General features: G+C 68.7%; 52 protein-coding genes (2 of these 52 cut by a window edge). 35 read left to right on the forward strand and 17 right to left on the reverse strand.

The annotated features are described in order from the left end of the window. Window positions 1-391, reverse strand: partial view of an SsrA-binding protein SmpB gene (smpB, locus tag AC06FD_RS10405; protein ID WP_478077725.1) — the 5' portion only. The gene continues 113 nt to the left of window position 1, outside the view; 391 of the gene's 504 nt are visible here — the first part of the coding sequence; it begins with the start codon at window positions 389-391; the stop codon falls past the left edge of the window. A 57-nt stretch (window positions 392-448) separates the two neighbouring features. Between smpB and AC06FD_RS10410 the strand changes: the two genes are divergently transcribed. Then, the gene (locus AC06FD_RS10410) at window positions 449-877 is read left to right on the forward strand and encodes a type II toxin-antitoxin system RatA family toxin (protein ID WP_478047787.1); all 429 of its coding nucleotides are present in this window, start codon (window positions 449-451) and stop codon (window positions 875-877) included. 3 nt (window positions 878-880) lie between these two features. Next, complete coding sequence (locus AC06FD_RS10415) at window positions 881-1,141, forward strand: RnfH family protein (protein WP_478077726.1); 261 nt, start codon at window positions 881-883, stop codon at window positions 1,139-1,141. Window positions 1,142-1,155: 14 nt separating this feature from the next. On the opposite strand, the gene AC06FD_RS10420 is transcribed toward AC06FD_RS10415, so the two are convergent. Then, window positions 1,156-1,551: an outer membrane protein assembly factor BamE gene (locus AC06FD_RS10420; RefSeq protein WP_259208290.1), complete on the reverse strand. Its 396-nt coding sequence runs from the start codon at window positions 1,549-1,551 to the stop codon at window positions 1,156-1,158. A gap of 103 nt (window positions 1,552-1,654) precedes the next feature. Between AC06FD_RS10420 and fur the strand changes: the two genes are divergently transcribed. Continuing rightward, window positions 1,655-2,071 (forward strand): ferric iron uptake transcriptional regulator, encoded by a 417-nt coding sequence (gene fur / locus AC06FD_RS10425; RefSeq protein ID WP_259208293.1) that lies wholly within the window; start codon window positions 1,655-1,657, stop codon window positions 2,069-2,071. Window positions 2,072-2,155: 84 nt separating this feature from the next. On the opposite strand, the gene AC06FD_RS10430 is transcribed toward fur, so the two are convergent. After that, the gene (locus tag AC06FD_RS10430; RefSeq protein WP_478077727.1) at window positions 2,156-3,403 is read right to left on the reverse strand and encodes an SGNH/GDSL hydrolase family protein; all 1,248 of its coding nucleotides are present in this window, start codon (window positions 3,401-3,403) and stop codon (window positions 2,156-2,158) included. Window positions 3,404-3,501: 98 nt separating this feature from the next. On the opposite strand from AC06FD_RS10430, the gene AC06FD_RS10435 reads away from it, so the two are divergent. Then, complete coding sequence (locus tag AC06FD_RS10435; RefSeq protein ID WP_478077728.1) at window positions 3,502-4,419, forward strand: LysR family transcriptional regulator; 918 nt, start codon at window positions 3,502-3,504, stop codon at window positions 4,417-4,419. Between the two features lie 55 nt (window positions 4,420-4,474). Here the strand turns inward: AC06FD_RS10435 and recN are convergent, their stop codons facing one another. After that, window positions 4,475-6,136, reverse strand: a complete 1,662-nt coding sequence (recN, locus tag AC06FD_RS10440) for a DNA repair protein RecN (RefSeq protein WP_478077729.1) — start codon at window positions 6,134-6,136, stop codon at window positions 4,475-4,477. Between the two features lie 111 nt (window positions 6,137-6,247). Here recN and hrcA point away from each other — a divergent pair, with 111 nt between their 5' ends. The 7 genes from hrcA to AC06FD_RS10475 all read left to right on the forward strand — a co-directional run bounded on the left by hrcA (window position 6,248) and on the right by AC06FD_RS10475 (window position 14,662). Next, window positions 6,248-7,315, forward strand: a complete 1,068-nt coding sequence (gene hrcA, locus AC06FD_RS10445) for a heat-inducible transcriptional repressor HrcA (RefSeq protein WP_259208302.1) — start codon at window positions 6,248-6,250, stop codon at window positions 7,313-7,315. 84 nt (window positions 7,316-7,399) lie between these two features. Beyond that, the gene (gene grpE / locus AC06FD_RS10450; RefSeq protein ID WP_394164475.1) at window positions 7,400-7,915 is read left to right on the forward strand and encodes a nucleotide exchange factor GrpE; all 516 of its coding nucleotides are present in this window, start codon (window positions 7,400-7,402) and stop codon (window positions 7,913-7,915) included. Window positions 7,916-8,055: 140 nt separating this feature from the next. Further along, window positions 8,056-9,984 carry a molecular chaperone DnaK gene (gene dnaK, locus AC06FD_RS10455; protein ID WP_259208307.1) on the forward strand — a complete coding sequence of 643 codons (1,929 nt, stop codon included), beginning with the start codon at window positions 8,056-8,058 and terminating at the stop codon, window positions 9,982-9,984. Window positions 9,985-10,147: 163 nt separating this feature from the next. Next, window positions 10,148-11,275 carry a molecular chaperone DnaJ gene (dnaJ, locus tag AC06FD_RS10460; protein ID WP_259208309.1) on the forward strand — a complete coding sequence of 376 codons (1,128 nt, stop codon included), beginning with the start codon at window positions 10,148-10,150 and terminating at the stop codon, window positions 11,273-11,275. A gap of 384 nt (window positions 11,276-11,659) precedes the next feature. After that, window positions 11,660-12,580, forward strand: a complete 921-nt coding sequence (locus AC06FD_RS10465; RefSeq protein WP_478077730.1) for a hypothetical protein — start codon at window positions 11,660-11,662, stop codon at window positions 12,578-12,580. Between the two features lie 64 nt (window positions 12,581-12,644). Then, window positions 12,645-13,553 (forward strand): pyridoxal kinase, encoded by a 909-nt coding sequence (gene pdxY / locus AC06FD_RS10470; RefSeq protein ID WP_259208313.1) that lies wholly within the window; start codon window positions 12,645-12,647, stop codon window positions 13,551-13,553. Next, window positions 13,550-14,662, forward strand: a complete 1,113-nt coding sequence (locus AC06FD_RS10475) for a prephenate dehydrogenase (protein WP_478077731.1) — start codon at window positions 13,550-13,552, stop codon at window positions 14,660-14,662. Before pdxY ends, AC06FD_RS10475 begins: the two co-directional genes overlap by 4 nt. Window positions 14,663-14,831: 169 nt before the next feature. Here the strand turns inward: AC06FD_RS10475 and AC06FD_RS10480 are convergent, their stop codons facing one another. The 5 genes from AC06FD_RS10480 to AC06FD_RS10500 all read right to left on the reverse strand — a co-directional run bounded on the left by AC06FD_RS10480 (window position 14,832) and on the right by AC06FD_RS10500 (window position 18,953). Beyond that, entirely contained in the window at window positions 14,832-15,026 is a 195-nt protein-coding gene (locus tag AC06FD_RS10480) for a hypothetical protein (RefSeq protein ID WP_259208318.1), read from the reverse strand. Window positions 15,027-15,094: 68 nt separating this feature from the next. Then, window positions 15,095-16,861 (reverse strand): ABC transporter transmembrane domain-containing protein, encoded by a 1,767-nt coding sequence (locus AC06FD_RS10485; RefSeq protein WP_478077732.1) that lies wholly within the window; start codon window positions 16,859-16,861, stop codon window positions 15,095-15,097. Continuing rightward, window positions 16,854-17,462 (reverse strand): IMPACT family protein, encoded by a 609-nt coding sequence (locus AC06FD_RS10490; RefSeq protein WP_394164470.1) that lies wholly within the window; start codon window positions 17,460-17,462, stop codon window positions 16,854-16,856. The genes AC06FD_RS10485 and AC06FD_RS10490 overlap by 8 nt, the downstream gene beginning before the upstream one ends. Before the next feature lie 37 nt (window positions 17,463-17,499). Next, complete coding sequence (locus AC06FD_RS10495) at window positions 17,500-18,438, reverse strand: hypothetical protein (RefSeq protein ID WP_478077733.1); 939 nt, start codon at window positions 18,436-18,438, stop codon at window positions 17,500-17,502. After that, the gene (locus AC06FD_RS10500; RefSeq protein WP_478077781.1) at window positions 18,435-18,953 is read right to left on the reverse strand and encodes an RNA polymerase sigma factor; all 519 of its coding nucleotides are present in this window, start codon (window positions 18,951-18,953) and stop codon (window positions 18,435-18,437) included. The genes AC06FD_RS10495 and AC06FD_RS10500 overlap by 4 nt, the downstream gene beginning before the upstream one ends. Before the next feature lie 238 nt (window positions 18,954-19,191). Between AC06FD_RS10500 and AC06FD_RS10505 the strand changes: the two genes are divergently transcribed. Next, on the forward strand, window positions 19,192-22,071 hold the full coding sequence (locus AC06FD_RS10505; protein ID WP_259208325.1) for a bifunctional diguanylate cyclase/phosphodiesterase: 2,880 nt from the start codon (window positions 19,192-19,194) through the stop codon (window positions 22,069-22,071). Window positions 22,072-22,114: 43 nt separating this feature from the next. Here AC06FD_RS10505 and AC06FD_RS10510 read toward each other — a convergent pair whose 3' ends face one another. Next, window positions 22,115-22,708 carry an LOG family protein gene (locus tag AC06FD_RS10510; RefSeq protein WP_394164468.1) on the reverse strand — a complete coding sequence of 198 codons (594 nt, stop codon included), beginning with the start codon at window positions 22,706-22,708 and terminating at the stop codon, window positions 22,115-22,117. Between the two features lie 372 nt (window positions 22,709-23,080). Beyond that, window positions 23,081-24,577 carry an aminotransferase class III-fold pyridoxal phosphate-dependent enzyme gene (locus AC06FD_RS10515; protein ID WP_478077734.1) on the reverse strand — a complete coding sequence of 499 codons (1,497 nt, stop codon included), beginning with the start codon at window positions 24,575-24,577 and terminating at the stop codon, window positions 23,081-23,083. A gap of 212 nt (window positions 24,578-24,789) precedes the next feature. On the opposite strand from AC06FD_RS10515, the gene queA reads away from it, so the two are divergent. From queA to fabV, 6 genes are all read left to right on the forward strand, one after another. Further along, entirely contained in the window at window positions 24,790-25,854 is a 1,065-nt protein-coding gene (gene queA / locus AC06FD_RS10520) for a tRNA preQ1(34) S-adenosylmethionine ribosyltransferase-isomerase QueA (protein WP_259208332.1), read from the forward strand. Window positions 25,855-25,924: 70 nt separating this feature from the next. After that, window positions 25,925-27,055, forward strand: coding sequence for a tRNA guanosine(34) transglycosylase Tgt (gene tgt / locus AC06FD_RS10525; RefSeq protein WP_478077735.1), 1,131 nt, complete (start codon window positions 25,925-25,927; stop codon window positions 27,053-27,055). A gap of 152 nt (window positions 27,056-27,207) precedes the next feature. Continuing rightward, window positions 27,208-27,552 carry a preprotein translocase subunit YajC gene (yajC, locus tag AC06FD_RS10530; RefSeq protein WP_259208337.1) on the forward strand — a complete coding sequence of 115 codons (345 nt, stop codon included), beginning with the start codon at window positions 27,208-27,210 and terminating at the stop codon, window positions 27,550-27,552. A gap of 61 nt (window positions 27,553-27,613) precedes the next feature. Beyond that, a complete protein-coding gene (secD, locus tag AC06FD_RS10535) occupies window positions 27,614-29,467 on the forward strand; it encodes a protein translocase subunit SecD (RefSeq protein ID WP_259208340.1) in 1,854 nt (617 codons plus the stop codon). Window positions 29,468-29,483: 16 nt separating this feature from the next. Continuing rightward, window positions 29,484-30,461 (forward strand): protein translocase subunit SecF, encoded by a 978-nt coding sequence (secF, locus tag AC06FD_RS10540; RefSeq protein WP_259208341.1) that lies wholly within the window; start codon window positions 29,484-29,486, stop codon window positions 30,459-30,461. Between the two features lie 576 nt (window positions 30,462-31,037). Beyond that, window positions 31,038-32,294, forward strand: a complete 1,257-nt coding sequence (gene fabV, locus AC06FD_RS10545) for an enoyl-ACP reductase FabV (RefSeq protein WP_478077736.1) — start codon at window positions 31,038-31,040, stop codon at window positions 32,292-32,294. 72 nt (window positions 32,295-32,366) lie between these two features. Here fabV and AC06FD_RS10550 read toward each other — a convergent pair whose 3' ends face one another. The 3 genes from AC06FD_RS10550 to AC06FD_RS10560 form a co-directional block, all read right to left on the reverse strand. Next, window positions 32,367-34,439, reverse strand: a complete 2,073-nt coding sequence (locus AC06FD_RS10550) for an EAL domain-containing response regulator (RefSeq protein WP_394164864.1) — start codon at window positions 34,437-34,439, stop codon at window positions 32,367-32,369. 90 nt (window positions 34,440-34,529) lie between these two features. Then, entirely contained in the window at window positions 34,530-35,714 is a 1,185-nt protein-coding gene (locus AC06FD_RS10555) for a BaiN/RdsA family NAD(P)/FAD-dependent oxidoreductase (protein WP_478048665.1), read from the reverse strand. 10 nt (window positions 35,715-35,724) lie between these two features. Then, window positions 35,725-36,276: a YaeQ family protein gene (locus AC06FD_RS10560; protein ID WP_478077737.1), complete on the reverse strand. Its 552-nt coding sequence runs from the start codon at window positions 36,274-36,276 to the stop codon at window positions 35,725-35,727. Between the two features lie 123 nt (window positions 36,277-36,399). Here AC06FD_RS10560 and AC06FD_RS10565 point away from each other — a divergent pair, with 123 nt between their 5' ends. Both AC06FD_RS10565 and AC06FD_RS10570 read left to right on the forward strand, forming a co-directional pair. Beyond that, a complete protein-coding gene (locus tag AC06FD_RS10565) occupies window positions 36,400-36,582 on the forward strand; it encodes a hypothetical protein (protein WP_478077738.1) in 183 nt (60 codons plus the stop codon). After that, on the forward strand, window positions 36,579-37,439 hold the full coding sequence (locus AC06FD_RS10570) for a pseudouridine synthase (protein WP_478077739.1): 861 nt from the start codon (window positions 36,579-36,581) through the stop codon (window positions 37,437-37,439). The genes AC06FD_RS10565 and AC06FD_RS10570 overlap by 4 nt, the downstream gene beginning before the upstream one ends. Window positions 37,440-37,506: 67 nt before the next feature. Here the strand turns inward: AC06FD_RS10570 and AC06FD_RS10575 are convergent, their stop codons facing one another. After that, window positions 37,507-37,983: a YaiI/YqxD family protein gene (locus AC06FD_RS10575; protein ID WP_478077740.1), complete on the reverse strand. Its 477-nt coding sequence runs from the start codon at window positions 37,981-37,983 to the stop codon at window positions 37,507-37,509. 300 nt (window positions 37,984-38,283) lie between these two features. Here AC06FD_RS10575 and AC06FD_RS10580 point away from each other — a divergent pair, with 300 nt between their 5' ends. The 15 genes from AC06FD_RS10580 to pcaC all read left to right on the forward strand — a co-directional run bounded on the left by AC06FD_RS10580 (window position 38,284) and on the right by pcaC (window position 53,001). Then, window positions 38,284-38,493: a cold-shock protein gene (locus tag AC06FD_RS10580; protein ID WP_006451993.1), complete on the forward strand. Its 210-nt coding sequence runs from the start codon at window positions 38,284-38,286 to the stop codon at window positions 38,491-38,493. 142 nt (window positions 38,494-38,635) lie between these two features. Further along, on the forward strand, window positions 38,636-39,328 hold the full coding sequence (locus tag AC06FD_RS10585) for a glutathione S-transferase family protein (RefSeq protein WP_259208358.1): 693 nt from the start codon (window positions 38,636-38,638) through the stop codon (window positions 39,326-39,328). 37 nt (window positions 39,329-39,365) lie between these two features. Further along, window positions 39,366-40,931, forward strand: coding sequence for a protein adenylyltransferase SelO (locus AC06FD_RS10590; RefSeq protein ID WP_478077741.1), 1,566 nt, complete (start codon window positions 39,366-39,368; stop codon window positions 40,929-40,931). Window positions 40,932-41,218: 287 nt separating this feature from the next. After that, complete coding sequence (locus tag AC06FD_RS10595) at window positions 41,219-42,721, forward strand: right-handed parallel beta-helix repeat-containing protein (RefSeq protein WP_478077742.1); 1,503 nt, start codon at window positions 41,219-41,221, stop codon at window positions 42,719-42,721. Between the two features lie 20 nt (window positions 42,722-42,741). After that, a complete protein-coding gene (locus AC06FD_RS10600) occupies window positions 42,742-44,037 on the forward strand; it encodes a carbohydrate porin (protein WP_478077743.1) in 1,296 nt (431 codons plus the stop codon). Continuing rightward, window positions 44,037-44,888 (forward strand): type I 3-dehydroquinate dehydratase, encoded by an 852-nt coding sequence (gene aroD, locus AC06FD_RS10605; protein ID WP_478048658.1) that lies wholly within the window; start codon window positions 44,037-44,039, stop codon window positions 44,886-44,888. Before AC06FD_RS10600 ends, aroD begins: the two co-directional genes overlap by 1 nt. A gap of 52 nt (window positions 44,889-44,940) precedes the next feature. Further along, on the forward strand, window positions 44,941-46,260 hold the full coding sequence (locus tag AC06FD_RS10610; protein ID WP_449336093.1) for an MFS transporter: 1,320 nt from the start codon (window positions 44,941-44,943) through the stop codon (window positions 46,258-46,260). A 151-nt stretch (window positions 46,261-46,411) separates the two neighbouring features. Next, a complete protein-coding gene (locus AC06FD_RS10615) occupies window positions 46,412-47,101 on the forward strand; it encodes a 3-oxoacid CoA-transferase subunit A (protein ID WP_478077744.1) in 690 nt (229 codons plus the stop codon). Next, window positions 47,098-47,745, forward strand: coding sequence for a 3-oxoacid CoA-transferase subunit B (locus AC06FD_RS10620; RefSeq protein ID WP_259208371.1), 648 nt, complete (start codon window positions 47,098-47,100; stop codon window positions 47,743-47,745). Before AC06FD_RS10615 ends, AC06FD_RS10620 begins: the two co-directional genes overlap by 4 nt. 1 nt (window position 47,746) lies before the next feature. After that, complete coding sequence (gene pcaF / locus AC06FD_RS10625; protein ID WP_478077745.1) at window positions 47,747-48,961, forward strand: 3-oxoadipyl-CoA thiolase; 1,215 nt, start codon at window positions 47,747-47,749, stop codon at window positions 48,959-48,961. A gap of 105 nt (window positions 48,962-49,066) precedes the next feature. After that, window positions 49,067-49,777, forward strand: coding sequence for a protocatechuate 3,4-dioxygenase subunit beta (gene pcaH, locus AC06FD_RS10630; RefSeq protein WP_259208373.1), 711 nt, complete (start codon window positions 49,067-49,069; stop codon window positions 49,775-49,777). A gap of 4 nt (window positions 49,778-49,781) precedes the next feature. Beyond that, window positions 49,782-50,345, forward strand: coding sequence for a protocatechuate 3,4-dioxygenase subunit alpha (pcaG, locus tag AC06FD_RS10635; protein WP_259208376.1), 564 nt, complete (start codon window positions 49,782-49,784; stop codon window positions 50,343-50,345). Between the two features lie 67 nt (window positions 50,346-50,412). Then, window positions 50,413-51,756: a 3-carboxy-cis,cis-muconate cycloisomerase gene (locus AC06FD_RS10640; RefSeq protein WP_478077746.1), complete on the forward strand. Its 1,344-nt coding sequence runs from the start codon at window positions 50,413-50,415 to the stop codon at window positions 51,754-51,756. Window positions 51,757-51,776: 20 nt separating this feature from the next. Continuing rightward, window positions 51,777-52,553, forward strand: a complete 777-nt coding sequence (gene pcaD, locus AC06FD_RS10645) for a 3-oxoadipate enol-lactonase (RefSeq protein ID WP_394164853.1) — start codon at window positions 51,777-51,779, stop codon at window positions 52,551-52,553. Window positions 52,554-52,608: 55 nt separating this feature from the next. Then, window positions 52,609-53,001 carry a 4-carboxymuconolactone decarboxylase gene (pcaC, locus tag AC06FD_RS10650; protein WP_449336099.1) on the forward strand — a complete coding sequence of 131 codons (393 nt, stop codon included), beginning with the start codon at window positions 52,609-52,611 and terminating at the stop codon, window positions 52,999-53,001. Window positions 53,002-53,049: 48 nt separating this feature from the next. Here the strand turns inward: pcaC and AC06FD_RS10655 are convergent, their stop codons facing one another. Beyond that, window positions 53,050-53,904: an IclR family transcriptional regulator domain-containing protein gene (locus AC06FD_RS10655; RefSeq protein ID WP_259208385.1), complete on the reverse strand. Its 855-nt coding sequence runs from the start codon at window positions 53,902-53,904 to the stop codon at window positions 53,050-53,052. Window positions 53,905-54,000: 96 nt separating this feature from the next. Further along, window positions 54,001-56,188, reverse strand: the 3' portion of a protein-coding gene (locus AC06FD_RS10660) for a membrane-bound PQQ-dependent dehydrogenase, glucose/quinate/shikimate family (RefSeq protein WP_478077747.1). Its footprint extends 254 nt past the window's final position; only the last 2,188 of its 2,442 coding nucleotides appear in the window; its start codon lies off the right edge, out of view — the gene reads right to left on this strand; it ends in the stop codon at window positions 54,001-54,003.

Consider the following 56,188-nt stretch of genomic DNA (forward strand, 5'->3'; position numbering starts at 1 on the left):
CGAGCTTGATCTTGTTCTTGCTCCAGTACATCGCCGTCGGCACGATCGTGTAACCGTCGCGCTCGACCTTGCCGACCAGCTTGTCGATCTCGCTGCGATGCAGGAGCAGCTTGCGCTCGCGGCGGTCGTTGGCGACCACGTGGGTGGAGGCCTGGATCAACGGGGTGATCTGGGCGCCGATCAGGAAGATCTCGCCCTGCTTGACGTACGCGTAGGCGTCCACGATGTTGCCGCGCCCGGCGCGGATCGACTTGACCTCCCAGCCCTGCAGGGCCAGGCCGGCCTCGAAGCGATCTTCGATGTGGTACTCGTGACGGGCACGCTTGTTGAGCGCGATGGTTTTGTTGGCCGTCGCGCCCTTTGCTTTATCCTTGCCGTTGTTCTTGCTCATTTCCCTATTGTCTCCGATTCGGGCACGCCCGGTCGATTCATCTGACATCTGTATCGCATGCCCACAATCCGCCGTAGTGCCCTGGTCGAACATTCGGCTGCCCGTATGTTCGATCTGGTCAATGATATCGAGGCCTATCCGCGCCGGTTCCGCTGGTGCTCGGCGTCGCAGATCCTGGAATCCGCGCCGGACCGCCTGGTGGCGCGCCTGGACCTGGGGCTGGGGTCGTTCTCGACCTGGTTCATGACTGAAAACACCTTGCAGCGCCCGAGCAGCATCGACATGCAGCTGCGCGATGGTCCGTTCAAGCGCCTGCACGGCCGCTGGGAGTTCCACGCACTGGCCGAGGAGGCCTGCAAGGTGACCCTGACCCTGGAGTTCGAGCCGAACTCGCGCCTGCTCGGGCCGGCGCTGGCACTTGGCTTCCAGGGCCTGGCCGACCGCATGGTCAATGATTTCGTGCGCGTTGCCGACGGGCAGGGCTGAGCCGTGATCAGCGTGGAGGTGGTACTGGCCTGGCCCGACCGCGTGGCGTCGCGCCAGGTGCAGCTCCCCGATGGGGCGACGGTTGCCGACGCCATCGCCGCTGCCGCGCTGGACGGCAGTGACGCCTGCCCGGCGTTGGCCGTGCATGGGTTGCTGGCCCGGCCGCTCCAGCTGCTGCGCGATGGGGACCGGGTGGAACTGCTGCGCCCCCTGCTGGCCGACCCGAAGGACAACCGCCGCCGGCGCGCACGCGCCGGCAGCTGAATGCGCCTGCCGCCTCAGCGGCCGCCGCGCTTCTTCTTGTCCTTGGCCAGGTTGCGACCGAACTGGCGCACCGTGGTCTTGGCCAGGTCGGCGTCGTTGTTGGCGAAGTACTCGCCGTCCCAACGGGTCACCGCGTCATTTTCGAAATACACCGTGAAGTTCTTCACTTCGGTCTGGCCCAGGCGGTTCACGCGCTGGCTGGCGGTGTAGTCCCAACGCTGGGCGTGGAACGGATCCGGGATCGAGGGGGTGCCGAGCAGCGCGTTGACCTGCTGCTTGCTCTGGCCCACCTGCAGCTGACCGACGGCCTGCTCCCGGACCAGGTTGCCCTGATAAATGGGTTGCTTATAGATGATGCCGCAGCCCGTGGTGGACAGGGCAACGGCGGCGACCAGCAGGAGATTGCGCATCGGAAAGGGCGTTTGGGGAAATCCAGTCGATGATACACTCACGACGCGTCGCCGCGACCCAATCCGAGGCAGCTGGCGCTAAATCGCCAATGAACGGAGAACTATGGAAACCCACGACCTGCGTAAAGTCGGCCTGAAGGTGACCCATCCGCGGATGCGGATCCTGGCGTTGCTCGAACAGCGCAATGCCCAGAACCACCAGCACCACATGACCGCCGAGGACATCTACCGCCAGCTCCTGGAGCATGGTGACGAGATCGGCCTGGCCACGGTGTATCGCGTGTTGACCCAGTTCGAGGCCGCCGGCCTGGTGCTGAAGCACAATTTCGAAGGCGGCCAGGCCGTCTACGAGCTGGACCGCGGCGGCCACCACGACCACATGGTGGACGTGGACAGCGGCAAGATCATCGAATTCGAAAGCCACGAGATCGAAGAACTGCAGCGCAAGATCGCGGCCGATCACGGGTACGAGCTGGAAGAGCACTCGCTGGTGCTGTATGTGCGCAAGAAGCGTCGGTAACGGCCCGGCGGCCGGTCATCGGACCGCCGCAGGCCAGCAGATCGCGTGACTGGACCCCGGGCCCTGGCCCGGGGTTCCTGCGTTTCAGCGTGCGCACACCGGGACGGCGTCCGGCAACAGGGCCTGCAGGTCCACCGCCGCCGCCATCGCGTGGTTGCCGGCATCGCCGGGGTGCAGGTGATCGCCGGAATCGAAGGCGGCGGCCAGGCGTGCCGGATCGGCGGGATCGCGCAGCACCGCGTCGAGGTCGATCACCGCATCGAAGGGACTGTCGCTGCGCAGCCAGGCGTTGAGTTGCCGGCGCAGGGCGTCCTTGTCTGGCTGGTAATAGTCCTCCAGCGGGGTGCCGGGCAGCGCACCGGCGAACGGCGGCAGGGTGGCGCCGAGGATGCGCACGCCGCGGGCATGGGCGCGCGCGACCAGACTGCGATAGCCGGCCTGCAGCCGGGCCAGCGACGGCGCCGGTTCGGTGCGGGCGAAGGCGGTGCCAGGCCAGCCGATGTCGTTGGTTCCGAGCAGTACGATCACGCTGGCGAGGCCGGGTTGGTCGAGCACATCGCGCTGGAAACGGGACAGGGCGGCCTCGCCCATGCCATCGCGCAGCAGGCGGCCCCCGGAGATGCCGGCGTTGACCACGGCAACGCCCTGCGGCGCCACCCGCGCGGCGAGGTGGTCGGTCCAGCGCTGGTCGCGGTCCAGGCTGGCGGTCGCACCATCGGTGATCGAATCGCCGATCACGGCCACGCTGCGTGCGCAGGCGGCCCGCTCCACATCCATCCCCGAGACGAACAGGCGGGCGGTCGTGGTTGCCGCGTCTGTCAGTGCCGGGGCCAGGGTCTGGTCACCGGCGGCGAACGCGGCGGTCTGCCGGCCGTCCCAGTGAAAGGTCTGCAAGGGCGTGCGCCCGGCGACGTAGACGCTCACCTGCACCGCCTGCAGATCGCGGGTTGCCAGTGCCAGCGGGTCGCTCACGCGTTCCTCGCCGGGGCCGATCACCACGCCGGCGCGCCCATCGAAGGCGAGTGCCAGCGGCGTCCGGCCCGGGCCGGCGGCGGCACTGGCAGCATCGATCCGCAGGGGCTGTTGACCATACGCATTGCTCAGGCGGACCCGCAATTGGCGGCCACCCAGGCTGAGGCGCACGGTCTGGCGGAACGTCTGCGCGGCCAACTGATCGGGGATCAGCGTGGGGAACAGGAACCGTGCATTCCAGACCGGTTGCGGGCTGGCCTGCCAGCTGGCGACCCATGCTGGCGACGGCACGGCGGTGGCCGCCGCGGCGGTCGAGGAGGCGAGCAGGGTGGTGGCGACAAGGCGGGTGAGTGCGTGCATCGGGTGATCCATCGGCGGGGGGGAACCCCATGGTGATTCGCCAGCCACCTGTGAACTAGACTGCTCACGGACAATCATCTGTGAACTGGATTCATCCCATGGCAGGCACCGACATCAACCGTTCCGGCGAACTGGAAGTCTTCGTCCGGGTCATCGACAGCGGCGGCTTCTCGGCGGCGGCGCGCTCGCTGGAGTTGAGCCCGTCGGCGGTCAGCAAGCTGGTGTCGCGGCTGGAGCAGCGGCTGGGCACGCGCCTGCTGCAACGCTCGACGCGCCAGGTGCAGCTCACGCCGGAAGGCTGCGCGTTCTACGAGCGCGGGCTGCGGGTGCTGGCCGATCTGGACGAGGCCGAGCGCTGCGCCAGCGCCCATGCCGAACCGCGCGGGCGCCTGCGGGTCAACGCGAACGTGCCGTTCGGGCACCACTTCCTGCTGCCCTTGCTGCCCGAGTTCCTGGCCCGGCATCCACAGGTCGGGGTGGACGTGGTGCTGACCGACGAGGTGATCGACCTGCTCGAACAGCGCACCGACGTGGCGGTGCGCGCCGGGCCGTTGAAGAGTTCCCGCCTGGTCGCGCGACGATTGGGAGCGACGCGGATGATGATCGTGGCGGCGCCGGCCTACGCCGCCCGGCACGGCCTGCCGCAGGGCGCGGAGGCACTGCTGGCGCACAACCGCCTCGACATCGGCCACCCGCGCGCGCTGTCGGGCTGGCCGCTGCTCGTGGACGGTCAGCGCCGGGTGGTGCCCATCGACGGCAGTGCCCGGGCCAGCGACGGCGAAGCACTACGGCGACTGGTGCTGGGCGGGGTGGGCATGGCGCGGCTGGCGGCGTTCCAGGTACAGGACGACATCGCGGCCGGGCGCCTGCTGCCGGTGCTGGAACAGGCCAACCCCGGCGACCTTGAGGAGGTGCACGCGGTATTCCAGGGGCAGGGCGGCTACCTGCCGCTGCGGGTGCGCGCCCTGCTGGATTTCCTGGTGGAACGGGTCGACCTGGGACGGCCGCTGGGGTGAGCGGCGCCTGGCTGGCCGGCACCGCCAAGCGCCGGCCAGCGACCGCTGCGGGCCGTCAGACCTGCAGCAGCTTGCGGGCGGCGGCGCGGGCTTCCTTGCTGACTTCCACGCCGCCGAGCATCCGCGCCAGCTCTTCTTCGCGGGCCTTGGTGTCCAGCTTTTCCACCGCGCTCTGGGTCATGCCGTCCACCGGTGCCTTGCTGACCCGGTAATGGGCGTGGCCCTTGGAGGCGACCTGCGGCAGGTGGGTGACGCACAGCACCTGGCGCTTTTCGCCCAGGGCCCGCAGCTTGTGCCCGACGATATCGGCGACGGCACCGCCGATGCCCGAATCGACCTCGTCAAAGACCATGGTGGGCACCGCGTCCAGGTCGAGCGCCGCCACTTCGATCGCCAGCGAGATGCGCGACAGCTCGCCACCGGAGGCGACCTTGCGCAGCGCGCGGGGCGGCTGGCCGGCATTGGCGGCGACCAGGAATTCGACCCGTTCGGCACCATTCGGGTCCGGTTTGGACACCGCCTGCGGCTCGATCTCGATCAGGAACTGGCCGCCGCCCATGCCGAGCTCGCCGATCAGGGTGGTGGTGGTGTCCGAGAGCGCCTTGGCGGCCTTGCGGCGGCTGCTGCTGAGGACGTCGGCGACCACCTGCCATTGCCCGGCGGCCCGCTCGATTTCGCCGGCCAGCGCCTGCAGGCGCACGTCGGCGCCGCGAAGCTGTTCCACCTCGGCCTGCATCGCGTCGCGGTGCTCGCCCAGGCTTTCCATCGGCACGCGGTGCTTTCGGGACAGGTCGTGCAGCCGGCCCAGTCGGCGCTCGATGTCCTCGAACTGCTCGGGATCGGCGTCCAGGTCGCCCAGCACGCGGTCCAGCAGGACCAGCGCTTCATGCAGCTCGATGACGGCGCTGTCGAGCAGGGCATCCACCTCGCCCAGGCGCGGGTCGTGCTCGGCCACGCGGGACAGCTCGTGGCGGGTCTGCTGCAACAGCTGCAGCGCCGAGGTGTCGTCGTCGCCGTTGAGGCGGGCCACGGCCACGTCGCAGGCGGCGATCAGCGCGCTGGCATGGGCCTGGCGACGGTGGCTGCTGCCGAGCTGCTCGATCGAGGCCGGTTCCAGGTCTTCGCGTTGCAGTTCGCCCAGCTGGTGCTCCAGGTAGCCGATGCGGTCGCTGACATCGCCCTGGCGCGACAGCGACTCGGCCTCGTCCACCAGCGCCTGCCAGCGCGCGGCGGCCTGGCGGACCTGGCCGCGCTCGGCCTCGTTGCGGGCGAAGGCATCCAGCAGCGCCAGCTGCGAGGGTCGCGCCAGCAGGGCCTGCTGTTCATGCTGGCCGTGGATTTCGACCAGCGTGGCGGCCAGTTCGGTCAGCTGGGTCAGCGTGACCGGGCGCCCGTTGATCCACGCCCGCGAGCCGCCGTCGGCGCGGATGATCCGGCGCAGCTGGCACTGGTCCTCGTCGTCGAGCTCGTTCTCGCGCAGCCAGCGCCGCGCGGCGGCATCCGGTTCCGGGGCGAATTCGGCCGACAGCTCGGCGCGCGCGGCGCCGTGGCGGACCACGCCGCTGTCGGCGCGCAGGCCGGACAGGAAGCCGAGCGCGTCGACCATCAGCGACTTGCCGGCGCCGGTCTCGCCGGAAACCACGGTCATGCCCGGCCCGAATTCGAGTTCGGTAGCGCGGACGACGGCAAAATCCTTGATCGATAGATGTCTGAGCATGGTTGTCTGTTCTCGAGCCGCGCAAAGCTAGCATGGGTGGACGGCAGCACCAATGACTTGCCTTCGCTCCCCGCAGCCATTATCTAAGGTGGCGTCTCACAGGCTGATTCCATGCACCCATCTGCGTCACATCTTGCGCCCCGCGCCCGCCACCTGCTGCGGACGCTGATCGCACGCCACATCCAGGATGGCGAGCCGGTCGGGTCGCAGACGCTGGCGCGACTGGCCGGGCTGGATGTCAGCCCCGCCACCATCCGCAACATCCTGGGTGACCTGGAGGACCTGGGCCTGCTCAGCTCGCCGCATACCTCGGCCGGGCGGGTGCCCACCGCGCACGGCTATCGGGTGTTCGTGGACAGCCTGGTCAAGATGCAGCCGCCCGGCGAGGGCGAGCTCAGCCGGCTGCGCACGGAGCTGGCCACCGGCAACGGCACCCAGGCGCTGCTGGGCAGTGCCTCCGAACTACTCTCGGCCATGAGCCATTTCGTGGGAGTGGTCAGTGCGCCGCGGCGCGAGCAGTTCGCCTTCCGGCATATCGATTTCGTGGCCCTGGACGCGCGCCGGGTACTGGCGATCCTGGTGTTTGCCGACAACGAAGTGCAGAACCGGGTGATCGAGCCGCGCCGCGCCTTCGGCCCGGGGGAGCTGGAGCAGGTGGCCAACTACCTCAATGCCAACTGTGCCGGGCGCCCGCTGGCCGAGATCCGCCAGCGGCTGTTGCTGGAACTGCGCGATGCGCAGTCGGAGATGGAGCAGTTGCTGGCCCACGGCATCGAGCTGGCCGAGCAGGCGCTGGTGCCGCCGGCCGATGACATGGTGCTGGCCGGCGCGACCCGGCTGATGGGCGTGCAGGACCTGTCCGACCTGGAGCGGTTGCGCGAGCTGTTCGACGTGTTCGCCAGCAAGCGCGAGATCCTGCAGCTGCTCGAGCGCACCATCCAGGCCCCGGGCGTGCGCATCTTCATCGGCGAAGAGACCGGGGTGATGCCGCTGGAAAGCGTATCGCTGGTGACCGCGCCGTATTCGGCCGGCGGCCAGGTGCTGGGCGTGCTGGGGGTGATCGGCCCCAAGCGGATGGCCTATGACCGCATGATCCCGCTGGTGGAGGCCACCGCCCAGGTGCTGGGGGCGGCGCTGGCGGACCCGGCGGGCGGCGGATTGTCCCGGGATCGGGCATAAAACCCGCCGCCGGGCTCTTGAATCCCGACCCCGCGCCCACATAGGGGTGGGTGGAGGCGGAGAGTCACCGCCAAGGATCCGGAAATGAACCAAGATCAGCCCGATATCGCATCCCAGAATCCCGCCGGTGAGCCGGCTGCCGAGCCGTCCCTGCAGCAGCAGCTGGACAGCCTGCACAACGAGGTGGCCCTGCTGCGCGCCGAGTCGCTGCGCGAGCGCGCCGACCTGGACAACCAGCGCAAGCGCGTGGCCCGCGACGTCGAACAGGCACGCCGCTTCGCCAACGAAAAGCTGCTCGGCGAACTGCTGCCGGTGTTCGACAGCCTGGACGCCGGCCTCAACAGCGCCGGTGCCGAGCCCAGCCCGCTGCGCGAAGGCCTGGAGCTGACCTACAAGCAGCTGCTCAAGGTGGCCGCCGACAACGGGCTGACCCTGCTCGACCCGACCGGCCAGCCGTTCAACCCGGACCACCACCAGGCCATCAGCCAGGTCGACGCGCCCGGCGCGGCCCCGGGCAGCGTGGTCCAGGTGTTCCAGAAGGGTTACCTGCTCAACGATCGCCTGCTGCGCCCGGCCCTGGTCGTGGTCGCCCGCGATTGATCGCCAGCGGACGCTGAACGGGTTTTGCCAGCATCGGACACTGTGTTTGGTGGATGGCTTGAAAGTCCCGGCAGCGTCCCACACATCCCATTCATAACCCGGCAACTGCCGGATTCCCAGAACTTTCAGGAGTCTCCCTCATGGGCAAGATCATTGGTATCGACCTCGGCACCACCAACTCGTGTGTGGCGATCATGGACGGCGGCAAGGCCCGCGTCATCGAAAACGCCGAGGGCGACCGCACCACGCCGTCCATCGTCGCCTACACCAAGGACGGCGAAGTGCTGGTGGGTGCCTCGGCCAAGCGCCAGGCCGTCACCAACCCGAAGAACACCTTCTACGCCGTCAAGCGCCTGATCGGCCGCAAGTTCACCGACGCTGAAGTCCAGAAGGACATCGCGCACGTGCCCTACGGCATCCTGGCCCACGACAACGGCGACGCCTGGGTGCAGACCAGCGATGCCAAGAAGATGGCGCCGCAGGAAATCTCCGCGCGCGTGCTGGAGAAGATGAAGAAGACCGCCGAAGCCTTCCTGGGCGAGACGGTCACCGAGGCGGTGATCACCGTGCCGGCCTACTTCAACGACAGCCAGCGCCAGGCCACCAAGGACGCCGGCCGCATCGCCGGCCTGGACGTCAAGCGCATCATCAACGAGCCGACCGCGGCCGCGCTGGCCTATGGCCTGGACAAGGGCGACAACAAGGATCGCAAGATCGTGGTGTACGACCTGGGCGGCGGCACCTTCGACGTGTCGGTGATCGAGATCGCCAACGTCGACGGTGAGAAGCAGTTCGAAGTGCTGGCCACCAACGGCGACACCTTCCTGGGCGGCGAAGACTTCGACAACCGCGTCATCGAGTACCTCGTCGACGAGTTCAACAAGGACCAGGGCATCGACCTGCGCAAGGATCCGTTGGCCCTGCAGCGCCTGAAGGACGCCGCCGAGCGCGCCAAGATCGAGCTGTCCAGCGCCCAGCAGACCGAAGTGAACCTGCCGTACGTCACCGCCGACGCCTCGGGCCCGAAGCACCTCAACATCAAGCTGACCCGCGCCAAGCTGGAAGCGCTGGTGGAAGAGCTGATCAAGAAGTCGATCGAGCCGTGCCGCGTGGCGTTGAACGACGCCGGCCTGCGCTCGAGCGACATCAGCGAAGTGATCCTGGTCGGTGGCCAGACCCGCATGCCGAAGGTGCAGCAGGCGGTCACCGAGTTCTTCGGCAAGGAACCGCGCAAGGACGTCAATCCGGACGAAGCCGTGGCACTGGGTGCGGCGATCCAGGGTGGCGTGCTGGGCGGCGACGTCAAGGACGTGCTGCTGCTGGACGTGACCCCGCTGTCGCTGGGCATCGAGACGATGGGCGGCGTGTTCACCAAGATCATCGAGAAGAACACCACCATCCCGACCAAGGCCTCGCAGGTGTTCTCCACCGCCGAGGACAACCAGTCGGCCGTGACCGTGCACGTGCTGCAGGGTGAGCGCGAGCAGGCCCGCTTCAACAAGTCGCTGGCCAAGTTCGACCTCTCCGGCATCGAGCCGGCCCCGCGCGGCATGCCGCAGGTGGAAGTGTCCTTCGACATCGACGCCAACGGCATCCTGCACGTGTCGGCCAAGGACAAGAAGACCAACAAGGAACAGAAGGTCGAGATCAAGGCCGGTTCGGGCCTGTCCGAGGACGAGATCGCGCGCATGGTGGCCGATGCGGAAGCCAACCGCGAAGAAGACAAGAAGTTCCACGAGCTGGTCCAGGCCCGCAACCAGGCTGACGCGCTGATCCACGGTACCCGTACCGCGATCACCGAGCACGGCAGCAAGGTCGGCGGCGACGTGATCGGCAAGGTGGAGTCGGCCCTGGCCGACCTGGAAACCGCCATGAAGGGCGACGACAAGGCGCAGATCGAAGCCAAGTCGAAGGTGCTGGAAGAAGCCGGCCAGGCGCTGTTCGCTGCCTCGGCGGCGGCCGAGCAGGGCGGTGCCGCCCCGGGCCCGGATGCTGGTGCCAACAACGGCGCGCACGACGATGTGGTCGACGCCGAGTTCACCGAAGTCAAGGACGACAAGAAGTCCTGATCCGGACCCGACCCGGGACGTTGCGCAGGCAGCGTCCCGTCGTCGTTTCCCCTGGGTCCTGGCAACTGCATCGCAGCTTGTCGGGGCGCCCCGGCGCAAGAGCGGACCTGGTTCCGCTCTTCCGCTTTGACGAATCCCGACTTCCGGAACCCGATTCAACACCATGAGCAAGCGCGATTACTACGAAGTGCTGGGCGTCTCCCGCACGGCGACCGAAGAAGAGCTGAAGAAGTCCTATCGCCGTTGTGCGATGAAGTACCACCCCGACCGCAACCCGGGTGACAGCGCGGCCGAAGCCTCCTTCAAGGAGTGCAAGGAAGCCTACGAAACCCTGTCGGACACCAACAAGCGGCGCATGTACGACGCGCACGGCCATGCCGCGTTCGAGCACGGCATGGGCGGCGGTGGCGGCGGTGGTGGCCCGGACATGGGGGACATCTTCGGTGACATCTTCGGCAACATCTTCGGCGGTGCCGGGGGTGGCCAGCGCCAGGCGCGTCGCGGTGCCGACGTCGGCTACGTGATGGAGCTGGACCTGGAAGAAGCGGTGATGGGCGTGGAACGCCGCATCGAGATCCCGACCCTGGCCGAGTGCGACGACTGCGATGGCAGTGGTTCCGAAGACGGCAAGGTGGATACCTGCAGCGTGTGCCATGGCCACGGCCAGGTCCGCATCCAGCGCGGCATCTTCGCCATGCAGCAGGCCTGCCACAACTGCAACGGGCGCGGCAAGATCATCCAGAACCCGTGCAAGACCTGCCACGGCAATGGCCGCGTGGAGGAAGACAAGGTGTTGTCGGTGAAGGTGCCTGCGGGCGTCGATACCGGCGACCGCATCCGCCTGTCCGGCGAAGGCGAGGCCGGTCCGGCCGGCACGCCGCCGGGCGATCTGTACGTGGAAGTGCGGGTGCGCGAGCACGCGATCTTCCAGCGCGATGGCGACGACCTGCACTGCGAAGTGCCGATCCGCATTTCGCAGGCCGCGCTGGGCGATACCGTGCGCGTGGCCACCCTGGGCGGGTACGCGGAAATCCGCATCCCGGCTGAAACCCAGACCGGCAAGCTGTTCCGGTTGCGCGGCAAGGGCGTGCGTTCGGTGCGCAGCCGCAGCGAAGGTGACCTGTACTGCCGCGTGGTGGTCGAGACCCCGGTCAACCTGACCCCCGAGCAGCGCAAGCTGCTGGAGCAGTTCGAGACCACCTTCACCGGCGAAGAAGCGCGCAAGCACTCGCCGAAGTCGGCGACGTTCATCGACGGCGTGAAGGGTTTCTGGGACCGGATGACGTCGTAAGCGACATCGGTTGCTGTGTCGTACCGAAGGCCCCCTGGAGACAGGGGGCCTTTTTTTCGCCCGTATGCGGGGCAAGCAGAAGCGTGCTTCGAGCCCAGGCACGGCGGTCGGTGAGTCGGGCGCTGGGGCTCCATTCCTGTTCCGGCGTCGGCCTGCGGCCGGCCCCTCACGCTGCGACGGCCCTTGCAGCACGCCGCTCCCCTCAGACGCGGAGACGACCCTTCTTTCTTTCCCGTCGCCCTGATGGGGAGGCCAATTGCACACGAGGGCATCCCGGCATCTGCGAAGCGCATCGCGTCGTGGTCCCGTGCAGGCTGTCTGCTTCCCGGGCTGATCGCGACCGGTGTGGGTGACTGCGCCCGCAGCGATCACTACCCTGCCTGGATGAAAAAACGCACCCGTATCGCCCGCGGCGCCGCTCGACCACTACCTTCGGCTGCACGCCGCGCCTTGTCGGCCGCCGGGGTGGCTGCCGCCCTCAGTGCGGGCGCGGTGTCCGCCACGTCATTGGAGACATGCACGCTGGATGCGCGTGACGGGACGCTCGAGCGTCCTCTGCAGTTGGCGCCTGGCACGCGATGGACATATTCGGTGGGTGCCGACCATCCTGTGTCGTCCCTTCGCCTGGAGGGAACGACGGAGCGTCTGACGCGGCTGACGGTGGGGCACGGGGTGCAGCGCGTTGAACACACCGACACCTATGCGGACGTCAATCCGCTTCGCCGGGGGCGAAAGGAAATACTGCGGTTCCCGCTTGCGGTGGGGGCCGCGTGGGACGATGCGTTCGCCGAACCCGGCGCCGTCGCGCGGGACAACGGGACCTACCGCTACGACTACGAAGAGAAGGGCAGCAGTCGGGTGGTGGCCCTGGAGACAATCAAGCTTGGTGTCGGCCGCGTTCGTGCGTACCGCATCGAGCGCAGCGCACTCTGGCGAAAGTCCAACCCCAGGTCGACGGATATGACCGGCCTGCGTTGGCAGGGGCCGGCGGCCGTCGAGGGGCTGGAGCGCAGCATCCGCTGGTACGTGCCCGCGATGGGACGGGTCGTGTTGAAGCGCAGCATCACCGCGCATCCTTCCTATGCCCTCCATCTTTCGGCCGAGAGCACCTCCCGCGATGTCATCGTCACCGAGCTGGTCGCGTTCGCGTCGCCGGGCGGCTGCCGCGTGGAAGGGCAGCCCGTCCACGCGCAACGGTTCGCCGATCGCCCTCCGCTGCATTACCCAATGGTCTTCAACGATACCTGGGAGTTCCTGTTGCAGCGTGACCCCCACGTCCCGTACCGGGAAGATCCGGCAGGGTAGACGGGCAGGATGCGGCGTAGCGGTTGGGGGATAATGGCGCGGTAGCCCCCACAGTGCCGATGCCATGAACGAATCCCTCGAAAGCCACCTGGTCCACGGTCGCCGCCAGCGCCCGGACGGTCCGTCGCCGGTCGACGTCATCTCGGTACAGTCGCAGCTGGTCTATGGCTACGCCGGCAACAGCGCGGCCGTGCCACCGCTGCGCGCGCTGGGCGTGCGCGTGGCCGAAGTGCCCACCACGCTGCTCAGCAACGCGCCGTTCTACCCGACCACGCGAGGCCGCGTGCTGCCGGCCGACTGGTTCGCCGAGCTGCTGCTCGGCGCCAGCGAGCGCGGGTTGCCGCAGCGTGCGCGCATGCTGGTCTCCGGGTATTTCGGCAGCGTCGGCAACGGCGCGGCCTTCGCGGACTGGCTGGACCAGGTGCTGCCGGCCTCGCCGCAGCTGCGCTACTGCCTGGACCCGGTGATCGGCGACACCCACACCGGCCCCTACGTGGAACCGGGGCTGGAAGCCATCTTCGCCGAGCGCCTGCTGCCACACGCCTGGCTGGTGACGCCCAATGCGTTCGAACTGGGCCGCCTGACCGGCATGCCCAGCCTTGCCGAAGACGATGCCATCGCCGCCTCGCAGGCGCTGCTGGCGCGCGGCCCGGAGTGGGTGCTCGCCCACAGCGTGGGCGGCGAACCGGGCCAACTGGTCACGCTGGCGGTGAGCCGCGAGGCGATCTGGCGCTGGTCCTCGCCGCACCTGCCGGTGGACGTGGCCGGCACCGGCGACGTGCTGATGTCGCTGCTGGTGGCCTTCCTGCTGCGGGGCGAATCGTTCGAGCAATCGATCTCGCGTGCGATCGCCGGCGTGCACGTGGCGCTGGAAACCACGCTGGCCAACGGCCACGAAGAGTTCGACGTGCTGGCCGCCGCACCGGCGGCCCTGGCGCTGCCGCAGCGCTTCGTTCCCGAGCGCCTGGCGTGAGCGCAGCGCCGGTCGTTGGCATCGTCGGCAGTGCCGGCGCCTATGGGCGCTGGCTGCGCGGTTTCCTGCAGCAGCGCATGGGCCTGGAGGTGATCGGGCATGATCCGGCCGACCCGCAATCGGATGACCCGGAGGTGCTGCTGCAGCGCGCCGACGTGCTGATCTTCTCCGCCCCGATCCGCCACACCCCGGCGTTGATCGCCGATTACGTGGCGCGCTCGGCCGGGCGCGAGGCCGGACGCCTGTGGCTGGATGTGACGTCGGTGAAAAGCGCGCCGGTCGCGGCGATGCTGGCCTCGCAGGCCGAGGTGGTGGGGTTGCATCCGATGACCGCGCCGCCCAAGGCACCTACGTTGAAGGGCCGGGTGATGGTGGTCTGCGAGGCACGGCTGGCGCGCTGGCAGCCGTGGCTCGCGCAGTTGTGCGCGGCGCTGGAAGCCGAGTGCGTGCGCGCCACGCCCGAGCACCATGACCAGGTGATGGCGCTGGTGCAGGCGATGGTGCACGCCACCCACCTGGCCCAGGCCGGCGTGCTGCGCGAGTACGCGCCGTTGCTGGGCGCGCTGCCGGCGCTGATGCCCTACCGCTCGGCGTCGTTCGAACTGGATACGGCGATCATCGCGCGGATCCTGTCATTGAACCCGGCCATCTACGAGGACATCCAGTTCGGCAATCCACACGTCGCGCCCATGCTGGACCGGCTGCTGGCACAGCTGCAGCAGTTGCGCCAGCAGGTCGGGCAGGGCGATGACGCGGCACGCGCGGCTTTCCGCCAACAGCTGCTGCTGGACAACCGTGACAGCCAGGGCGAGGCGGTGCTGGCCGAGGGCAACTACACCTTCGAACGGGTCGGCTACCTGTTGGCCGATCTGACCGAACGCAACGCGATCAGCGTGCACCTGCCCGAAGACCGGCCGGGGTCGCTGCGCGAACTGCTGCATGTGTTCGAACGCCACGCGGTCAGCCTGGCCTCGATCCACTCCTCCAGGACCCCCGCGGGTGAGGTGCATTTTCGTGTCGGCTTCATCGCCGGCAGCGACCCGACCGCGTTGTTGGCCGCCGCAGGCGAGATCGATGCGTCCGGCATCGGCCGCGTGCTGTCGCGTTGATCTGCTGCAACGCCGCATTCATCCACAGGGGGTGTGGATGAGTTGCGCACAAACATGTGGATAACCGCGCGCAGCCCTTGCCGGAAAAGGCTGTCAAGAAGGCTGGCCAGAAAATGACCAGCCGGATGCAAACTATTTTGCTTGACCTTTGTCGGGTTGCCGGGTGGGCTCAGGTGGTCAGGGTCAACTCACCGCCGCGGGTGCGGTACTGACGCCCGTCGCGGACCAGGTGGCGACCGTCGGCAAGTTCGTAGCGGGTCTCGGCGGCAGCCGCGGCGGCATCGCCTGTCTGCTCCTGCTTGAACTCGATGATGACGTAGCTTTCGCCGTTGGCGTCGGTGGCGGGGAACTGTCGGAACGACATGGAACACCTCCTGCAGCGCGGGTCTGGGACCCGCGCACGATGCAACGCACGGCGTTAGCGGTGCGTCATCAATCGATGAACTGCAGCTTGGCCAGCTCCGCGTACAGGCCACCTTCGGCCAGCAGCTCCGCGTGGGTGCCCTGGGCGACGATGCGCCCGTGGTCCATCACCACGATGCGGTCGGCCTTGAGTACCGTCGCCAGGCGATGGGCGATGACCAGTGTTGTGCGCCCGGCCATCAACCGCTCCAGCGCCTGCTGCACCGCACGCTCGCTCTGTGCGTCCAGTGCGCTGGTGGCTTCGTCCAGCAGCAGGATCGGTGCATCCTTGAGCAACGCCCGTGCGATCGCGATGCGCTGCTGCTGGCCGCCGGACAGGCGCGCGCCGCGCTCGCCCAGTTCGCTCAGGTAGCCCTCGGGCAAAACCTGCAGGAATTCATCGGCCTCGGCCGCCTCGGCGGCACGTTGCACCTCTTCGTCAGTGGCTTCCAGCCGGCCATAGCGGATGTTGTCCAGCGCGGTGCTGGCAAACAGCGTGGGCTGCTGCGGCACCAGCGCCATCTGCGCGCGCAGTGCGGCCGGGTCGACCTGGCGCACGTCCACCTCGTCGACCAGGATGCGACCGCTGGCCGGGTCGTGGAAGCGCAGCAGCATCGACAGCACCGTGCTCTTGCCGGCGCCGGAGGGGCCGACCAGGGCGACGGTCTCACCGGGGCGCACGTGCAGGTCGAAATGTTCCAGCGCGGCGGTATCCGGGCGCTGCGGATAGTGGAACACCACATCCTCGAAACGGATCTCTCCGCGCAACGGCTGCGGCAGTGGCTGGGGATTGGCCGGGCTGGTGATCTCGACCTCTTCCTGCAGCAGTTCGGCGATCCGGCCCATGCCGCCGGAGGCGCGTTGCAGCTCGTTCCATACCTCGGCCAGGGCACCGACCGAGCCGCCGCCGATCAAGGCATACAGCACGAACTGGCCCAGCGTGCCGGCGCTCATGCGGCGATCGATGACATCGTGCGCGCCCAGCCACAGCACCCCGACGATCGCGCCGAACACCAGCACGATGGCGGTGGCGGTGACGATCGACTGCGCACCGATGCGCCGTCGCGCGGCGCGGATCGATTCGCCCAGCGCGGCGTTGAAACGGCCGCGCTCGTACGGTTCGCGCGCATGCGCCTGCACCGTGCGCACCGCGCCCAGGGTCTCGGCGGCCAGGCTGTTGGCATCGGCGATGCGGTCCTGGCTGGCGCGCGAGATGTTGCGCAGCCGGCGGGCGCCGATGATGATCGGCAGCACCGCCAGCGGGATGCCGACCAGCGACCACGCCGCCAGGCGCGGGCTGGTCACGAACAGCATCACCAGGCTGCCGACCACGGTGACGCTGCTGCGCAGGGCCACCGACATGGTCGAGCCGATCACGCTGCGCAGCAGTTCGCTGTCGGCGGTCAGGCGCGAGACCAGTTCGCCGCTGCGGCTGCGGTCGTGGAAGCCGGCGCCGAGCGCGATCAGGTGCGCGTACAGGCGACTGCGCAGGTCCGCCACCACCTTTTCGCCGAGTAGCGAGACGAAGAAGAAGCGCGCGGCGGTGGCCAGCGCCAGCAGCACGGCGACCAGGAACAGCAGCGCAAAGGCGCGGTTGATCTGGCCGTTGTCGTTGAAGCCGTGGTCGATCATCTGTTTGACCGCCGGCGGCAAGCTCAGCGTGGCCACCGAGGACAGCGCCAGTGCCACCAGCCAGGCCACGAACAGGCCGGTATGCCGGCGCACGAACGGCCACAGCGTGCCGAGGCTGCCAAGCCGACGTACCGCCGTGGCCGGCGGGGGAGGAGTATCAGTCATTCAGGTGGCCTGGTTCGGTGCATGTTTCGATGCGGATACGATCACGGGTGGCGTCGCGCAGGCGGTTTTTCAACGGGTCGGCCTGATCGGCCGGCAGCTGCAGCCGCATCTCCACCCCGGAGGCGGTGAAGGTTTCGGCCTGCTTCTCGGCGCCATGGGCGGCCAGGGCGGCGTGCAGGGCGCCGAGGTCGTCGAAGCCGGCCTGCAGCCGCAGCGTGGCCAGGGCGACCAGCGGCAGGCGGGGGGCGATGCGCAGGCACTCGGCGGCGGTGCCGCCGTAGGCGCGGACCAGCCCACCTGCCCCCAGCTTGATGCCGCCATACCAGCGGATCACCACCACCACCACGCGGTCGAAGCCCTGGCCGTCGATCGCAGCCAGGATCGGGCGACCGGCGGTACCGGCCGGCTCGCCGTCGTCGCTGGAGCGGTACTCGCTGCCGTGCCGGTAGGCCCAGCAGTTGTGCGTGGCATCGGCCACCGCCACCTGCTGCAGGAAGGCCAGCGCGGCAGCGGCATCGTCGATCGGCGCGGCATGGGCGATGAAGCGGCTGTGCTTGATCTCCAGGCTGTGGCTGACGACGGTGGCGAGCGTATCGGGCATTGCCGCCATTGTAGTGGGCTGGCTACGCCCGGGTGGGTCAGTTGTCCAGCAACTGGCGCACGTCGCGCGGCACGCGCGCTTCGGGATAGTGCTGCAGGTAGCGTTCCAGGCTGGCGCGCGCGGTCTCCAGGTCGCCGGCATCGCGGCGTTCGCGGATCCGGGTGAGCCACTGCTTGCGCGGCAGCAGCGCATCGGCATCGACGGCGGCGTCCACCGCGCTGGCCGGGGCATCGGCGGCGACCCGGGCGGGCGCCGCGCGACGCATCACCCCGGCGGCGCTGCGGGCCGACTCGGCGGCCACCGGCGCGACGGGGGCCTGGTTGGCCTTGAACGGCACTGGCGCGCTGGTGGGGCTTACGCTGTCCAGCACCGGTGCCGCCGCCTCCGCCGCGCGCGCGTCGTCCTGGCGCGGGGCAGCGGCTGGCGCAGGCGGCGCGGGTGGGGCAGGTGGGGTCACGATCGGAGCCGCCGGTGCGGGCAACCTGGGCGCGGCCTCGCGCTGCGCGCGCGGCGCGTCCGTGGCCAGCTGCGCCGCCGGCGCTGGTGGTGCCGCGGCGGGGGCCGTCGCCTGCTTGGACGCCTCCGCCGGGGCCGGTGTGCGTTCGGCCGTTGCCGGGGCGACAGCCGCCTCGGGAGCGGCAGCCTGCGGCGCCGCAGCGGCCGGTGCGCCCTCGGCCAGCGGCGGCGGGGGCGATGTATCGGGCTTGAGCTGCCAGGCGATGCCCACGGCAAACACCACCGAGGCGGCCAGCCCGAGTGCCGCCGGCAGGCGCGAGCGCGGACGCCGCTGGCGCGCGATCGGTGCGGTCGCCGGCGCTTCCGCCACCGCCGTGGCGACCGGTTGCGGCTGCACGGCGGCGCGCGCGGCCGCCAGCACCGCCTCGTCCAGTGCCGCCGAGGGCGCGTGCGGCGCGGCGCGGCCGAGCAGGCGCGCCAGTTCGCGTTCTTCGGGGGTCAGCGGATCGGACGGGTTCATTCGGACACCCCTGCACGCAGCTTGTCCATGGCGTAGCGCAGCCGCGATTTGACCGTTTCGCGGCCCACGCCGGTGATCTGGGCGATCTCTTCCAGGCTCAGCTCCTGCTCCAGCCGCAACTGCAGTACCTCACGCTGTTCATCGGGAAGCTGCTCCATCGCCAATTGCAGCTGGCGGCGCTGTTCGAACTCGGAAAGCTGCGACTCGGGCGTATGCGTATCGCTCATGCGTGCCACCCGCTCCTCGGCGTCGCCGGGGGCGGGCGGACGGTGGCGTGCGGCGCGCCAATGATCGTTGAGCCGATTGTGGGCAATCCGGAACAGCCAGGTGGTGAAGGCGGCATCGGGCTGCCAGCCGGCGCGGGCGGCGATCACCCGCTGCCACACGTCCTGGAACATCTCGTCGGCCAGTGCCGCATCGCGCAGCTGGCGCAGCAGGAAGCTGTACAGGCGGCTGCGGTGGCGGGCGTACAGGGTGTCGAACGCACGCAGCTCGCCGCCGGCCCAGGCCAGCATCAGCGACTCATCGGTTGGCAGGGCGGCGGCATCCACGGCGCACAGAGTAAGCGCTGGGCAGGATTCCGCATAGCTGGGCGGGCGCGCGAGGGTAACGGACGACATGGCCGGCGATGGCAGCGAAGATGAGGGGTTCAACGTACGGTGGCGCTGAACGGGGTTGCGGGCTTCCATTGCCCCCCGGTGGGCGCGCTATGCTCAGGGCAGGGGAGGTACCGGGACTCCGGTGCCAGAAGAGATGAACATGCTGTCCAGCCAGATGGTGACGTCCGTGGGGCATCCTGATCGTGACGCCGTGGTATCCGCTGCGCTTGCGCAGTCGCTGTGCGCGTTGCTTGCTGGCGACGCGCAGGTGGCGCTGGCGTGGGTGGACCCCGGGCTGGGCGAAGGCTGCCGCGCCCATCCGGCGCCGCCCCAGGGCACGGCCGCGTTGCTGGAGTCGCTGTTGGGCGATGTGGCAGGTCCCGACCGTTCGTTGCGTCGTTGGCAGGACCAGGGCAGTGAACTGGCGGTGCGGGTGCTGACGGCGGACGCCGCGCCGGATGACGGCTGGTGGGCGATCGCGCAGCAGTCCCTGCAGGATGCCCTGGCACTGGCGCGGCAGCGCGAGCAGATCCGCTCCCTGGAGACCTCCAAGCGGCTGCAGCAGGCGCTGTACGAGATCGCCGACCTGGCCGGCGCGGACCTGGAGATGACCGAGATGCTTCGGCACTTCCACCGCGTGCTGAACTCGCTGATGTACGCGCAGAACTGCTACATCGTCGAGTACGACGACATCCGCCGGCGGGTGCGGTTCCTGTACTTCGCCGACCAGCGCGACACCTTCGAGGCCGACCCGGACCGCAGCTACGAAGAACACGAGATGCCGCGCAGCCTGACCTTCGCGCTGCTGCGCCACGGCCAGCCGTTGAGTGGGCCGTCCAACGAACTGCTGGCGGCGATGAACGACGAGTACGACCCCAGCCGTGGCCCGGAGAGCCTGGACTGGATGGGCGTGCCGATGCTGCGCGAGGGCCGCGTATGCGGCGCCATCGTGGTGCAGAGCTACGAGCAGCGCGTGCGCTACAACGAGGCCGATCGCACCCTGCTGGGCTACGTGGCCCAGCACATCCTGACCGCGATGGACCGGCGCCAGGCACAGGTGCAACTGGAGCGCCAGGTGGAGCGGCGCACGCTGGAACTGCAGCGCGCCAACCGCAGCCTGCAGGACGAAGTGGTGGAACGCCGGCGCGCGGAGAAGCTGCAGCTGGCGCTGTTCAACATCGCCGAGATGGCGATGAGCGCCGAAAGCCTGGCCCAGTTCTACGTGCAGGTGCACGGCGTGGTCGGCACGCTGCTGGATGCGCGCAATTTCTACATCGCGCTGGTCAACGAGGGCGGCGACGGGCTGGATTTCGTCTATTCGGTGGACGAGTACAACGCCTCGCGCGCACCGCGTCCTTTCAGCAAGGGGCTCACCGAGTTCATCGTGCGCAACCGCCAGCCGTTGCTGGCCTCGCGCGAACACATCGACGCACTGCGCGCCTCCGGCCGGGTCCGCGAGTTCGGCGCGCGCTCGCATTGCTGGCTGGGCGTGCCGCTGCTCAGCGACGATGACGTGGTGGGAGTGATCGTGGTGCAGAGCTATTCGCCGGAGGTGAGTTTCACCGCGCACGACCAGCGCCTGCTGACCTTCGTTGCGCAGAACATCGGCAATGGCCTGGCCCGCCAGCGCGACCAGGAACGCCTGCGCAACGCGCACGCCGAGCTGGAGAAGCGCGTGGAGGAACGCACCCGCGAGCTGGCCGAGGTCAACGACAAGCTGCTCGGGCAGATCGGCGAGCGCCTGCGCGCCGAACAGCGGCTGACCCACCAGGCCATGCACGATGCGTTGACCGGGTTGCCCAACCGCCTGCACCTGCTGGATCGGCTGGAAGATGCCATCGCGCGCGCGCGGGTGCCCGACGGCCCGCGCTTTGCGGTGCTGTTCCTGGACCTGGACCGCTTCAAGCTGGTCAACGACAGCATCGGCCACGCCGCCGGCGACCAGATGCTGGTCGAGGTGGCCAAGCGGATCGTGTCGATGATCGGCAGTGGCGACGTGGTGGCGCGGCTGGGCGGCGACGAATTCGCGATCCTGCTGCAGTGCGAACACGGGCTGGAGACCGCGCGCGATTTCTCGCAGCGGATGCTGGTGGCGCTCGAAGAATCGATGTGGGTGCAGGGCCGCGAGCTGTTCCCGTCCGGCAGCCTGGGCATCGCCCTGTGGAACCCGCGCTATCGCAACGGCGAGGAGCTGGTGCGTGACGCGGATGCGGCCATGTACCGGGCCAAGGCACAGGGCAAGGACCGCTGCGCGGTGTTCGACGAGGCCATGCGCGAGGAGGCGCTGCGCAGCCTGGACCTGGAAGCGGACCTGCGCCGGGCGATCATCAACCGCGACTTCCTGCCGTACTACCAGCCGATCGTGCGCTTGGGCGATGGTGCGGTGGTGGGCTACGAGGCGCTGCTGCGCTGGCAGCACGAGCGCCGCGGGTTGCTGCTGCCGAGCGCATTCCTCGACCTGGGGGAAGAGAGCGGGCTGATCGAGCAGGTCGACTGGCTGCTGTACGAGGACGTGATCGGGCAGCTGGCGCAGGGCGGCGAAGGCTACCTGTCGGTCAACGTGTCGCCGCGGCATTTCCGGTCGGCCGACTTCAGCGCGCGCTTGTTCGGCCTGATCGAGGCGGCGGGCGCGGACCCGCGCCGGTTGCGTCTGGAGATCACCGAGGTGGCGTTGCTCGACGACGGCCCGCGCACCTTGCGCATCCTGCAGCAGCTGCGCGAGCGCGGGGTGCTGGTGCAACTGGATGATTTCGGGACCGGCTTCTCGGCGCTGTCCTACCTGCACCGGTTCCCGATCTCCACCTTGAAGATCGACCAGAGCTTCATTGCCGGCCTGCACGGGCAGGACATGCAGAGCACCTACGCCCTGGTGCAGGGCGTGCTGTCGCTGGCGCGCACGCTGGGCATCGAGACGGTGGGCGAGGGCATCGAGAACGATGCGCAGCGCCGGACCCTGCTGCAGTTGGGCTGCGACTACGGGCAGGGCTACCTGCTGGGGCGGCCGGCGCCGATGGAGACGTTCGCGGCGAAGTAGTGCCGGCCGTTGGCCGGCACCTCCTCGTCAACGCATCCGGGGATCAGCGCAACGCGGCCTGGCGCTTTTCGTCGATCCACTTGGAGGCCTGGGCCGGCTGGTAGGCGCGCATCCAGTCCAGCATGGCGTCGATGTCCGAGCCGTACCAGAGGTCGGCGCGCTGTTCCGGGTGCAGGAAACGCTCTTCCACCATGCGGTCGATCATGCCGATCAGCGGGGCATAGAAGCCGTCCACGTCCAGGAAGGCGCACGGCTTGTTGCCGATCCCAAGCTGGCGCCAGGTGAGCATCTCGAAGATCTCTTCCATGGTGCCGAAGCCGCCGGGGAGGGCCACGAAGGCGTCGGAGAGGTCGAACATGCGCGACTTGCGCTCATGCATCGAGCCGACGATTTCCAGCTCGGTCAGGCCACGGTGCGCCACTTCCCAATCGGCCAGCTGCTGGGGGATGACGCCGGTGACCTTGCCGCCGCCTTCCAGCACGGCGTTGGCCACGGTGCCCATCAGGCCGACATTGCCGCCGCCATAGACCAGGCGCAGGCCGTCGCGGGCGATGCGATCGCCGAGGGCGATGGCGCGCTCGGTGTAGACCGGCTTGCTGCCGGGGTTGGAACCACAGTAAACGCAAATCGACTTCATTGGATCTTCCTGTGTTCAGAAACTGACGCGGCGGAAACGAAAAAGCCCCGCCGATGACCAGTGTTCCGGTCTCGTGACGGGGTGTCGTTCCGCGGATGCGGGCGGTGATTATCGCGCGTTACGGGCGTGGAGGCCAATCGGCGATCGGTGGCGGCAGCCGACCAGCGGTCGGCGTTACGGGGTGCCGGCAGCCGACCAACGGTCGGCGTTACGGGGGTGCCGGCAGCCGACCAACGGTCGGCGTTACGGGGTGCCGCAGCCGACCAACGGTCGGCTCTACGGGGTGATGGCAGCCGGCCGACGGTCGGCGCTACGGGGTGACGGCAGCCGACCAACGGTCGGCTCTACGGCGGAGGGCGGCGACCGTGGGGGTCAGGCTGCCTGCGACTGTTGCCGGCGCGGGCCTTCCTTGAGTGCCCGGCCTACCAGGCCGACCAGCAGGTCCAGCTCGTCGCTGTCCATGCCGAAATGCGGGGTGAAGCGCAGCGAGTTCTCGCCGCCGTGGATGACGTTGATGCCGTGGTTGCGCAGCCACTCTTCGGTGGATCCGGTGCCATAGCACTTGAACTGCGGGGCCAGTTCACAGGAGAACAGCAGGCCGGTGCCCTGCACCTTGGTGATCAGCCCGCCCAGCTCGCCCTTGAGCTGCTCCAGCTTGCGCACGGCCTCGGCCCCGCGCACGCGGATGTTCTCGCGTACCTGCGGCGTCAGCAGCGACAACGTGGCGCAGGCCACGTCCAGGGCGCGCGGGTTGGAGGTCATCGTGTTGCCGTAGATGCCCTTGCGGTACAGCTGCGCGGCATGCTCGGTGACGGCCAGCACCGACAGCGGGAACTGCGCGGCATTGAGTGCCTTGGAATAGGTCTCCATGTCCGGCGCGTCCAGGCCTTCGAAGCCGGGATAGTCGACGATGGATAGCACGCCGTGGGCGCGCAGGCCGGCCTGGATCGAGTCGATCAGCAGCAGGCTGCCGTGCTGGCGGGTCAGGTCGCGGGCCAGGGCATAGAACGCCGGCGGCACCGAACGGCCCGGGTCGCCTTCGCCCATCACCGGCTCCAGGAACACGGCCTCGATGAACCACTGGTTCTGCTCGGCCTCGGCGAACACCCGCTTGAGCGCCTCCTCGTCATACGGCGCCAGCGCGATCACGCTATCTTCGCCGCGGTAGCTGGCCAGGTGCTGCACGTAGGTCTTGCGGCTGGAATCGGAGTACAGGCCCGGGCGGTCGGTACGGCCGTGGAAGCTGCCCTTGATCACCACGCGCTTGATCTTCTCCCCCGCATGGCGGGCGCCCGGATCGGTCTGCAGCTTGGCGTTGACGTCGGCGATGCGCGCGGCCAGGCCGACCGCTTCGGAGCCGGAATTGAGGCACATGAAGCGGGCGAACGGGCAGCCGCCGCGGCGGTGGCCGATCTCCTTGCGCAGGGCCTGGATGAAGCGCTGCTGCGAAAGACTGGGGGTCATCACGTTGGCCATCACCTGCGGGGCGGCTATGGCGGCCAGCACCGCCTCGGGGGTATGCCCGAAGCCGAGCATGCCGTAGCCGCCGGCGTCGTACAGCACCGCGCCCTTCAGGGTGACCACCCAGGCGCCACGCGCGGCGAGGGCAACGTAGGGGGTGACGGCATCGTCGGCGTAGAAATTGACGAAGCCATCCTGCATCGCGTCGATCTGGGCGCGCTCGTCCAGCGCCAGCAGGTCGCCCAGATCGGCGCGAACGCGCTCGAATTCGGCCACGGCGGCGTCGATGGCCGCCACCAGCTGCGGATGGCCCGCGGCGAGGCGCTCGAGGCTGGCGTCATCCAGGCCGGCGGTGAGACGGGTGCCGGGCTGGGCGCGAAGGGGGGCAAGACGTTCGATGAAGCTCATTGCAGATCTCCTGAAACGATTGGCGGCACGGCGGAAATGCAAAACGCGCGTCTATTCGCGCGCGCTCGGGGTATTCCTGCTCGTGCATCTGACTTCCATCTCGATGCTAGCACGCGGTTTTTCGCGCGATAACCCCGCAGAAAACTGTTGCATAGCAGCATTTTGCGCGACGTTCGCCCAATCGCGCATTGCCACCGAGGGCCAGTCGTACAATGGCCGACATTGCCTACACGTTGCCGTGCGCTCCCTTGAAGAAGTCCGATTTCAACTATGAACTGCCGCCTGAGCTGATCGCGCAGGCGCCCCTGGCCGAGCGCTCGGCCAGCCGCCTGATGCTGGTCCCGCAGGCCCCGGCCGCGTTCGAGCATCGCCACGTGCGCGACCTGCCGGACCTGCTCAACCCCGGCGACCTGCTGGTGTTCAACGACACCCGGGTGATTCCGGCGCGCCTGTTCGGGCAGAAGGCCAGTGGTGGCCGGGTCGAGATCCTGATCGAGCGCCTGCTGGGCGCGCAGCAGGCGCGGGCCCAGGTGGGGGCGAGCAAGTCGCCCAAGCCGGGCAGCCGGATCGCTCTGGATGCCGGTGGCGAGGCCGAAGTGCTGGGGCGCGACGGGGAGTTCTATGTGCTGCAGTTCCACGTGCCCGAGGCGCTGGAGCAATGGCTGCTGCATGCCGGTCGACTGCCGCTGCCGCCGTACATCCAGCGCGAGCCGGGGCTGGACGACCGCGAGCGCTACCAGACCGTGTTCGCCCGTGAAGTGGGCGCGGTGGCCGCGCCTACGGCCGGCCTGCATTTCGACGAGGCGCTGCTGGCGGCGCTGTCGGCCAGGGGCGTGGAGGTCGGCCATGTCACCCTGCACGTGGGCGCGGGCACCTTCCAGCCGGTCCGGGTGGATGACCTGACCGACCATGTGATGCACCGCGAATGGCTCAACGTGGGCGCCGAGCTGGTCCAGCAGGTGCGCCGCACGCGCGCGGCCGGCGGCCGGGTGATCGGGGTGGGGACCACGGTGGTGCGCGCGCTGGAGAGCGCGATGCGCGACGGCGAACTGCTGCCATATGCCGGGGAGACCCAGATCTTCATCACCCCCGGCTACCGGATCCGCAGCGTGGACGCGATGGTGACCAACTTCCACCTGCCGGAAAGCACCCTGCTGATGATGATTTCGGCCTTCGCCGGGCAGGACCGGGTGTTCGAGGCCTACCGGGCCGCGATCGCGGAGAAGTACCGGTTCTTCAGCTACGGGGATGCGATGCTGCTGTTCCCGCAGGGGTAAAGGGCGGCCGGCAGGGCAGGCGCGCGGCTTTTCGGCGATAATCGGCAATTATTTGCCCGAATCCTGCTCCATGTCCCGACTCCAGTTCCAGCTCCAGACCACCGACGGCCGCGCCCGCCGCGGCCGCTTGACGTTCCCGCGCGGGACCGTGGAAACCCCGGCGTTCATGCCGGTGGGCACCTACGGGTCGGTCAAGGGCATCCTGCCCGAGCAGATCCGGGCGCTGGGTGCGGAAATCATCCTGGGCAATACCTTCCACCTGTACCTGCGCCCGGGCCTGGACGTGATCGCCGACCACGGCGGCCTGAATGGCTTCGCGCGCTGGGACGGGCCGATCCTGACCGATTCCGGCGGTTTCCAGGTGTTCTCGCTGGCCCATCGGCGCAAGATCACCGAGCAGGGCGTCACCTTCGCCTCGCCGACCGACGGTGCCCGCGTGTTCCTGGGGCCGGAGGAGAGCATGCGCATCCAGAAGGTGCTCGATTCGGACATCGTGATGATCTTCGACGAGTGCACCCCGTACCCGGCCACCGAGCCGGTGGCGCGCACCTCGATGGAGCTCAGCCTGCGCTGGGCCCAGCGCAGCCGCAACGCGCATGACGCGCTGGACAACGACGCGGCGCTGTTCGGGATCGTCCAGGGCGGGGTCCACCACGATCTGCGCAGCCGCTCCGCCGAGGGCCTGCAGCAGATCGGGTTCGACGGCTACGCCATCGGCGGGCTGGCGGTGGGTGAGCCGGAACACGAGCGCAACGCCATGCTCGACCACATGCACCCGATCCTGCCGGCCGACCGCCCGCGCTACCTGATGGGCGTGGGCCGGCCGGAGGACCTGGTCGAAGGCGTTGCCCGTGGCGTGGACATGTTCGATTGCGTGATGCCCACCCGCAACGCCCGCAACGGCCACTATTTCACCTCGTTCGGCACCGTACGCATCCGCAACGCCCGCTACGAGCGCGACATGGACACCATCGAGCCGGGCTGCGGCTGCCACGCCTGCACCAGTGGCTACACCCGGTCCTACCTGCGCCACCTGGACCGCTGCAACGAAATGCTGGCACCGATGCTGGGCACCATCCACAACCTGTATTACTACGAAAAGCTGATGGCGGACATGCGCGCGGCCATCGCGGCGGGAACCTTTGCCGCCTTCCGCGAGTCCTTCTACGCGGCCCGTGGCATGGCCACGCCGGCCCTGTAAGGCCTGCCGCCTGCTCCGGGCCGGCGCGCCGACCCTGCCAAACGGCCCAAGGACGAACTCCCGGGGCCATGGCATACTTCGTGGCTGACCACCGTTTCGCGGCGACTCCCCGGCCCACCTGGGCGGGGCGCCTCCCAACCCAAGGACACAAGATGAACCTGCTCGCTTTCCTGATTCCCGCCGCCCACGCCCAAGCCGCTGGTGGCCAGCCGCAGGGCATGGGTCTGACCACGCTGCTGTTCCCGATCATCCTGATCGCGATCATGTACTTCCTGATGATCCGCCCGCAGATGAAGCGCCAGAAGGAACACAAGGCCATGCTGGAGAAGATCAAGCGGGGCGACGAAGTGCTGACCAACGGCGGCATCGCCGGCGTGGTCACCAACATCGGCGACAACTTCATCACCATCGAAGTGGCCGACAACGTGCAGATCCGCGTGCAGAAGGGCGCCGTGGGCAACGTGCTGCCGACCGGCACGCTGAAGTCGGCCAACTGAGCCACTCCTTTTCCGAAGCACAACCGCGGCGCCGGGACGGGCGCCGCGCGGGACCCAAGCAATGCTCGAATTTCCACGCTGGAAGTACTTCGTCATCCTGATCGTGCTGGCGCTCAGCACCCTGTACGCGCTGCCCAACATTTACCAGAAGGACCCGGCCGTCCAGATCACCGCCAACCGTGGCGGGCAGATCGATGACGCCCTGCGCGATCGCGTGCTGGCCGAGCTGAAGAAGGCCAACATCACCACGATCGGCGCGGAGAAGGAAGGCGACAGCCTGATTGTCCGCCTGGCCGACCTGAAGGCGCAGGCCGCCGCCAGCGATACGCTGCGCGACACGGTCGGCGAAAACTACGTGGTAGCGCTGAACCTCGCCTCGACCGTGCCGGAGTGGCTGGCCAAGCTGGGCGGCCGCCCGATGGTGCTCGGCCTGGATCTGCAGGGCGGTGTGCACTTCGTCCTGCAGGTCGACCAGAAGGCCGCGCTGGACAAGCGCCTGGACGCCTACGCCGAAGACGTGCGCACCAGCCTGCGCGATGCCCGCATCGCGTACCAGTCGGTGGAGCGTCGCACGGACAACAGCATCGTGGCGACCATCAGCCCGTCCGCCGGCGCCGATGCGGTGACCCGTGCGCGCGAGGTGATGGCCAAGGCGCAGCCGACGCTGGGCTATGAGGTCACCGACAACCGCATCGCGGTCAAGGTGCCCGAGGCCGAGTTGAACCAGATCGCCAATGGCGCGATCGAGCAGAACATCAACACCCTGCGCAACCGCGTGAACCAACTGGGCGTGGCCGAGCCGATCATCCAGCGCCAGGGTGCCGACCGCGTGGTCGTGCAGCTGCCGGGCGTGCAGGACACGGCCGAAGCCAAGCGCATGATCGGTGCCACCGCGACGCTGGAATACCGCGCCGTGGTGGAAGGCAACGCGCAGGATGCGGTCGCCAGCGGCCGCATCCCGCCGGAGGCCAAGGTCTACCAGCGCCGCGACAGCGGTGGCCCGGTGCTGCTCAACAAGCGCGTGATCGTGACCGGTGACCAGATGGTCGCCGCGCAGGCCACCACCGACCAGAACGGTGCGGCGGCGGTCAGCGTGACGCTGAACAACGTCGGCGGCCAGCGCATGTTCGACTTCACCAGCGCCAACGTGAACAAGCCGATGGCGGTGGTCTACACCGAGCGCATCCCGACCGTGAACATGGTCGATGGCAAGGAAGTGCGCAGCTTCCGGGTCAAGGAAGAAGTGATCTCGGTGGCCAACATCAATGGCGTGTTCGGCAAGAACTTCCAGACCACCGGCCTGGAGAAGAAGGAAGCCGAAGACCTGGCCAAGCTGCTGAAGTCGGGCTCGCTGGCCGCGCCGATGGACTTCGTGGAAGAGCGCGTGGTCGGCCCGAGCCTGGGTGCGGAGAACGTCAAGAACGGTATCACCGCGGTGGTCTACGCGTTCCTGTTCACGCTGGTGTTCTTCAGCATCTACTACCGCATGTTCGGCGTGATCACCTCGCTGGCGATGCTGTTCAACCTGCTGATCGTGGTGGCGGTGATGTCGATGTTCGGCGCCACCATGACCCTGCCTGGCTTCGCCGGCCTGGCGTTGTCGGTGGGTCTGTCGGTGGATGCCAACGTGCTGATCAACGAGCGTATCCGCGAGGAGCTGCGTGCGGGCATGCCGGGCAAGACCGCGATCGTGACCGGTTATGACCGCGCCAGCGGCACCATCCTCGACGCCAACCTGACCGGCCTGATTGTCGGTGTGGCGCTGTATGCATTCGGCACCGGTCCGCTGAAGGGCTTCGCGCTGACCATGATCATCGGTATCTTCGCTTCGATGTTCACGGCGATCACCGTATCGCGCGCCCTGGCGACGCTGATTTACGGCCGTCGCAAGAAGCTCCAGAACGTGGCCATCTGACGGGACGACACGCACAATGAAACTGTTTCCGCTGCATATCCTCCCGAACGACACCAAGATCGACTTCATGCGTTGGCGTCATGCCGCCATGGTGGTCACCCTGTTGCTGTTCATCGGTTCGATCGCGCTGATCGCCACCAAGGGCTTCAACTACGCGCTGGACTTCACCGGCGGCACCTTGATCGAAGCCCGCTTCGAGCGCCAGGTGGACGTTGAAGATGTCCGCGCCAAGCTCGAGGCCAATGGTTTCGAGGGTGCCCAGGTGCAGAGTTTCGGTGGCAACACCGATCTGCTGATCCGCCTGGCACCGCAGGGTGAGCACGCGCCCGGCACCGGCAATTCGGCCAGTGACCAGCGCACCGCCGCTGCGGTGGTGAAGGCCATTTCGCTGGACGACAACAAGGCCACGATCCAGCGCAACGAGTTCGTGGGCCCGCAGGTCGGCAAGGACCTGGCGATGAACGGCCTGTACGCCACGCTGTTCATGCTGGTGGGCTTCCTGATCTACATCGCGTTCCGTTTCGAATGGAAGTTCGCGATCACGGCCAGCATCGTGGCGCTGTTCGATCTGCTGGTGACGGTGGCCTACATTTCGGCGATCGGTCGCGAGTTCGACCTGACGGTGCTGGCGGGCCTGTTGTCGGTGATGGGCTTTGCCATCAACGACATCATCGTGGTGTTCGACCGCGTGCGTGAGAACTTCCGCAGTCTGCGTGTGGAGCCGCTCGAGGTGTTGAACCGGTCGATCAACCAGACGCTGTCGCGTACGGTGATCACGGCGGTGATGTTCTTCCTGTCGGCCCTGGCGCTGTACCTGTACGGCGGTACGTCGATGGAAGGCCTGGCCGAGACGCACATGGTGGGCGCGGTGATCGTGGTGCTGTCCTCGATCCTGGTGGCCGTGCCGATGCTGACCATCGGTGCGCTGCGCGTGACCAAGCAGGACCTGCTGCCGAAGGCGAAGGACATCGAGGCGCTGGAGCGTCGTCCGTAAGGCATCGGTTGGCTGATGGACCTGAAAAGCCGCGCTCTGCGCGGCTTTTCTCTTTTTGGGCGGCACGGGCATGGTCAAAGGCGAGCGGCTGGAATGCCAACGTCGGCGTCCTTGTTGCGCGTGATGGAGGATGGCGGGCAGCCCCGCGCAGGACACGCCGTAAACCCGTCCATGGGGGCTCGACATGCGCCATCCATGGCGCATGACGGTCCTGCACGGGGCTACCCGCCATCCTCTGTTGGTTCGGCGCGAACCGGACGGTAGAGTCGACGGCCACTTTTCCTGAGCGTCGACGATCCCTTCTTGTCTGGCATGTGGCATTCATCGCGCATGGCTTTCCTGCGCAGGCTGCTCTCGCTTGGTAGAGCCGGGCCATGCCCGGCTGCTCTCCGCCCAGCATGCGGCCAACGGTCGGGCGAGGGGCGGGTGACAGGCCGCGCGCCATACACCCCCGTCGGTTGTGCAACGCGCCCCCGCGCACTACGATCCCATGCGTTCCGTGCAGCCGCTCCGGTGGCGCGCGCCGCCCCTTTTCATCGCGCAGGCTGGGCCTGCGCCAGTCCAATCGAGGTTTCCATGGTCATCAAACCGCGTGTGCGCGGCTTCATCTGCGTCACCACCCACCCCGTCGGCTGCGATGCGGCCGTCAAGCAGCAGATCGAGTACATCCAGGCCAAGCCGAAGATCACCAACGGGCCGAAGAAGGTGCTGGTGCTCGGCGCGTCCACCGGCTACGGCCTGGCCGCGCGCATCACTGCCGCCTTCGGCAGCGATGCTGCGACGCTGGGCGTGTTCTTCGAGCGTCCGGGCACCGAGACCAAGCCCGGCACCGCCGGCTGGTACAACACCGCTGCGTTCCACAAGTACGCCGAGCAGGCCGGCCTGTACGCCAAGAGCGTCAACGGCGATGCGTTCTCCGATGAGGTCAAGGCCAAGGTCATCGAGCTGATCAAGCAGGACCTCGGCCAGGTCGACCAGGTGGTGTACAGCCTGGCCGCGCCGCGTCGCAAGCACCCCAAGACCGGCGAAGTGATCAGCTCCACGCTCAAGCCGATCGGCGCGCCGATCACCCTGCGCGGGCTGGATACCGACAAGGAAGTGATCACCGAGACCACGATTGAGCCGGCCACCCCGGAAGAAGTCGCTGGCACCGTTGCGGTGATGGGCGGCGAAGACTGGCAGATGTGGATCGATGCGCTGCTCGAGGCCGGCGTACTGGCCGAAGGCGCCACGACCACCGCCTTCACCTATGTCGGCGAAGAGATCACCCAGGCCATCTACTGGAACGGCTCGATCGGCGCGGCCAAGAAGGACCTGGACACCAAGGTGCTGGGCCTGCGCGAGAAGCTGGAGAAGATCGGCGGCGACGCGCGCGTGTCGGTGCTCAAGGCCGTGGTCACCCAGGCCAGCTCGGCCATCCCGACCATGCCGTTGTACCTGTCGCTGCTGTTCAAGGTGATGAAGGCCAAGGGCACTCACGAAGGCTGCATCGAGCAGCTCGATACGCTGTATGACATCGTCTACGGCGGCAAGGATAGCGGCACCGCGACCGAGCGCCTGCGCCATGACCTCAGCGACGGCGGCCGCACGGTCGCGTTGATAGACGAGGCCGGCCGCCTGCGTGCGGATTACAAGGAAATGGCGCCGGACGTGCAGGGCGAGGTGGTTGCGCTGTGGCCGCAGGTGACCAACGAGAACCTGTACGAGATCAGCGACCTGGCCGGCTACAAGGCCGACTTCCTGCGCCTGTTCGGCTTCGGCGTGGACGGCGTGGATTACGACGCGGATGTGGCCACCGACGTGAAGATTCCGAACTTGGTCGAGATGGCCTGATCCGGCAGGGTATGCAGCATTGAAAACGCCGGGCACTGCCCGGCGCTTTCGTTTCACCACTGGCGCGACGCCTCAGGCGAAATCGAAGTTCATCAGCGGGCCGGCCGGCCCCACGAACTCGCCCTGCACGTAATCCACGCCGGCACTGAACAGCAGGCTCATCGAGTTGGCATCGGCGACGAACTCGGCGATGGTGCGGATGTTGGCCGACTGCGCGCGGGTGGTGATCTCGCTGATCTTCTCGCCGTGCTCGCGGGTGCTGGCGACATCGCGGGTGAAGTCGCGGTCCAGCTTGAGGAACTGCGGCTGGAAGTGGGCCAGCAGCTGGAACGAGTCCAGCCCCGAGCCGAACTGTTCCAGGCCGATCCGGCACCCCAGCGGGGCCACGTCGGCCAGGAACTGCTGGGCATTGCGAAGGTGGGTGAACACCTTGGCCTCCGGCGCATGCAGCCACAACCGCTCGCCCGGCACGCCATGCGCCTGCAGTTCGCGGCGCAGGGTGGCCACCATCAACGGATCGTTGAACGACTCCGGGGTGATCTTCACCATCAGGTGGGTCGGGTGCCCGGCACGCTCGCGCTGGCCCAGCACGCTGATGGCATGCGCGACCACCCAGCGGTTGATCTCGGCCAGCAGGCCATGTTCTTCGGCGATGCCCAGGAACGCCGTGGGGCTGAGCAGTTCGCCGTTGTTGTCCAGGCGCAGGTAGGCCTCGTACAGCTCCAGTGCCTCGCCCTGCAGGTTCAGCACCGGCTGGTAGTGCAGCTGGAAACCGTCACCGGCCAGGGCTTCACGAATGCGTGCCACCCAGCGCTGGATGCGCTCTTCCTCGACACGGTCTACGGCGGCCGGGTCGAAGATGCGGCTGGTGTTGCCCAGCTCGGAGGCGGCCTGCTGGCACTCGGTGGCGCGGGCCAGCACCTGGCCGATGCTGGCGATCTTCTCGCCCACCTGCACGCCGCCGATGCTCACCGTGACCGTGGCCGAGCGCTCGCCGATGCTGAACACCTGCGCGGCGAAGGCGTCGCGGATCTGGTCGGCCAGTGCGACGGTCTGCGCGTAGGCGCCTTCGGTGAGCACGGCGAAACTGTGCTCGCCGAAACGGGCCACCTGGGCCGCGTCGCCGACGCTGTCGGCCAGCACCCGGGCCAGCGCGGCGATCAGCGCATCGGCCGAATCCAGGCCGATATCCGGCAGCAGGCGGGCGTAGTGGTCCGGCTCGACCAGCAGCAGGCCGAACTGGCCTTCGCTGCGACCGGCCTGGGCCACCGCGTTCTCCACGTGCAGCATGAAGGTGGGGCGGTTGAGCAGGCCGGTGACCTGGTCGCGCTGGCGGAGGTCTTCGACTTCGCGCGCCAGCTCCGGGTCGAACTCCATGCGCCGGCGGCGGAACACCACCTGCAGGCAGGACTCGCCTTCGTAGCTGGCCTGGGTGAATTCCATCGTGGCCGGGAACACCGCCCCGTCCTGGTTGCGCGCGTCCACCTGGTACTGCGGCGGCGGCGCCTCGCCCTTGCTCATCGACTTGAGCAGCTGCTTGAAACCGTCCACGTGCTGCGGGGCGACCATGTCCAGCAGCGAAATGCCTTCCACGTCGTCGAACGACTCGTAGCCGAACATCTCCAGGTACGCCTCGTTGGCGCGGATGTGCATGCCTTCGTGGACGTAGGCGATCGGGTCGCGCGAGGAGGAGATCAACGCATCGCAGCGGCGCTCGGTCTCGCGCATCTGCGCTTCGATCCGGCGCAGCCCGCGACGGGCGTGCAGGTCGGTCCATTCATTGCGCACCACCGCCAGCAGGTGTTCGGGGCGGTTGCGCAGGGCGATCGCGCGGATGCCGTTGGCCCCGGCTTCGACCCACTCGTTCTCGTCGATCGATTCGGCCAGCAGGACCATCGGGATGTCCTTGCCGCTGGCCGCGATCTGCTGGGTCACCTGCAGCAGCGGGATGCTCTGCGCCGGGGCGACCAGCACCAGGTCGATCGGCTGGCTGCCCAGGATCTGGGCCAGCTCCTCGCTGTGCTGCGGACGCGCCGGGCGCACCGCGATGCCGCTGTTGCGCAGCGTGCTGACGATGGTTTCAGCGTTTTCGCCGCTGTCATCCACGATCAGCAGGCGGACGGTGATGTCATTCGCGTTCTGCATTCACTACTCCCCGGACTGCAAACTTGATACACGATGCGTGTGGATACGTCCATGCGGCAAACGGTAGCCGGTCACGGATCCACTGAGAGGTCAGACCACCTGGCCGGCGGCGTGGCCGCTGGCCCAGGCCCATTGGAAGTTGTAGCCGCCCAGCCAGCCGGTCACGTCCAGCACTTCCCCCACGAAGTGCAGGCCGGGGACCAACTGCGATTCGAACGTACTGGAGGACACCTTGCGGGTGTCCACCCCGCCCAGGGTGACCTCGGCGGTACGGTAGCCTTCGGTGCCGCTGGCCACCAGCGGGAACGCCTGCAGCAGGGCGGCGGCCTGGCGCAGCTGCGGCGCGTCGATCTGCTTGACCGGACGGTCCGGCAGCCAGTGCTCGCACAGGCGCAGCGCCAGCCGCCGCGGCAACACCTCGGACAACACCGTGCGCAGTTCGGCCGCGCCGCGGTCGCGCTTCATCGCCTGCAGCCAGGCCTCGGCATCCTGGCCCGGCAGCAGGTCCAGGTGCAGCGCGTCGCCGGGCTGCCAGAACGAGGAGATCTGCAGGATCGCCGGGCCACTGATGCCGCGGTGGGTGATCAGCATGGAATTGCTGAAGGCCACGTCGTTGCAGCGCGCCGTCACCGGCAGCGCCACCCCGCTGAGGTCGTTGAAGCGTTCCTGGTGCGTGCCGCTGAGGGTCAGCGGCACCAGCCCGGCGCGGGTCGGCAGCACCTCATGGCCGAACTGGCGGGCCAGGTCGTAGCCGAAGCCGGTCGCACCCAGGCTGGGAATGGACAGGCCGCCGGTGGCCACCACCAGCGAGGCGGCATGGAACTGCCCCTGCGCGGTGGTCACGTGGAAACCATCGGCGCCGCGCTGGACGTCGGTCACCGCGCAATCGGTGCGCACCTGCACCCCGGCCGCCTGGCATTCGTCCATCAGCATGCGCACGATCTGCTTGGAGGAGATGTCGCAGAACAGCTGGCCCAGTTCCTTCTCGTGGTAGGCGATGCCGTGGCGCTCGACCATCTCGATGAAGTGCCAGGGCGTGTACCGGGCCAGCGCCGACTTGCAGAAGTGCGGGTTGGCGGAGAGGAAATTGGCCGGCGTCGTGCCGGTGTTGGTGAAGTTGCAGCGCCCGCCGCCGGACATGAGGATCTTCTTGCCGACCTTGTTGGCATGGTCGATCACCTGCACCATGCGCCCGCGCTGGCCGGCGGTGAGCGCACACATCAGCCCGGCCGCGCCGGCGCCGATCACCAGTACATCGCATCGGATCACGGACATCGCAGCGGACTCAGGCCTGCGGCTTCTGCTTGCGCCAGGTGGGGATGACGCTGAGCTGGGCCTTGTCGGAGGTCAGCTGCACTTCGCCGTCCTGGATCTGCACGTCCCATTGCATGGTGCGCTCGATCTGCGCGCCCCATTCGGTGACGAACTCACCCGGCAGGTCCATCACCTCCAGCACCGCCAGCTTCCTCAGCGCCGAGGCGTTGCGATCCCACCAGATATCGGCCGCGCGGCCGCCGTAGGTGACCAGCTGCACCGCGCGTGCGCGGCCGGCAGCCTTGCGCAGGCGCGACTCGTCCGGCTGGCCCAGTTCGATCCACAGCTCGATGTCGCCGGTGTAGTCGCGGCGCCACAGGTCCGGCTCGTCGTCCACGCTCAGGCCGCGGCCGAATTCCAGGCGGTCGTCGGCGTTCAGCGCGAACGCCAGCAGCCGTACCATCAACCGGTCATCGGTCTCGGAGGGATGCTGGGCCAGGGTCAGCGAATGGCTGGCGTAGTAGCCGCGATCCATGTCGCTGATCTGCAGTTCGGCCTTGCGGATGGTGGCGGTGAGGGCCATGGGGATACCGGGAGCAAAGAGGACCATGATAGTGGTTTGCCCCCGGGGTGTCCGATGCGGTGCTTCTGGATCGCCGCCATTGGTGGCACGCTTCGCTGCCTGCCGCCCTTGGTTGCCCGGTCCATGCCACGCCCCCGTCCCCGTCGCCTGCAGATCGATGGCGCCACCTTCACCTGCAGCGTGCGGGTGGCACGTGCCGGCGTGCCTGCGGCCGTGGTCTTGACCGCCCACGGGGCGGGGCGGCAGCTGCTGGCGGTGGCCCGCCTGCCCGCCGACGCGCAAGACCTGGGCGGGGCGCCGGCGTGACCGCGCCCAGCCGCCTGCAGCTGCCGCCTGGGCCGTGGCCGACCCTGCTGGACGGGCTGTGCGCGCGCTTCCCGCGGATCGACCGCGCGCAATGGGCGGACCGTTTCGCGCGTGGCCGGGTGCAGGATGCGCAGGGCAGGGCGTTGGCCCCGGACGGGCCCTGGCAGGTGGGGCTGGAGATCCGGTACTTCCGTGAGGTGGTCGACGAGGCGGTGATTCCGTTCGCCGACGCCATCCTCTACCAGGATGCGGACCTGCTGGTGGCCGACAAGCCGCATTACCTGCCGGTCACCCCGGCTGGCCGGCACGTGCGCGAAACCCTGCTGGCGCGGCTGGTCGCGCGGACTGGTAACGCGGACCTGGTGCCGCTGCACCGGCTCGACCGGCTGACCGCGGGGCTGGTGCTGTTCTCGACCCGGCCGGCAACCCGTAATGCCTACCAGCGCCTGTTCCGCGAGCGCCGCATCGACAAGACCTACGAGGCGCTGGCCCCGGCACTGCCCGGGCTGGTGTTCCCGCTGGAACGGCACAGCCGGCTGGTGCCGGGGGAGCCGTTCTTCCGCATGGCCGAGGCCGAGGGTGCGCCCAATGCGCGGACCCGGATCGAGGTGATCGACGCCGAGGGGCCGCTGTGGCGCTACCGGCTGCAGCCCGAATCCGGCCGCAAGCACCAGTTGCGGGTGCATATGGCAGCGCTGGGCGCGCCGATCGTGGGCGACGACCTGTATCCGTACCTGCGCCAGGATGCGCCCGGCGAGGGGGCGGGGCCGCTCCAGCTGCTGGCGCGGGAACTGGCGTTTGCCGATCCGCTGGATGGCGCGCAGAGGTGGTTCAGCAGCGCCCTCCGCCTCGGCTAGTACGCGCGCTGCGGCCCGGCACTACGGCGGGTGGCAATGTCAGGGGGCCGGGCGGCACCGTTGCCGTTCAGCGCACTGAACGCTGCGCCAGCCAGCGGTCCAGTTCCGCCGCGAAGGCCTGGCGCTCGCGCGGCCCCAGCGGCGGTGGGCCGCCGGTCTGGATGCCTGCGCCGCGCAATTCCTCCATGAAGTTCCGCATCGACAGGCGTTCGGCCATGTTGTCCGGGGTATACAGCTGGCCGCGGGGGTTGAGTGCCACGGCGCCTTTTTCCAGGACCAGCGCAGCCAGCGGGATGTCCTGGGTGACCACCAGATCGCCGGCGGACACCCGCGCAACGATGGCGCTGTCGGCCACGTCCAGGCCCGGCGGCACCTGCAGGAAGCGAATCACCCGCGAGGGCGGAACGCGCAGTCCGTGGTTCGCCACCAGGGTCAGCGGGATCGTCACCCGCTCGGCGGCGCGGAACAGGATCTCCCGGATCACCACCGGGCAGGCGTCGGCGTCGACCCAGATGCGGCGGGTGGCAGAACTTGAATCGGGCATTTGGCTGATCTTAAGGTAGGAAAAGTCTGAATAGGCGGGGTGAATTGGTGTAGGATGGGCCAATCCCTTGTCGCGTCAGGCGGGACGGGGGGATGGCTGAATAAACCAGCTATCGCTTTTTCGGTAAAACACGAGTATCGTCCCCCACACTGTGTTTGCTAGGGTCACCGTGAATCGTGGCCTGGTGCAGTTGATCTCACGATCTGCTCATCGATCCGCTTTACCAACGCCTGCAACTCAGTCTCGGCGCCCACAATGGGCGGCCGCGATTATTTCAACTATTGTTTCAGGAGTTTGTACATGTCTGATCGTCAGAGCGGCACCGTCAAGTGGTTCAACGATGCCAAGGGCTTCGGCTTCATCACCCCGGAAAGCGGCCCGGACCTCTTCGTGCACTTCCGTGCCATCCAGGGCACCGGCTTCAAGTCGCTGCAGGAAGGCCAGAAGGTGACCTTCGTCGCCGTGCAGGGCCAGAAGGGTATGCAGGCTGACCAGGTGCAGGCGGTCTAATCGACCCCCCGCTACCGTCAGGTTGCAATGAAACGCCGGAAGCGAAAGCTTCCGGCGTTTTTTATTGCGCGCGTGCCGGGCAACGACATCGTGGTGGCCGCCCGCCGGTTACGATGACGCTTTGAACCCTGCGGACGCGTCGATGATCAAAGTGCACCACCTGGACCACTCGCGCTCGCTGCGCGTGCTGTGGATGCTCGAAGAGCTGGGCCTGCCGTACCAGGTCGTGACCTACCAGCGCGACCCGAAGACTTGGCTGGCCCCGCCGTCTCTGCGCGAGGTCCACCCGCTGGGCAAGTCGCCGGTGCTGCAGGACGACGCACTGGTGCTGGCCGAGTCCGGGGCGATCCTAGAGTACCTGGCCGACCGTTATGACAGTGGCCGTCAGCTGTCGCCCGAGCTGCTGCCCGCGCAGGCCAGCGAGCGCCTGCGCTACCGCTACTGGATGCACTACGCCGAAGGCTCGGCGATGCCGCCGTTGCTGATGAGCCTGGTGTTCGCCCGGGTGCGCAAGGCGCCGATGCCGTTCTTCGCCCGCCCGATCGCCCGCGGCATCGTGGATAAGGTGATGAAGCGGTTCGTGGGCCCGCAGCTGACGCTGCACCTGCAATGGATGGAGCGTGAGCTGGGCCAGTCGCCGTGGTTTGCCGGCGAGCGCTTCACCGCGGCCGATATCCAGATGAGCTTCCCGATCCAGGCCGCCGCCTCGCGCGCTGGCGGCATGCAGGCCTACCCGAAGCTGCAGGGTTTCCTGCAGCGCATCGAGCAGCGTCCGGCCTATCAGCGCGCCAGTGATCGGGGCGGGGCGCTGGACCTGGGCGCCGGCACCGCCTGAGCTTGCGGGGGCGTCGCGGCGCCCCCATTTCGTGGTGATGAGCACCCCATCCCTGCAGTTCGACAACCGTTTCATCGAGGCACTCCCGGGCGACACGGAAACCGGCCCGCGGGTGCGTGAGGTGCGCGGCGCGGCCTGGTCGTCGGTGCTGCCGACCCCGGTCGCCGACCCGCAGCTGCTGGCACTGTCGACGGAGGTTGCCGCGCTGCTCGGGCTGGGCCCGGATCTCACCGGCAGCCCCGATTTTGCCCGCGTGTTCGGCGGCAATGCGCTGTATGCAGGGATGCAGCCGTGGGCGGCCAACTATGGTGGCCACCAGTTCGGTCACTGGGCAGGCCAGCTCGGCGACGGGCGCGCGATCTCGCTGGGCGAGCTGGTCACCGCCGCGGGGACGCGCTGGGAGTTGCAGCTCAAGGGCGCTGGCCGCACCCCGTATTCGCGCGGTGCCGACGGGCGCGCGGTGCTGCGCTCGTCGATCCGGGAGTTCCTGTGCAGCGAGGCGATGCACCACCTCGGCGTGCCGACCACGCGCGCGTTGAGCCTGGTCGGCAGCGGCGACCGCGTGGTGCGGGACATGTTCTACGACGGCAATGCACGCCCCGAGCCGGGCGCCATCGTCTGTCGCGTCGCGCCGTCGTTCATCCGCTTCGGCACGTTCGAGTTGCCCGCCTCGCGCGGCGACGTGGCGCTGCTGCGGCAGTTGGCCGATGCCTGCATCGCGCGCGACTTCCCGGAACTGGCCGATGCCGGCACCGAGCGCCATGCCCGCTGGTTCGCCCTGGTCTGCGAACGCACCGCGCTGATGGTGGCGCACTGGATGCGGGTCGGCTTCGTGCACGGGGTGATGAACACCGACAACATGTCCATCCTCGGCCTCACCATCGATTACGGTCCGTATGGCTGGGTGGACGACTACGATCCGGACTGGACCCCCAACACCACCGACGCGCAGGGCCGACGTTATCGCTTCGGTACCCAGCCGCAGGTGGCGTACTGGAACCTGACCCGGTTGGCGCAGGCCCTGTCGCCCCTGTTCGACGACGTGGCCCCGCTGCACACGGGCCTGGCCCATTTCCAGTCGGTCCATGCGCGGCGCGAGCGCGAGGACATCGCCGCCAAGTTCGGGTTGGCGCAGTGCCGCGAGGACGATGTGGCCCTGCGCGCGGCCTGGCTGCAGATCCTGCAGGACGGCGAGATGGACATGACCCTCGCGTTCCGGGGGTTGATGGCAGTGGACCCGCAGGCGCCGACAGTGACGGTGCTGGAGGAGGCCTTCTACAACGCCGAGCGCCGTGATGCCGTGCTACCGGCGTTGCAGGCCTGGTTGCAGCAGTACGCGGCCCGGTTGCGTGACGACCCGCTGGACGCGCAGGCACGCCAGCAGCAGATGGCCGCGGCCAACCCACGGTATGTGCTGCGCAACTGGCTGGCCCAGGAAGCGATCGAGCGCGCCGAGCAGGGCGACCTCGCCGGCGTGCACGCGCTGCAGGCGGTGTTGCGCCATCCGTATGACCTGCAGCCCGGCCGCGAACACTACGCCGGCAAGCGACCTGAATGGGCGCGCGACAAGGCCGGCTGCTCGATGCTGTCCTGCAGTTCCTGATCGACACTTAAAACACCGGGATGCGTGCTCCGGGCCTTGCGCGGCAAGGCCGGCCGACGGACGGTGGACGCTGCCGCACCGCGGTCTACGACAATGGTCGTAGCGGATAAGTTCGATAATCGCACGCGCAGTCGATAAACGCACTTGAATGGTGCAGTGCGATAAACCTACTTTCAATTCCGTTCCACGCGATCCACCCCTGGCGGGCGAGGGCAGTGCCCATCGGTACTGAAGCCAGGTGCAGGGGAAAGACCGCCGGAGTCCCTTTCCCTGTGCGGAGCCTGCGCATGCGTTGCCGTCTGTCTGTCGTTTCCCTGTCCCTGCTTGCCCTGCTGCCGTCGCTGGCCCAGGCCTACCAGGCCGAGCCGCCGCGCGAGGCGCTGCAGGTGCTGCACGTGGACCGCTATGCCGATGACGCCGCGCCCGGCTCGCTGCGCTGGGCGATCGGCACCGCCAACCAGGCGCCGGGGCGCTACCGCATCGAGATCGCCGCAGTGGGCGAGGCGCCGTACGTGATCCGCCCCGCCACGCCGTTGCCGGCGATCGTCGGGCCAGTGCAGATCGTCGGCACGCCCTGGGCGCACGATGGCCAGTACGTCGCCATCGACGGCTCGGCCTATGTCACCGGCACCGGCACCGATGCCTGCCCGGGCGCCGAGCCGGGCCAGTCCGGCACCAATGTGCGCACCACCACGCTGCCCGGCCTGGTCCTGCGCGATACGCGCGGCGTCGAGCTGAGCGGGCTGGAGATCCGCAACTTCTGCATCGGCGTGCTGATCAACCGCAGCAGCCACAGCGAGATCCACGACAACCGCATCGTCGCCAACAAGGGCGGTGCCGGGATCATGCTCACCGGCGACGATGGCAAGGGCCAGTCCACCGCCGCCACGACGGTGCACAACCGCATCGTGCGCAACCAGTTCCTCGACAACGGCGACGGCCTGGAGCTCACCCGCGGCGCGGCCTGGAACCTGGTCGCCGACAACCTCTTCCAGTCCACCGCCGCCAACCCGGAGCCGTCGCAGGGGATCGAAATCCTGTGGGGCAACGACAACACGGTGGTGCGCAACCGCTTCGTCGACTACTCCGACGGCCTGCAGATCAACTGGGGCAACCGCAACTACATCGCCGCCAACACCTTCACCGGCAATTCGATCGGGCTGAGCATCACCGGCAGCGACAACGTCGTCGACGGCAACACGATCAGCGGCAATGGAATCGGCATCGCAGTGCGGCCGCAGCCGGTCAGCGCACCCAACCGGTTCAGCGCGAACGTGATGGTCGGCAACGGGCTGCCGATCGAGCGTTGCGAAGCCGGTGGCGCCTGCGTCAAGGGCCAGACGCGCGGGGCGATCGTGTTCGGCGTGCCGGGGCTGGAACACGCCGCGTTCGTCGGTTCGCGCGGGCGTGGGGTGGAGAACGATCCGGCCAAGCGCGCCCGCATCTGCAGCGCGGCCGATACCACCGGCTGCCAACCGGTGCCGAATCTGGGCCAGGCCGCGCCGGTGCTGCAGGCCGTGCAGGGCAAGGGTGCCGCGCGCACGCTGCGAGGCGTTTTCCAGGGCGTGCCGGGGCAGCGCTACCAGTTGGAGGTGTTCGGCAACCGTGCCGCCAACGGCAGCGAGGCCGAACGCCTGCTGGGCAGCACCGAGGCAGTCACTGACGCGCGCGGCCAGGGGCACTTCACGTTGGCCCTGCCGGCGACCACCGATATCGCCACGCTCACCGCCACCGCAACGTCGCCGCTGGGCGCCACCTCCCCATTGAGCGCGCCGCTGTCGCTGCGCTGACCAGACCCCGAGAGATCCCGATGCGTACTCCGACCCCGACGTACCTGGCCATCGCACTGTGCACCGCGTTGTCCGTGCCCGCATGGGCCCAGGCCCAGGACAGCAATCGCTACGACGGTAAGACCCTGACCGGCGACTGGGGCGGTACCCGCACCGCGCTGGACGAGCAGGGCATCCGCTTCCGCGGCGACTACGTGGGCGAGGCGATGGGCGTGGTCGACGGCGGCTATGGCCGCACCGGCGCGCGCTACGCACAGCAGGTGCGGGTCGGCATCGACCTGGACATGGGCCGGCTGGCGGGGTGGGACGGCGGCGCCTTCCACGTGACCCTCAACGACCGCCGCGGCAACAGCACCTCGGCCGACCTGGTCGGCAACCGCTTCCCGATCCAGGAAGCCTACGGCGGCCAGTACACCCGCCTCACCGAGGCCAGCTACGACCAGACCTTCAACGCCGGCCAGTCGTATTTCAAGCTGGGCTACTACGCGATGGGCAACCAGTTCGGCGTGCACAGCCTGCTGACCCACTTCGTCAACGCCGCCTTCTGCGCGCATCCGCTGGCGATGTCGGGCAACAGCGGCTGGTACAACTATCCCACCGCACGCTGGGGCGGTGAAGTGGCCCAGCAGATCAGCCCGGCGGTGAACGTGCGCACCGGCTGGTTCCAGGTCAATCCGAACCTGGGCGGCAACATCGAACGCAACGCGTTCCGGCCCTTCGTCTCGGGCACCACCGGTTCGCTGATCCCGCTGGAAGTCACCTGGACCCCGGCCAAGGGCGGTACCTATCCGGGCGTGTACAAGTTCGGCGGGTACTACGACACCTCGCGGGTGGCCCAGCGCGGGCTGGATACCTCGCCGACCACCGGCCGCCATGGCGCCTACATGCTGGCCGAGCAGCGCCTGACCCGCGAAGCCGGCGACCCGCAGCGCGGGCTCACCGCGTTCGCGCAGTACATGGTCTCGGATACCGACACCGCGCAGATCCGCCGCTGGTATGCACTCGGCGGCGTCTACCAGGGCATCGGCGCGCGTGCGCAGGACAGCATCGCGCTGGGGTACGTGGGCGCGGACATCAACCGCCGCCTGGTCGGCGCGCGCCGCGCCAACCTGGCCGACATGGGCGTGCCGCTGGATTCGCCGCTGTACCAGCTCAGCCAGGCCGAAGAGCTGTTCGAACTGTCCTACAGCATCCAGGTCAATCCCTGGCTGATGATCCGCCCGGACGTGCAGTACATCGTCAATCCCGGCACGTTCGCCTACACCCGCACCGACAACGCGTGGGCGTTGGGCGTGCAAGCCAAGGTCACCTTCTGATGCGCGCACTCACCCGCTTGTTCCTGGCCGCCATGCTCGGCGGCGTCGCTTCCATCGCCCAGGCCGCCCCCGTGCCGGTGACCCCGTTGCAGGTTGGCGCGCTGCGCATCGGCGAGGGGGCACCACGCACCATCGTGCCGATCACCGGGGCCACTGCCGAGCTCGCCCTGCAGCAGGCCGCCGCGATCGCGGCCAGCCCGTCCACGGATGTGGCCGAGTGGCGCATCGACTACCTGGACATCGCCACCGACGGCAAGGCATTGGTCGCGCTCGGCAAGCGCATCGCGCGCGCGCTGCAGGGCAAGCCCATGATCGTCACCTTCCGCACCCAGGCCGAAGGCGGCAGCAAGCCGATCAGCGATGCCGACTATGCGGCGCTGTACAGCACGCTGCTGCGCGGCGAGTTCGCCCAGTTGATCGACGTGGAGATGTTCCGCGACCCGACCCGGGTGGCCGCACTGGTGGCGCAGGCGCACAAGGCCGGGGTCAAGGTGGTGATGTCCAGCCATGACTTCCACGCGACGCCGGCGCGCGAAGAGATCGTCGCGCGCCTGTTGCGCCAGGAAGCGCTCGGTGCCGACGTGCTGAAGATCGCGGTGATGCCGCAGGACGCCGGCGACGTGCTCACCCTGCTTCAGGCCACCTGGGACGTGCGCCAGCGCAGCAGCAAGCCGCTGCTGACGATGTCCATGGGCGGCACGGGCGTGGTTTCGCGGCTGGCCGGGGAGACCTTCGGCCAGGCGCTCACCTTCGGGATGATCGGCACGCCCTCGGCGCCGGGCCAGGTCGAGGTCGATCAACTGCAATCGGTGCTCCAGGTGATCCACGCCTCCAGCCAGGCCGGTCGATGAGACCTCCCCGCCGGATGTTTTTTTCCGCACGACGTCGTCGCAGGACCCCCGCATGAGCCACGCCAGCGCCTCCGCTCCACCGCTCGTTCTGGAGCGGATGAGTTCCTTCCAATGGACCGCCATCGCCATCTGCGTGCTGTTGAACATGCTCGATGGCTTCGATGTGATGGTGATGGCCTTCACCGCGCCGCATGTGTCGGCCGACTGGGCACTGTCGGGCAAGGTGCTGGGGGTCATGCTCAGCGCCGGGCTGGTCGGCATGGCGCTGGGCTCGTTCCTGCTCGCGCCGCTGGCCGATCGCTGGGGCCGCCGGCCGATGATCATCGTCTGCCTGGTGATCCTCACCCTCGGCATGGCCGCCTCGGCGCTGGCGGCCAACGCCTGGCAGCTCGGCGCGCTGCGCGTGTTCACCGGGATCGGCATCGGCGGCATGCTGGCCGGCGTGGGGGTGATCACCGCCGAATATGCCAATGCGAAATGGCGCAGCACCGCCGTGGCGATGCAGGCCACCGGCTACCCCATCGGCGCCACCCTGGGCGGCCTGCTGGCAGCCTGGATGCTGGAGCATTTCAGCTGGCACAGCGTGTTCCTGATCGGGGCCGGTGCCTCGCTGCTGTGCATCCCGCTGGTGCTCAAGTGCCTGCCCGAATCGCTGGACTTCCTGGTCGCGCGGCGCCCGGCCGATGCCTTGCCGCGGCTCAACGCACTGCTGGCCCGCATGCACATGCCGGCCTTGCAGGCGCTGCCGCCGGCACCGGCGCGTGGCGATGGGCGCAAGGGCTATGCGGCGCTGTTCGTCGGCGACCTGCGCAAGGTGGCCGTGCTGATCGCGATGGCGTTCTTCCTCCACATGTTCGCGTTCTACTTCGTGCTCAGCTGGACGCCCAAGCTGCTGGTCTCGGCCGGAGTCTCGGCGCAGCAGGGCATCACCGGCGGGGTGCTGCTCAACCTCGGCGGCATCGTCGGCGGCAGCCTGTTTGGCTGGCTGGCCTCGCGCTGGGCATTGTCGCGGTTGACCGCGGCGAGCCTGCTGCTGGCCATGCTGGCGATGCTGCTGTTCGCCGGCTTCAACACCCGCCTGGAGATTGCCTTCCCGATTGCCTTCGTAATCGGCGCAGCGCTGTTCGGTGCGATGGCCGGGCTGTATGCGGCCGCTCCGGTGGTGTTCGCGGCGGACGTGCGCACCACCGGACTCGGCTGGGCGATTGGCATCGGGCGCGTCGGCGCGATCCTGTCACCGCTCAGCGTGGGCCTGCTGGTCGATGCCGGCTGGTCGCCGGCGGCGTTGTACGTGCTGTGCGCGCTGCCGCTGGCGCTGGCCGCCTGGGCGTGCCTGGGGCTGCGTGTCGGCGTTGGCCAGACGCGCACCTGAGTGCCCGGGGGAAAATGACAATGATGTGCGATTATCGAATCAAGTGGCCGAATATCGGATTGACCGTGCAGGGCGCGCTCCGCACCATGGTCGCTTCCAGAGTCTTCCCGCACGTGGCCGTGCATCGCAGTGCGCGGCAAGGAGCAATGCAGTGATCGACAAGACCGTGGCCAGCGCTGACGCAGCGGTGGCCGATATCCACGACGGCGCCACGGTGATGATCGGCGGCTTCGGCACCGCCGGCATGCCCGATGCGCTGATCGATGCGCTGATCGCACAGGGCGCGCGCGAACTCACCATCATCAACAACAACGCGGGCAACGGCGACAGCGGGCTGGCCGCGCTGATCCAGCACAAGCGCGTGCGACGCATCATCTGTTCGTTCCCGCGGCAGGCCGATTCGCACCATTTCGATGCCGCCTACCGTGCTGGCGAGATCGAACTGGAGCTGGTGCCACAGGGCAACCTCGCCGCGCGCATCCACGCTGCCGGGTCCGGGCTGGGCGCGATCTTCACCCCCACCGGCTATGGCACCGAGCTGGCGGAGGGCAAGGAAACCCGCGAAATCGACGGTCGCCACTACGTGCTCGAGTACCCGCTGCACGCCGACTTCGCGCTGATCAAGGCCCACCAGGGCGACCGCTGGGGCAACCTGGTGTACCGCAAGACCGCGCGCAACTTCGGCCCGCTGATGGCGATGGCCGCACGCTGCGCGATCGTCCAGGTCGACGCCGTGGTGGCGTTGGGCGAGCTCGATCCCGAAGCGGTGGTCACCCCGGGGATCTTCGTGCAGCGCGTGGTCGAACTGCCTGCATCCGCCGCTGAAGGAGCCCGCGCATGAACCGCCTGAGCCGCGAACAGATGGCTGCCCGCGTCGCCCGTGACATCCCGGAAGGGGCGTACGTGAACCTGGGCATCGGCCTGCCGACCACGGTGGCCAACTTCCTGCCGGCCGACAAGGACATTTTCCTGCAGTCGGAAAACGGATTGCTCGGCATGGGCCCCGCACCGGCGCCCGGCGAGGAAGACCCGGACCTGATCAATGCCGGCAAGCAGCCGGTGACGCTGCTCACCGGCGGCTGCTATTTCCACCACGCCGATTCGTTCGCGATGATGCGCGGCGGCCACCTCGACATCTGCGTGCTGGGCGCGTTCCAGGTGTCGGCGCAAGGCGACCTGGCCAACTGGAGCACCGGTGCGGCCGATGCGATTCCGGCGGTAGGCGGTGCGATGGATCTGGCGATCGGTGCCAAGCAGGTCTTCGTGATGATGGACCTGCTCACCAAGCAGGGGCAGAGCAAGCTGGTGGCCGCGTGCAGCTATCCGCTGACCGGCCTGCGCTGCGTGTCGCGGGTCTATACCGACGTGGCCGTGTTCGACTTGGGCAAGGACGGCGCGACCGTGCTGGAGATGGTCGACGGGGTGACGCTGGCGCAGCTGCGCGACCTGACCGGCCTGCCGCTGCAGATGCGTGAAGGAGCCTGACATGAGCCTGCAGGAAACCTATATCGTCGATGGTATCCGCACCCCGATCGGCCGCTATGCCGGTGCGCTGTCGGGCATCCGTGCCGACGACCTGGGCGCGATCCCGATCAAGGCGCTGCTGGCGCGCCACCCGCAGCTGGACCCGGCGCTGATCGAGGAGGTGTACTTGGGCTGCGCCAACCAGGCCGGCGAAGACAACCGCAACGTGGCGCGGATGAGCCTGCTGTTGGCCGGTTTGCCGGTCAGCGTGCCGGGCAGCACCATCAACCGGTTGTGTGGCTCGGGCCTGGATGCGATCGGCACGGTGGCCCGCGGCATCGCCGCCGGCGAACTGGGGCTGGCCATCGCCGGTGGCGTGGAGTCGATGTCGCGCGCGCCGCTGGTGATGGGCAAGCCGGGCAGCGCATTCGCACGCGACCAGATCCTGGAAGACACCACGATGGGCTGGCGCTTCATCAACCCGCGCCTGCGTGAGCTGCACGGCGTGGAAACCATGGGGCAGACCGCGGAAAATGTCGCCGAGCGCTACGCGATTTCACGCGATGACCAGGATGCGTTCGCGCTGCGCAGCCAGCAGCGCACGGCCGCGGCCCAGCAGCGTGGCTTCTTCGAGGGCGAGATCGTCGCGGTGGATGCGCCGGGCCGCAAGCGCGGCGAAAGCGTGCGCGTGGAGCACGATGAACACCCGCGTGCCGACACCACGATGGAGGCGCTGGGCAAGCTCAAACCGCTGTTCCGTCAGCCGGGTACCGTCACCGCCGGCAATGCCTCGGGCATCAACGATGGCGCGGCGGCCCTGCTGCTGGCCTCCGGCGCGCAGGTGCAGGCGCTGGGGCTGACCCCGCGCGCACGCATCCTCGGCTTTGCCAGCGCAGGCGTGGAGCCGGCGGTGATGGGCATGGGCCCGGTGCCGGCCAGCCGCGCATTGACGGCGCGGCTGGGGCTGTCGATCGGCGACTTCGACGCCATCGAACTCAACGAAGCCTTTGCCTCGCAGGGCCTGGCCTGCCTGCGTGAGCTGGGCCTTGCCGATGATGCCGCGCACGTGAACGCCAATGGCGGCGCCATCGCGCTCGGCCATCCGCTGGGCATGAGTGGTGCACGCCTCGCGCTGACCCTGCTGCGCCAACTGGAGGCCAGCGGTGGACGGCGCGGCCTGGCGACGATGTGCATCGGTGTCGGCCAGGGCGTTGCACTGGCCATCGAACGCGTGTGAACCGCGTGCCTTCTTCCTGTTTCACGGCCGCTGCCCGCCTTGCATGGCAGCGTGCCGGTGCCACCCAGCCGCGGCCTCCGGGCCGCCCGCCACTTGGAGTACGCCATGAGCGATCCCACTGACCTGCGCGGTTACCGCAGGCCGTATCCCGGCACCCAGCCGGCGCGCATCCACCTGCCGTATGCGTCCACCCGCCTGCGCGGCCCCGGCCGCGATCCGATCCAGATTCCGGCCACGCTGTCCGAAGTGACCGGGCCGACCCTGGACCGCATCACCCTGGGCGAGCACGCCGCCGACCTCACCGCCGGCTTCAAGGGCCAGCCGCTCGGCGAACGCATCGTGGTGAGCGGGCGCGTGCTGGACGAGAACGGCCGCCCGGTCCGCAACAGCGTGGTCGAAGTCTGGCAGTGCAATGCGGCGGGCCGCTACCTGCACAAGGGCGACCAGCACGATGCACCCCTGGACCCCAACTTCACCGGCACTGGCCAGGTGCTCACCGACGACCACGGCCGCTACCGCTTCACCACGATCAAGCCGGGCGCCTACCCGTGGCGCAACCATTACAACGCGTGGCGGCCGGCGCATATCCATTTCTCGCTGCACGGCGAGGGGATCGGCCAGCGCCTGGTCACCCAGATGTATTTCCCCGGCGACCCGTTGCTGGCCTACGACCCGATCTACAACTGCGTGGACGATCCCAAGGCCCGCGCGCGCATGGTGTCCTCGTTCGACTGGGAAAACACCGCGAACGAATTCGCCCTGGGCTACCGTTTCGACATCGTCTTGCGTGGCCGCAAGATGACCGTGTGGGAGTAAGCAGATGAGTTTCCAATCCACTCCATGGCAGACCGTGGGCCCGTACTACCGGCTGGGCCTGGAACCGCTGTACCGCACCGACATCGCACCGGCCCAGGCGCAGGGCGACCGCGTGCAGGTGCAGGGCCAGGTCTTCGACGGCGTCGGCGTGCCGGTGTCCGATGCGGTGCTGGAGATCTGGCAGGCCGACGCGCAGGGCATCTATGCCCACCCCGAAGACCCGCGCCATGCCGACCACGACCCGGCGTTCGACGGCTGGGGCAGGGTACCCACCGATGAACACGGCCGCTTCGCCTTCAGCACGATCCGGCCTGGCAGCGTGGCCGGCCCGGGCGGGCGCGCGCAGGCCCCGCACCTGATGGTGCTGGTGTTCATGCGTGGCCTGTTGCGCGCCGCCAGCGCACGGCTGTACTTCAGCGATGCGCCCGGCAATGCCGCCGATCCGATCCTCGCGCTGGTCCCGGCCGAGCGTCGTGGCACGCTCATCGCGCAGGCGCAGGGCAATGGCGTGTACCACTGGGACGTACGCATGCAGGGCGAGCACGAAACCGTGTTCTTCGATTACTGATGTGGCCTCCACGCCTGCCAACGGCCGGCGCGGGTAAGCTGTCCCGGTCCTGGATGGAGCTGGTTTGATGCACGATTCGCATTCCCTGCTGGGCGGGTTGTTTGGCGATCCGGTGGTGGACGCCCTGTTTACCGACGCCGCGCGGGTGCAGGCGATGCTCGACGTGGAAGCGGCGCTCGCCCGCGCGCAGGTGCGCTGCGGGGTGATCCCCGCCGCCGCGCTGGCCCCGATCGAGGCCGCCTGCCAGGCCGGACACTACCCGCTTGATGCGCTCGGCCAGGCCACCGCGCTGGCTGGCAACCCGGCCATCCCGCTGGTCAAGGCGCTCACCGCGCAGGTGCGCCAGCACGATCCCGACGCGGCGCGCTGGGTGCATTGGGGGGCCACCAGCCAGGACATCATCGACAGCGGCGCCATCCTGCAGTTGCGTGACGCGCTCACCCGCGTCGAGGAGCGGCTGCAGGTGCTGTGCGCCGCGTTGGCGGGTCTTGCCGATGCCGAGCGCGATACCGGGCTGCCCGGGCGCACCCTGCTGCAACAGGCCGTGCCGGTCACCTTCGGGCTGAAGGCGGCGGGCTGGCTGGATGCGCTGCAGCGCAGCCGACGACGATTGCAGGCGCTGCGCAGCGATACGCTGGTGCTGCAGTTCGGCGGTGCCGCCGGCACGCTGGCCTCGTTGCAGTCGCGCGGGCTGGACGTAGCGCTGGCGCTGGGCGACGTGCTCGACCTGCCGGTGCCGGCGCTGCCCTGGCACACCGCACGCGACCGCATCGCCGAACTCGGCAGCGCCTTCGCGCTGCTCACCGGGACCCTTGGCAAGATCGCCACCGACATCGTGCTGCTGATGCAGTCCGAGGTCGCCGAAGCGTTCGAGCCAAGCGGCGAGGGCAAAGGCGGCTCCTCGGCGATGCCGCACAAGCGCAACCCGGTGGGGTGCGTGGCGGCGATCGCCGCGGCCACCCGCGTGCCGGGCCTGCTGTCCACGCTGTTCGCGGCGATGCCGCAGCCGCATGAGCGCGCTGCCGGGCAGTGGCACGCCGAATGGGAGACCGTGCCGGAGATCGTGCGCCTGTGCGCCGGCAGCCTGGCCCAGGTAGGCGTGGTCGTGCAGGGCCTGCAGTTGGACCGCCCGCGCATGCAGGCGCACCTGGACAGCCACGGTGGCCTGCTTTACGCCGAAGCGGTGGCGGTGACCCTGGCCGGCACGCTCGGCAAGGCCGCCGCGCACGCACTGGTGGAAGAAGCCGCGCGGCGTGCGCTGGCCGAGTCGCGGCATCTGCGCGACGTCCTGCAGCAGATGCCCGAGGTGGCCGCGCAGCTGCCGCCCGCACAGTTGCAGGCGTTGTTTGCCGCCGACAGTTGGCGCGGCATGGCCGATACCTGGATCGACCGCGTGCTTGCGCGCGGCTGATCCGTTTCCTGGAGTACTGCATGCCGTTCCTTGATCTGCCCCTGCACCGCATTCACTACCGCGTCGATGGACCGGTGGATGCGCCCTGGCTGACCTTCTGCAACTCGCTGGGTACCGACCTGCACATGTGGGATGCGCAAGTGGACGCGCTGGCCGCGCAGTTCCGCATCCTGCGCTACGACCGCCGCGGCCACGGCCAGTCCAGCGCGCCGCCGGGCGCGTACAGCGTGGCCGACCTGGGCGCGGACGTGCTGGCCCTGTGGGACCACCTCGGGGTGGAGCGCAGCCATTTCTGCGGGCTGTCGATCGGCGGCCTGACCGGCCAATGGCTCGGCCTCCATGCCGGCGCGCGGCTGCGCACGCTGACCGTGGCCGCGACCGCGGCGAAGATCGGCACGGCCGAGAGCTGGCAGGCGCGCATCGCGCAGGTCGAGCAGGACGGGCTGCAGCCGTTGCGCGCGGGCACCGCCGAACGCTGGTTCACCCCGGCCTTCGCTGCCGCGCAACCAGCCGTGGTGGACGACATCCTGCAGCGCTTCGTCGCCACCCGCGTGGCCGGTTACATCGGCTGCTGCCATGCCGTGGCCACGGCCGACTTCCGCGGTGCGCTGGCCGGCATCACGGTGCCGACGCTGGCCATTGCCGGCGATGACGACCCCGTCTGCCCGCCATCGGACCTGGCGGCGATCGCCGCCGGCGTCGCGCAAGGGCAGGCCATCGCGGTGCCGGGCCGCCACATCTGCAACCTCGAATCGGCCGGTGCGTTCACCGACGCGCTCGCCGCACACCTACGCTGAACCGGCCAGGTGCCGACCGTGGGTCGGCACGCCCACCCCAACAGAGGCATCCCCAATGGACGAACAGGAACGCTACGAAGCCGGCCTCGCGGTACGCCGCGCCGTGCTCGGCGAAGCCCACGTGGAGCGCTCGCTGCAGGCGCGCACCGATTTCACCGAGGAGTTCCAGGCCTTCATCACGCGCACCGCGTGGGGCACGGTATGGACGCGCGATGGCCTGCCACGGCACACGCGCTCGTTGCTCACCATCGTGATGATGGTGGCGCTTGGCCACGACGAAGAATTCAAGCTGCACATCCGCGCGGCGCGCAACAATGGCGTCACCGCCGACCAGATCAAGGAGGCGCTGCTGCAGGCGGCGATCTACTGTGGCGTGCCGGCGGCCAACCATGCCTTCGCACTGGCCAGGCCGATCCTGGAAGAACAGGCCAACGAACCCGCGCCCTGACGGAAGGGCCGGCGGCTGGCCGGCAGCCCTGCAAGGCGCAACGGCGCGTTACTGCAACAACGTCCCCAGCCGCTGCGCCGCCTCACGCAGGCGCGGCAGCAGCTGCGACTGCATCACGCCCAGGCTGATGCGGCCGGCCTGGGTGCCGATGTTCAACGCACCCACCACGTTGCCACTGCGCGCATGCACCGGCACGGCAATCGAGCGCAGCCCGATCTCCAGCTCCTGGTCAACCAGGGCGACGCCTTCGCGACGGACCCGCTCCAGGGTATCGAGGAACTCGTCCATGCGGGTCACGGTGCGCTCGGTACGCGGTCGCAGCGGGTTGCGCTCCAGGTAGCTTTCCAGCGTGTCGCGCGGCAGTGCGGCCAGCAGCACGCGGCCCATCGAGGTGCAGTACGCCGGCAGGCGGCTGCCGGCACGCAACCCGATCGACATGATCCGCACCGTTTCGGCACGTGCCACGTACAGCACGTCGTCGCCATCGAGCACGCCCAGCGAGCAGGACTCGTGCACATCGTCGCGCAGTGCATCCAGCACCGGCTGCGCGGCGGCGGTCATCGACGAGGACGCGACGTACGCCCCGCCCATGCCCAGCACGCGCGGCAGCAGCACGAAGCCGCGGCCCTGTTCGCCCACGTAACCGAGCTTCTCCAGCGTGTACAGCACGCGGCGCACCGCGGCGCGGGAAATCCCGGTCTCGGTGCTGATCTGCGACATGGTCACTTCGCGCGGATGTTGCGAGAACACGCTCAGCACCACCAGGCCACGGCCCAGCGAGGTCATGAAATCCGGATCGCCCTGGTTGTCCTGTATCTGCTGCATCAGCTCATGGCTGAGGCCGCGGTCCTGCGGCGGGGCAGGGACGCGCTTGGGGCGACGGCTGGGAGGTACGGCGGACATGGCGGTGTGTCGTGCTCGGTGATCGTGCATGGTAAAGGCTGCACGCAGCGAAGCGAAGCCGATGCGCCACGGTCGGGCGACCGTGGCGCGCGTGGCTCAGTGCGCGGTCGGCAGCGCGTAGGCGATCACGTAATCACCGCGATCCGGCGACTGGCGCGCGCCGCCGGCGGAAATCACCACGTACTGGCGCCCGGTCGTCGGCGACACATAGGTGATCGGCGTGCCCTGGCTGCCCACCGGCATCCGCGCCTTCCATACTTCCTTGCCGCTGCGGCTGTCGTAGGCACGCAGGTAGTAATCCTGGGTACCGGCGAAGAACAGCAGGCCGGACTGCGTGGCCAGCGAGCCGCCCAGGGTGGGCATGCCGATCGGGATCGGCAGGCGCATCTTGATGCCCATCGGACCGGTGTCCTTCACCGTGCCCACCGGCACCTGCCAGACCAGCTGGTGGGTGGCCAGGTTGATGGCCGACAACGTGCCGAACGGTGGCTTCTGGCAGGGAATGCCGAGCTTGGACAGGAAGCGGTCGCGCAGCGAGCCGTACGGCGTACCGGTCTGCGAGGCCGCGCCCATTTCCACGCCGCCGGCGCCGGTGGTCATCTGTGCACGCGGGATCAGCTTGGTCCACAGGCCCAGGCGCATGTCGTTGACGAAGAGGTAGCCGGTGGTCGGATCGACCGACGCGCTGCCCCAGTTCATGCCGCCCAGCGAGCCAGGCCACTGCAGCGCCAGGTCCTCGCCCGGCGGGGTGAACATGCCGTCGTAGCGGAAGCCCTTGAACTGGATGCGGCACAGCATCTGGTCGATCGGCGTGGCGCCCCACATGTCCGATTCGGTCAGCGTCTGCGCGCCGATCTGCGGCAGGCCCACCGACAGCCGTTGGGTGGGCGAATAGCGCTCGCCGTCGGCGTGGCCCTGCGGTGCCTGGATGTCGCGCACCTCGGTGATCGGCTGGCCGGTGGCGCGGTTGAGCATGAACACCTGGCCAGCCTTGGTGATCTGCAGCAGTGCCGGCAGGGTGCCACCCTTGCCGTCGGGCACGTCGGTGAGGGTGGGCTGTGCGGGCAGGTCGTAGTCCCACAGGTCGTGGTGCACGGTCTGGTAGACCCAGCGCTCCTTGCCGGTGGCGACGTCGAGGGCGACCACGGCCGAGCTGTACTTGTCGTCCTGCGGAGTGCGCTCGCCGGCCCACTGGTCCGGGGTGGTGTTGCCGGTCGGCAGGTAGACCAGGCCCAGCTGCGGGTCGTAGGCCATGGAGGTCCACACGTTCGGGGTGGCGCGCGTGTAGTGGATGGACGGATCCAGCGGCACGTCCGGGGTCTCCTTGGACAGGTCCCAGACCCAGGCCAGCGCACCGCTGCGCACGTTGTACGCGCGCACCACGCCGGACGGCTCGCCGACCTCGATGTTGTCGGCCACGCGGCCGCCGACGATCACCAGCTCACCGGCCACCAACGGCGCGGCGGTGAGGGTGTAGAAGCCGGGCTTGATCTCGCCCATGCCGACCTTCAGGTCGACCACGCCATTGACGCCGAAGTCCGGGCAGGCCGCACCGGTGGCCGCATCCAGGGCAAACAGGCGCCCGTCGATCGAGGTCATCAGGATGCGCTTTTCGCACAACGCCGGGGCGGGGGGCGCGGCGGCCAGGGCGGGCGCCGGGGGTGCGGGGGCGGGGGCAGCGACCGCGGCGGCCACGGTCGGCACGCCCGCGATCGGCAGGCTGGCGTCGAAGTAGCCCAGTCCACGGCAGCGCTGCCAGTTCGGCGCGGTCGCCTTGGGATCGAACGACCAGCGCTGCTTGCCGCTGTCCACGTCCATCGCGATCACCTGGTTGTGCGGCGTGCACACGTACAGGGTCTGCCCGATCTGCAGCGGGGTGACCTGGTCCTCGGCACCGAAGCCGTCGCTCTGCGGGACATCGCCGGTATGTGCGGTCCAGGCGACCTGCAACTGGTCCACGTTGTCCGGGGTGATCTGGTCCAGCGCGGCGAAACGGGTGCCGCCGGTGGTGTTGCCCCAGTGCATCCAGTCACGCTGTTCGCTGCCTTTGGCCACCGGCACCACGGCCGGTCGCTGGCCCTGCGCGGTCACCACCGGGCGCGGCTGGAACGCCGAGACGGCAGTGGCGAGCAGGCCGACCAGCAGCAGCGCGGCCACGCCGTACGCGCCGCGCCCGGTTGGCACGCCGCGGGCGCGCCGCAACGCGGGCCAGGCCAGCGCCACCAGCAGCGCCAGCACCGCCGGCATCACCAGGCGCGAGACCAGCGGCCAGAATTCCAGGCCC

The sequence above is a fragment of the Stenotrophomonas sp. Steno-Z1 genome (assembly GCF_056393175.1).

Bases quoted from the DNA above. Each gene is read 5' to 3' on its own strand.
- dnaJ (WP_259208309.1), top strand. From the start codon at position 10,148: ATGAGCAAGCGCGATTACTACGAAGTGCTGGGCGTCTCCCGCACGGCG.
- grpE (WP_394164475.1), top strand. From the start codon at position 7,400: ATGAACCAAGATCAGCCCGATATCGCATCCCAGAATCCCGCCGGTGAG.
- pcaG (WP_259208376.1), top strand. From the start codon at position 49,782: ATGAGTTTCCAATCCACTCCATGGCAGACCGTGGGCCCGTACTACCGG.
- dnaK (WP_259208307.1), top strand. From the start codon at position 8,056: ATGGGCAAGATCATTGGTATCGACCTCGGCACCACCAACTCGTGTGTG.
- AC06FD_RS10435 (WP_478077728.1), top strand. From the start codon at position 3,502: ATGGCAGGCACCGACATCAACCGTTCCGGCGAACTGGAAGTCTTCGTC.
- AC06FD_RS10600 (WP_478077743.1), top strand. From the start codon at position 42,742: ATGCGTACTCCGACCCCGACGTACCTGGCCATCGCACTGTGCACCGCG.
- AC06FD_RS10590 (WP_478077741.1), top strand. From the start codon at position 39,366: ATGAGCACCCCATCCCTGCAGTTCGACAACCGTTTCATCGAGGCACTC.
- AC06FD_RS10490 (WP_394164470.1), bottom strand. From the start codon at position 17,462: ATGCCCGATACGCTCGCCACCGTCGTCAGCCACAGCCTGGAGATCAAG.
- fabV (WP_478077736.1), top strand. From the start codon at position 31,038: ATGGTCATCAAACCGCGTGTGCGCGGCTTCATCTGCGTCACCACCCAC.
- AC06FD_RS10550 (WP_394164864.1), bottom strand. From the start codon at position 34,439: ATGCAGAACGCGAATGACATCACCGTCCGCCTGCTGATCGTGGATGAC.
- aroD (WP_478048658.1), top strand. From the start codon at position 44,037: ATGCGCGCACTCACCCGCTTGTTCCTGGCCGCCATGCTCGGCGGCGTC.
- secF (WP_259208341.1), top strand. From the start codon at position 29,484: ATGAAACTGTTTCCGCTGCATATCCTCCCGAACGACACCAAGATCGAC.
- AC06FD_RS10505 (WP_259208325.1), top strand. From the start codon at position 19,192: ATGAACATGCTGTCCAGCCAGATGGTGACGTCCGTGGGGCATCCTGAT.
- AC06FD_RS10580 (WP_006451993.1), top strand. From the start codon at position 38,284: ATGTCTGATCGTCAGAGCGGCACCGTCAAGTGGTTCAACGATGCCAAG.
- AC06FD_RS10510 (WP_394164468.1), bottom strand. From the start codon at position 22,708: ATGAAGTCGATTTGCGTTTACTGTGGTTCCAACCCCGGCAGCAAGCCG.
- queA (WP_259208332.1), top strand. From the start codon at position 24,790: ATGGCCGACATTGCCTACACGTTGCCGTGCGCTCCCTTGAAGAAGTCC.
- AC06FD_RS10500 (WP_478077781.1), bottom strand. From the start codon at position 18,953: ATGCTGGCCTGGGCCGGCGGCGAGCTGCGTGCGTTCGACACCCTGTAC.
- yajC (WP_259208337.1), top strand. From the start codon at position 27,208: ATGAACCTGCTCGCTTTCCTGATTCCCGCCGCCCACGCCCAAGCCGCT.
- pcaD (WP_394164853.1), top strand. From the start codon at position 51,777: ATGCCGTTCCTTGATCTGCCCCTGCACCGCATTCACTACCGCGTCGAT.
- pcaH (WP_259208373.1), top strand. From the start codon at position 49,067: ATGAGCGATCCCACTGACCTGCGCGGTTACCGCAGGCCGTATCCCGGC.
- pcaF (WP_478077745.1), top strand. From the start codon at position 47,747: ATGAGCCTGCAGGAAACCTATATCGTCGATGGTATCCGCACCCCGATC.
- AC06FD_RS10585 (WP_259208358.1), top strand. From the start codon at position 38,636: ATGATCAAAGTGCACCACCTGGACCACTCGCGCTCGCTGCGCGTGCTG.
- AC06FD_RS10555 (WP_478048665.1), bottom strand. From the start codon at position 35,714: ATGTCCGTGATCCGATGCGATGTACTGGTGATCGGCGCCGGCGCGGCC.
- AC06FD_RS10485 (WP_478077732.1), bottom strand. From the start codon at position 16,861: ATGACTGATACTCCTCCCCCGCCGGCCACGGCGGTACGTCGGCTTGGC.
- recN (WP_478077729.1), bottom strand. From the start codon at position 6,136: ATGCTCAGACATCTATCGATCAAGGATTTTGCCGTCGTCCGCGCTACC.
- AC06FD_RS10640 (WP_478077746.1), top strand. From the start codon at position 50,413: ATGCACGATTCGCATTCCCTGCTGGGCGGGTTGTTTGGCGATCCGGTG.
- pcaC (WP_449336099.1), top strand. From the start codon at position 52,609: ATGGACGAACAGGAACGCTACGAAGCCGGCCTCGCGGTACGCCGCGCC.
- AC06FD_RS10495 (WP_478077733.1), bottom strand. From the start codon at position 18,438: ATGAACCCGTCCGATCCGCTGACCCCCGAAGAACGCGAACTGGCGCGC.
- AC06FD_RS10480 (WP_259208318.1), bottom strand. From the start codon at position 15,026: ATGTCGTTCCGACAGTTCCCCGCCACCGACGCCAACGGCGAAAGCTAC.
- AC06FD_RS10620 (WP_259208371.1), top strand. From the start codon at position 47,098: ATGAACCGCCTGAGCCGCGAACAGATGGCTGCCCGCGTCGCCCGTGAC.
- fur (WP_259208293.1), top strand. From the start codon at position 1,655: ATGGAAACCCACGACCTGCGTAAAGTCGGCCTGAAGGTGACCCATCCG.
- tgt (WP_478077735.1), top strand. From the start codon at position 25,925: ATGTCCCGACTCCAGTTCCAGCTCCAGACCACCGACGGCCGCGCCCGC.
- hrcA (WP_259208302.1), top strand. From the start codon at position 6,248: ATGCACCCATCTGCGTCACATCTTGCGCCCCGCGCCCGCCACCTGCTG.
- AC06FD_RS10515 (WP_478077734.1), bottom strand. From the start codon at position 24,577: ATGAGCTTCATCGAACGTCTTGCCCCCCTTCGCGCCCAGCCCGGCACC.
- secD (WP_259208340.1), top strand. From the start codon at position 27,614: ATGCTCGAATTTCCACGCTGGAAGTACTTCGTCATCCTGATCGTGCTG.
- AC06FD_RS10575 (WP_478077740.1), bottom strand. From the start codon at position 37,983: ATGCCCGATTCAAGTTCTGCCACCCGCCGCATCTGGGTCGACGCCGAC.
- AC06FD_RS10565 (WP_478077738.1), top strand. From the start codon at position 36,400: ATGCCACGCCCCCGTCCCCGTCGCCTGCAGATCGATGGCGCCACCTTC.
- AC06FD_RS10610 (WP_449336093.1), top strand. From the start codon at position 44,941: ATGAGCCACGCCAGCGCCTCCGCTCCACCGCTCGTTCTGGAGCGGATG.
- AC06FD_RS10420 (WP_259208290.1), bottom strand. From the start codon at position 1,551: ATGCGCAATCTCCTGCTGGTCGCCGCCGTTGCCCTGTCCACCACGGGC.
- pdxY (WP_259208313.1), top strand. From the start codon at position 12,645: ATGAACGAATCCCTCGAAAGCCACCTGGTCCACGGTCGCCGCCAGCGC.
- AC06FD_RS10410 (WP_478047787.1), top strand. From the start codon at position 449: ATGCCCACAATCCGCCGTAGTGCCCTGGTCGAACATTCGGCTGCCCGT.
- AC06FD_RS10595 (WP_478077742.1), top strand. From the start codon at position 41,219: ATGCGTTGCCGTCTGTCTGTCGTTTCCCTGTCCCTGCTTGCCCTGCTG.
- AC06FD_RS10560 (WP_478077737.1), bottom strand. From the start codon at position 36,276: ATGGCCCTCACCGCCACCATCCGCAAGGCCGAACTGCAGATCAGCGAC.
- AC06FD_RS10465 (WP_478077730.1), top strand. From the start codon at position 11,660: ATGAAAAAACGCACCCGTATCGCCCGCGGCGCCGCTCGACCACTACCT.
- AC06FD_RS10655 (WP_259208385.1), bottom strand. From the start codon at position 53,904: ATGTCCGCCGTACCTCCCAGCCGTCGCCCCAAGCGCGTCCCTGCCCCG.
- AC06FD_RS10430 (WP_478077727.1), bottom strand. From the start codon at position 3,403: ATGCACGCACTCACCCGCCTTGTCGCCACCACCCTGCTCGCCTCCTCG.